Source organism: Rhodococcus sp. H29-C3 (assembly GCF_030063405.1).
Classification (GTDB): Bacteria; Actinomycetota; Actinomycetes; order Mycobacteriales; family Mycobacteriaceae; genus Rhodococcoides.
The window spans coordinates 1-57,671 of sequence record NZ_JASITC010000004.1 but is presented as its reverse complement, the minus strand read 5'-3'; the positions used below and the strand labels follow the sequence as shown (position 1 = coordinate 57,671).

Annotated in this window: 49 protein-coding genes, 2 tRNA genes and 1 pseudogene (1 of these 52 running past the window's edge); 24 read left to right on the top strand and 28 right to left on the bottom strand. The window is 62.9% G+C overall.

All coding sequences use genetic code 11. The features are described from left to right. From QMK32_RS10445 to QMK32_RS10435, 4 genes and pseudogenes are all read left to right on the top strand, one after another. On the top strand, positions 1 to 31 hold the 3' portion of the coding sequence (locus tag QMK32_RS10445; RefSeq protein WP_283474790.1) for an MBL fold metallo-hydrolase. It extends 1,382 nt beyond the left edge of the window; the window shows 31 of its 1,413 coding nt (coding positions 1,383-1,413); its start codon lies beyond the left edge, outside the window; its stop codon occupies positions 29 to 31. Between the two features lie 26 nt (positions 32 to 57). Continuing rightward, positions 58 to 222, top strand: coding sequence for a DUF8730 family Cys-rich protein (locus QMK32_RS25350; RefSeq protein WP_502943566.1), 165 nt, complete (start codon positions 58 to 60; stop codon positions 220 to 222). A 44-nt stretch (positions 223 to 266) separates the two neighbouring features. Next, a pseudogene (locus tag QMK32_RS10440) lies at positions 267 to 536 on the top strand (metal-sensitive transcriptional regulator). Positions 537 to 1,151: 615 nt separating this feature from the next. Then, complete coding sequence (locus tag QMK32_RS10435; RefSeq protein ID WP_283474788.1) at positions 1,152 to 1,493, top strand: hypothetical protein; 342 nt, start codon at positions 1,152 to 1,154, stop codon at positions 1,491 to 1,493. A 1,328-nt stretch (positions 1,494 to 2,821) separates the two neighbouring features. Here QMK32_RS10435 and QMK32_RS10430 read toward each other — a convergent pair. Next, positions 2,822 to 3,004, bottom strand: coding sequence for an antitoxin VbhA family protein (locus QMK32_RS10430; RefSeq protein WP_283474786.1), 183 nt, complete (start codon positions 3,002 to 3,004; stop codon positions 2,822 to 2,824). Positions 3,005 to 3,184: 180 nt separating this feature from the next. Here QMK32_RS10430 and QMK32_RS10425 point away from each other — a divergent pair, with 180 nt between their 5' ends. Further along, positions 3,185 to 3,691 (top strand): hypothetical protein, encoded by a 507-nt coding sequence (locus tag QMK32_RS10425; protein ID WP_283474784.1) that lies wholly within the window; start codon positions 3,185 to 3,187, stop codon positions 3,689 to 3,691. Beyond that, entirely contained in the window at positions 3,688 to 4,329 is a 642-nt protein-coding gene (locus tag QMK32_RS10420) for an RES family NAD+ phosphorylase (protein ID WP_283474783.1), read from the top strand. Before QMK32_RS10425 ends, QMK32_RS10420 begins: the two co-directional genes overlap by 4 nt. 352 nt (positions 4,330 to 4,681) lie before the next feature. Here QMK32_RS10420 and QMK32_RS10415 read toward each other — a convergent pair whose 3' ends face one another. Continuing rightward, positions 4,682 to 6,961, bottom strand: a complete 2,280-nt coding sequence (locus QMK32_RS10415) for a DUF6924 domain-containing protein (RefSeq protein WP_283474782.1) — start codon at positions 6,959 to 6,961, stop codon at positions 4,682 to 4,684. 371 nt (positions 6,962 to 7,332) lie between these two features. Between QMK32_RS10415 and QMK32_RS10410 the strand changes: the two genes are divergently transcribed. The 3 genes from QMK32_RS10410 to QMK32_RS10400 are packed head-to-tail and all read left to right on the top strand — an operon-like array spanning position 7,333 to position 10,230. Continuing rightward, entirely contained in the window at positions 7,333 to 8,436 is a 1,104-nt protein-coding gene (locus QMK32_RS10410; RefSeq protein WP_283474781.1) for a tyrosine-type recombinase/integrase, read from the top strand. After that, on the top strand, positions 8,433 to 8,771 hold the full coding sequence (locus QMK32_RS10405) for a helix-turn-helix domain-containing protein (protein ID WP_283474780.1): 339 nt from the start codon (positions 8,433 to 8,435) through the stop codon (positions 8,769 to 8,771). The genes QMK32_RS10410 and QMK32_RS10405 overlap by 4 nt, the downstream gene beginning before the upstream one ends. Further along, positions 8,761 to 10,230, top strand: a complete 1,470-nt coding sequence (locus QMK32_RS10400; protein ID WP_283474778.1) for a site-specific integrase — start codon at positions 8,761 to 8,763, stop codon at positions 10,228 to 10,230. Before QMK32_RS10405 ends, QMK32_RS10400 begins: the two co-directional genes overlap by 11 nt. Positions 10,231 to 10,492: 262 nt before the next feature. On the opposite strand, the gene QMK32_RS10395 is transcribed toward QMK32_RS10400, so the two are convergent. The 3 genes from QMK32_RS10395 to QMK32_RS10385 all read right to left on the bottom strand — a co-directional run bounded on the left by QMK32_RS10395 (position 10,493) and on the right by QMK32_RS10385 (position 12,231). Beyond that, positions 10,493 to 10,927: a hypothetical protein gene (locus QMK32_RS10395; RefSeq protein WP_283474776.1), complete on the bottom strand. Its 435-nt coding sequence runs from the start codon at positions 10,925 to 10,927 to the stop codon at positions 10,493 to 10,495. A 254-nt stretch (positions 10,928 to 11,181) separates the two neighbouring features. Further along, positions 11,182 to 11,637, bottom strand: coding sequence for an ABC transporter permease (locus tag QMK32_RS10390; RefSeq protein WP_283474774.1), 456 nt, complete (start codon positions 11,635 to 11,637; stop codon positions 11,182 to 11,184). A gap of 111 nt (positions 11,638 to 11,748) precedes the next feature. Further along, positions 11,749 to 12,231: a hypothetical protein gene (locus QMK32_RS10385; protein WP_283474772.1), complete on the bottom strand. Its 483-nt coding sequence runs from the start codon at positions 12,229 to 12,231 to the stop codon at positions 11,749 to 11,751. 216 nt (positions 12,232 to 12,447) lie between these two features. Between QMK32_RS10385 and QMK32_RS10380 the strand changes: the two genes are divergently transcribed. After that, positions 12,448 to 13,128 (top strand): DUF6461 domain-containing protein, encoded by a 681-nt coding sequence (locus QMK32_RS10380; protein WP_283474770.1) that lies wholly within the window; start codon positions 12,448 to 12,450, stop codon positions 13,126 to 13,128. 122 nt (positions 13,129 to 13,250) lie between these two features. Here QMK32_RS10380 and QMK32_RS10375 read toward each other — a convergent pair whose 3' ends face one another. The 4 genes from QMK32_RS10375 to QMK32_RS10360 form a co-directional block, all read right to left on the bottom strand. Beyond that, on the bottom strand, positions 13,251 to 14,012 hold the full coding sequence (locus tag QMK32_RS10375) for a hypothetical protein (RefSeq protein WP_283474769.1): 762 nt from the start codon (positions 14,010 to 14,012) through the stop codon (positions 13,251 to 13,253). Further along, positions 13,951 to 14,763 carry a hypothetical protein gene (locus QMK32_RS10370; RefSeq protein WP_283474767.1) on the bottom strand — a complete coding sequence of 271 codons (813 nt, stop codon included), beginning with the start codon at positions 14,761 to 14,763 and terminating at the stop codon, positions 13,951 to 13,953. Before QMK32_RS10370 ends, QMK32_RS10375 begins: the two co-directional genes overlap by 62 nt. A gap of 583 nt (positions 14,764 to 15,346) precedes the next feature. Beyond that, positions 15,347 to 15,420 (bottom strand) — tRNA-Lys (locus QMK32_RS10365). A 90-nt stretch (positions 15,421 to 15,510) separates the two neighbouring features. Next, the gene (locus QMK32_RS10360; protein WP_084345065.1) at positions 15,511 to 15,732 is read right to left on the bottom strand and encodes a DUF3618 domain-containing protein; all 222 of its coding nucleotides are present in this window, start codon (positions 15,730 to 15,732) and stop codon (positions 15,511 to 15,513) included. 80 nt (positions 15,733 to 15,812) lie between these two features. On the opposite strand from QMK32_RS10360, the gene bcp reads away from it, so the two are divergent. Then, a complete protein-coding gene (gene bcp, locus QMK32_RS10355) occupies positions 15,813 to 16,286 on the top strand; it encodes a thioredoxin-dependent thiol peroxidase (RefSeq protein ID WP_283474765.1) in 474 nt (157 codons plus the stop codon). Here the strand turns inward: bcp and QMK32_RS10350 are convergent. Continuing rightward, a complete protein-coding gene (locus QMK32_RS10350; RefSeq protein ID WP_283474764.1) occupies positions 16,275 to 17,621 on the bottom strand; it encodes a dipeptidase in 1,347 nt (448 codons plus the stop codon). The two genes, bcp and QMK32_RS10350, sit on opposite strands and share 12 nt — an antisense overlap. A 79-nt stretch (positions 17,622 to 17,700) precedes the next feature. Next, a complete protein-coding gene (locus QMK32_RS10345) occupies positions 17,701 to 19,059 on the bottom strand; it encodes a DUF7159 family protein (protein WP_283474763.1) in 1,359 nt (452 codons plus the stop codon). A gap of 269 nt (positions 19,060 to 19,328) precedes the next feature. On the opposite strand from QMK32_RS10345, the gene QMK32_RS10340 reads away from it, so the two are divergent. After that, entirely contained in the window at positions 19,329 to 20,033 is a 705-nt protein-coding gene (locus QMK32_RS10340) for a TetR/AcrR family transcriptional regulator (RefSeq protein ID WP_168708373.1), read from the top strand. Positions 20,034 to 20,122: 89 nt separating this feature from the next. Here the strand turns inward: QMK32_RS10340 and acpS are convergent, their stop codons facing one another. Both acpS and QMK32_RS10330 read right to left on the bottom strand, forming a co-directional pair. Next, positions 20,123 to 20,515 carry a holo-ACP synthase AcpS gene (acpS, locus tag QMK32_RS10335; RefSeq protein WP_269306838.1) on the bottom strand — a complete coding sequence of 131 codons (393 nt, stop codon included), beginning with the start codon at positions 20,513 to 20,515 and terminating at the stop codon, positions 20,123 to 20,125. Next, complete coding sequence (locus tag QMK32_RS10330) at positions 20,515 to 29,799, bottom strand: type I polyketide synthase (protein WP_283474762.1); 9,285 nt, start codon at positions 29,797 to 29,799, stop codon at positions 20,515 to 20,517. Before QMK32_RS10330 ends, acpS begins: the two co-directional genes overlap by 1 nt. Positions 29,800 to 30,236: 437 nt before the next feature. Between QMK32_RS10330 and QMK32_RS10325 the strand changes: the two genes are divergently transcribed. Continuing rightward, a complete protein-coding gene (locus QMK32_RS10325; RefSeq protein WP_283474761.1) occupies positions 30,237 to 30,935 on the top strand; it encodes a DUF8548 family protein in 699 nt (232 codons plus the stop codon). On the opposite strand, the gene QMK32_RS10320 is transcribed toward QMK32_RS10325, so the two are convergent. After that, positions 30,936 to 31,718, bottom strand: coding sequence for a TetR/AcrR family transcriptional regulator (locus QMK32_RS10320; RefSeq protein ID WP_283474760.1), 783 nt, complete (start codon positions 31,716 to 31,718; stop codon positions 30,936 to 30,938). Positions 31,719 to 31,802: 84 nt separating this feature from the next. Between QMK32_RS10320 and QMK32_RS10315 the strand changes: the two genes are divergently transcribed. The 3 genes from QMK32_RS10315 (at position 31,803) to QMK32_RS10305 (ending at position 32,706) form a co-directional block, all read left to right on the top strand. Continuing rightward, positions 31,803 to 31,887: transfer RNA gene (locus QMK32_RS10315), tRNA-Leu, on the top strand. A gap of 61 nt (positions 31,888 to 31,948) precedes the next feature. Then, positions 31,949 to 32,359, top strand: coding sequence for a transcriptional regulator (locus QMK32_RS10310; RefSeq protein ID WP_283474759.1), 411 nt, complete (start codon positions 31,949 to 31,951; stop codon positions 32,357 to 32,359). Continuing rightward, positions 32,356 to 32,706, top strand: a complete 351-nt coding sequence (locus QMK32_RS10305; RefSeq protein ID WP_283474758.1) for a DUF3817 domain-containing protein — start codon at positions 32,356 to 32,358, stop codon at positions 32,704 to 32,706. Before QMK32_RS10310 ends, QMK32_RS10305 begins: the two co-directional genes overlap by 4 nt. 6 nt (positions 32,707 to 32,712) lie before the next feature. Here QMK32_RS10305 and QMK32_RS10300 read toward each other — a convergent pair whose 3' ends face one another. The 8 genes from QMK32_RS10300 to clpS form a co-directional block, all read right to left on the bottom strand. Continuing rightward, the gene (locus tag QMK32_RS10300; RefSeq protein WP_283474757.1) at positions 32,713 to 33,501 is read right to left on the bottom strand and encodes an esterase/lipase family protein; all 789 of its coding nucleotides are present in this window, start codon (positions 33,499 to 33,501) and stop codon (positions 32,713 to 32,715) included. Positions 33,502 to 33,512: 11 nt separating this feature from the next. After that, entirely contained in the window at positions 33,513 to 34,124 is a 612-nt protein-coding gene (gene rdgB, locus QMK32_RS10295; RefSeq protein WP_283474756.1) for an RdgB/HAM1 family non-canonical purine NTP pyrophosphatase, read from the bottom strand. After that, positions 34,117 to 34,902, bottom strand: a complete 786-nt coding sequence (gene rph, locus QMK32_RS10290; protein WP_269306824.1) for a ribonuclease PH — start codon at positions 34,900 to 34,902, stop codon at positions 34,117 to 34,119. The genes rdgB and rph overlap by 8 nt, the downstream gene beginning before the upstream one ends. Positions 34,903 to 34,923: 21 nt before the next feature. Further along, on the bottom strand, positions 34,924 to 35,682 hold the full coding sequence (locus QMK32_RS10285) for a cyclic nucleotide-degrading phosphodiesterase (RefSeq protein ID WP_283474755.1): 759 nt from the start codon (positions 35,680 to 35,682) through the stop codon (positions 34,924 to 34,926). Between the two features lie 102 nt (positions 35,683 to 35,784). After that, positions 35,785 to 36,339, bottom strand: a complete 555-nt coding sequence (locus tag QMK32_RS10280) for a rhomboid family intramembrane serine protease (RefSeq protein WP_283475326.1) — start codon at positions 36,337 to 36,339, stop codon at positions 35,785 to 35,787. A gap of 139 nt (positions 36,340 to 36,478) precedes the next feature. Then, positions 36,479 to 37,543 (bottom strand): P1 family peptidase, encoded by a 1,065-nt coding sequence (locus tag QMK32_RS10275; protein WP_283475325.1) that lies wholly within the window; start codon positions 37,541 to 37,543, stop codon positions 36,479 to 36,481. A gap of 6 nt (positions 37,544 to 37,549) precedes the next feature. Continuing rightward, a complete protein-coding gene (gene aosR, locus QMK32_RS10270; RefSeq protein ID WP_283474754.1) occupies positions 37,550 to 38,110 on the bottom strand; it encodes an oxidative stress transcriptional regulator AosR in 561 nt (186 codons plus the stop codon). Between the two features lie 67 nt (positions 38,111 to 38,177). After that, the gene (clpS, locus tag QMK32_RS10265; protein ID WP_283474753.1) at positions 38,178 to 38,543 is read right to left on the bottom strand and encodes an ATP-dependent Clp protease adapter ClpS; all 366 of its coding nucleotides are present in this window, start codon (positions 38,541 to 38,543) and stop codon (positions 38,178 to 38,180) included. Between the two features lie 128 nt (positions 38,544 to 38,671). On the opposite strand from clpS, the gene QMK32_RS10260 reads away from it, so the two are divergent. Further along, complete coding sequence (locus QMK32_RS10260; protein WP_283475324.1) at positions 38,672 to 39,958, top strand: nicotinate phosphoribosyltransferase; 1,287 nt, start codon at positions 38,672 to 38,674, stop codon at positions 39,956 to 39,958. Positions 39,959 to 40,048: 90 nt separating this feature from the next. Then, the gene (locus tag QMK32_RS10255; RefSeq protein ID WP_283474752.1) at positions 40,049 to 42,097 is read left to right on the top strand and encodes an ATP-dependent DNA helicase; all 2,049 of its coding nucleotides are present in this window, start codon (positions 40,049 to 40,051) and stop codon (positions 42,095 to 42,097) included. A 24-nt stretch (positions 42,098 to 42,121) separates the two neighbouring features. Here the strand turns inward: QMK32_RS10255 and glgP are convergent, their stop codons facing one another. Next, on the bottom strand, positions 42,122 to 44,701 hold the full coding sequence (glgP, locus tag QMK32_RS10250) for an alpha-glucan family phosphorylase (protein WP_283474751.1): 2,580 nt from the start codon (positions 44,699 to 44,701) through the stop codon (positions 42,122 to 42,124). 221 nt (positions 44,702 to 44,922) lie between these two features. Here glgP and QMK32_RS10245 point away from each other — a divergent pair, with 221 nt between their 5' ends. From QMK32_RS10245 to QMK32_RS10235, 3 genes are read left to right on the top strand one after another with little or no spacing between them, the layout of a single operon-like run. Further along, positions 44,923 to 46,932: a maltotransferase domain-containing protein gene (locus QMK32_RS10245; protein WP_283474750.1), complete on the top strand. Its 2,010-nt coding sequence runs from the start codon at positions 44,923 to 44,925 to the stop codon at positions 46,930 to 46,932. An 11-nt stretch (positions 46,933 to 46,943) separates the two neighbouring features. Continuing rightward, positions 46,944 to 49,148 (top strand): 1,4-alpha-glucan branching protein GlgB, encoded by a 2,205-nt coding sequence (glgB, locus tag QMK32_RS10240; RefSeq protein WP_283474749.1) that lies wholly within the window; start codon positions 46,944 to 46,946, stop codon positions 49,146 to 49,148. Then, positions 49,149 to 50,603 (top strand): neutral zinc metallopeptidase, encoded by a 1,455-nt coding sequence (locus QMK32_RS10235; RefSeq protein WP_283474748.1) that lies wholly within the window; start codon positions 49,149 to 49,151, stop codon positions 50,601 to 50,603. It abuts the gene before it with no gap. 18 nt (positions 50,604 to 50,621) lie between these two features. Here QMK32_RS10235 and QMK32_RS10230 read toward each other — a convergent pair whose 3' ends face one another. The 3 genes from QMK32_RS10230 to QMK32_RS10220 form a co-directional block, all read right to left on the bottom strand. Continuing rightward, positions 50,622 to 51,515 carry a tetratricopeptide repeat protein gene (locus tag QMK32_RS10230; RefSeq protein WP_283475323.1) on the bottom strand — a complete coding sequence of 298 codons (894 nt, stop codon included), beginning with the start codon at positions 51,513 to 51,515 and terminating at the stop codon, positions 50,622 to 50,624. Between the two features lie 112 nt (positions 51,516 to 51,627). Next, positions 51,628 to 51,996: a DUF3817 domain-containing protein gene (locus QMK32_RS10225; RefSeq protein WP_283474747.1), complete on the bottom strand. Its 369-nt coding sequence runs from the start codon at positions 51,994 to 51,996 to the stop codon at positions 51,628 to 51,630. A 103-nt stretch (positions 51,997 to 52,099) separates the two neighbouring features. Further along, positions 52,100 to 53,290 carry an acetyl-CoA C-acetyltransferase gene (locus QMK32_RS10220; protein WP_283474746.1) on the bottom strand — a complete coding sequence of 397 codons (1,191 nt, stop codon included), beginning with the start codon at positions 53,288 to 53,290 and terminating at the stop codon, positions 52,100 to 52,102. Between the two features lie 95 nt (positions 53,291 to 53,385). Between QMK32_RS10220 and mce the strand changes: the two genes are divergently transcribed. Together mce and QMK32_RS10210 are read left to right on the top strand one after the other, a co-directional pair. Beyond that, complete coding sequence (mce, locus tag QMK32_RS10215) at positions 53,386 to 53,865, top strand: methylmalonyl-CoA epimerase (RefSeq protein WP_269306803.1); 480 nt, start codon at positions 53,386 to 53,388, stop codon at positions 53,863 to 53,865. Between the two features lie 45 nt (positions 53,866 to 53,910). Beyond that, positions 53,911 to 54,846 carry a coiled-coil domain-containing protein gene (locus QMK32_RS10210; protein ID WP_269306801.1) on the top strand — a complete coding sequence of 312 codons (936 nt, stop codon included), beginning with the start codon at positions 53,911 to 53,913 and terminating at the stop codon, positions 54,844 to 54,846. A 15-nt stretch (positions 54,847 to 54,861) separates the two neighbouring features. On the opposite strand, the gene QMK32_RS10205 is transcribed toward QMK32_RS10210, so the two are convergent. Continuing rightward, positions 54,862 to 55,179: an Rv1322 family protein gene (locus QMK32_RS10205; protein WP_084345097.1), complete on the bottom strand. Its 318-nt coding sequence runs from the start codon at positions 55,177 to 55,179 to the stop codon at positions 54,862 to 54,864. 47 nt (positions 55,180 to 55,226) lie between these two features. Continuing rightward, positions 55,227 to 55,898, bottom strand: coding sequence for an endonuclease NucS (nucS, locus tag QMK32_RS10200; RefSeq protein ID WP_283474745.1), 672 nt, complete (start codon positions 55,896 to 55,898; stop codon positions 55,227 to 55,229). Between the two features lie 42 nt (positions 55,899 to 55,940). On the opposite strand from nucS, the gene QMK32_RS10195 reads away from it, so the two are divergent. Beyond that, positions 55,941 to 57,518: an adenylate/guanylate cyclase domain-containing protein gene (locus QMK32_RS10195; protein WP_283474744.1), complete on the top strand. Its 1,578-nt coding sequence runs from the start codon at positions 55,941 to 55,943 to the stop codon at positions 57,516 to 57,518. The last annotated feature ends 153 nt before the right edge of the window (positions 57,519 to 57,671 follow it).

Sequence of the window (57,671 nt, the reverse complement as noted above, 5' to 3'; positions counted from 1 at the left end):
TTCGCAGCAACTTTCATCCGTCATCGAGTGACGCAGACCGGACAAGGAATCTCCATCATGTGCTACCCCGAGAAGTGTTCTTCCTGTTCCAAGACCACCTGGGCCGGATGCGGTCAACACTCCGACGACGTAATGAATAGCGTTCCCACAGCGCAGCGCTGCACCTGCGTTGCTGCCGATACAGCGGGGACCGGCTTCTTCCGCTCCCTGCTTCGGCGATGACCCGCCCAATACACAACACTGATTCATCTTCGAAGGGAACTCTCATGACCGGCGACGAGGACAGCATCGCGTTGGTACTCAACCGACTCCGGCGAGCACACGGTCAGCTCGCGGGAGTGATCTCGATGATCGAATAGGGTCGTGATTGCAAGGATGTCGTCATGCAACTCGCTGCCGTGTCCCGTGCACTCGACAAGGCCGGCTTCAAAATCGTTGCCACCAGCCTTCGCGAATGCATCACCGGGGAGACCGCCGGCACCACGGAACCGATGACCGAAGCCGAACTCGAAAAGATCTTCCTCACCCTCGCCTGAATGGTCCGTAGCAGTGGCACCAGGGCGGCGTCAAGCGAAACCGCACGCAACCAACCCTCGCGGAATGACCTGACAGAGGATCACAGTCGCGAACAGGGGAATTTTCCCCACTACGGTCGATGGTCGCTCATCGCTGGCGTCGAAGGGCAGTACCCGACTCACCGAGTCAAAAAATATGCCCTCGAACAGCATTTCTGCTGTTCGAGGGCATATATTGTGCGCCATCAGGGATTCGAACCCCGGACCCACTGTCAGAGTGAGACGATTCGCCTGGATACATCCGAGTCCACCACAAGCCGGTTGACCTGGCAGTTCAGGGAGTCGAGTGGCCACCGACGTCCGGCCGGAATCGCACGCGTTCAACCAAAAAGATGACCAAAAGATGGCACAGTCGAATCCGCCCAACACCAAGAACATTTCTGCACCGACCATCCTCGTTCACGTGGTCACTCGACTCCACCAACAACAAAGGAGTGACCCCCTGCCCCTCTCCAAGCATCCGACTGACGAGCCTTCAGGACTCCCCGTCGAAACTCAGATCGGCGTCCGTGTCGGAGCATTCACCTAGTCTTCTGCTCATCCAGCTCGTCCCTTGGCAGAAAGGACTCATCGACGATGCCAGCGCAGGCGTGGGTCACTCTGATCATCGGACTGGTCGCCACCATCGGTGTCATCATCACCTGGCAACAGAAGAACTCCGCAGACCGCCGCTCCGAGTGGTTTCGACGGACCACCTGGGCGTTCGATCGCACCTTCAGCACCTCCGACACCGAAGCCCAACTCGGATGGAAGGTGCTCGAAACTCTGGTCGCATCTAGACTGGCTACACGCAACGACTCCGACATCGTTCAAGTCATCGCCGAGAAAATATCGCTCGGAGACTCGGACACCGATTACGACGAGGAGGCAGGAAATGACCACAGCAACACCGAAGAATCCGGCCCCGGCCATTCGTAGCCTCGCCGTCCGCCGGGCAGCGGCACAGGCCGCAGTCGCAGCAAGCGCCAAAACCGGTCGGCCGGTCCCCGCCGCCGTACAAAAGCTCGCCAACTCACGCTAAAAGTTCGGGGCCGCTCGCCCCCATCCTTCGGCGCGATAGAGACGCGCACGAGAAACGCAGGCCGTCGCGCGACGTCGATGGTTGTGATCAGCCATCTTGGTGCGCAAAACGCAGTTTTCGCACCGTCAGGATATCCCGACAAAATGTAGGGGCGCCTCTCGAGAGGCTTTACCTGGCCTCAACATTGCCGCAGTTCGTTCCATATAGGAACAACGAAAGTCCGTTCAGCTGCTAAGACCGGTCTCGGCAGGTCGTTCGATCCAGCGACCTGTGGGCTGATCCACGGCAGAAACGACATGCCGGCCAAGAACCGCATTTCAACGCACCCGCGGCTCGACCCGACCGAAAATTGGACAACAAAAAATGTCCCTGTCAGTGTTTGCGTTTCCACTGGCAGGGACATCCGTTGTGCGCCATCAGGGATTCGAACCCCGGACCCGCTTTAAAAGAGGTAACAATTCCAGTGGACCCACCAGAGTCCACCACACGCCAGCTGACGAGGTTGTTCGGCGAATCGAGAGACCATCAGTGTGCGGGTGAATCCACCCGAGTTCGACTCAAAGTGATGAGTAAAAGATGACCACTTTCGACTGTCTCCGGGTCCATCAACGTCCCCCTCGCCCCCCATCGTCCAAACGGACCGGCATGGTCATTCGACTCCACCTCGTTTCAAAGTGATGACCTGAAACCTGGCTTGAGCGCTCACAATTGACGGTACAGGCAGACGCGCCCACCGCGTGCGTTCGTCGCCGCTTCGGTGGATCCGACGTCGGAATACAACAGCGCACCCCGGAAGCGCCAACCACGGGCCGATCATGCATGCCGAACTTGCCGAGCGAAACGAAAACTATACGAGTGACGGCCACTGCTGCAGACGACGCGACGACAGTAACGCGACACCAATGCCAATCACACGTTCACGACCTCCTGCGCAGCGATGAAATCGAAAGGCCGAACGGTGTTGCCAGGCATCATTAGCGACTCATCACCCTCTCCATCCCAGCCGACCGCAGCTCACCGGCCCACAAGTACACAATTAGGAACAGATACCGGGTGCAACGCCCTCACATGAGACAGATCGTTCTCGGCGGCGGCCGGGTTTCTCGATCGTAGCTCCCACGCACTTACGCAGCACGGACGATCCAGGAAAGAAGTACCCGACCCAGTCCAGGTCATCGCCTCTGGTGTCTCAGAGAAGTGCGTTGTCCACCGGAAGCAAACCAGATCAGGCGAGGTTGTACCGCCTACGCACCCGATGCCCCAGCTCGGCGATATCGATCTCGCCGCGGACGTACGCATCCTGGTCCGCACGCGTGGCATCGGTACTGCGGGCACCTTCGAGAGCACTATTGGTTCGAGCAGCGTCGATCGCCCGCGCACGACTACCTGATGGTCGTCGTACCGACATTCGACACCTCCTCAACGCCGCCCTATCGTAGGGCCCACCCGCTCGGGGAATCGTCTCGACAAGCGTATGGCTCCGCACCGCATCACGGGGAGGCCCGGTGCCGTAGAAGGTTTCAGATCCCGACCCCAAGCCGAGTTGACCTGATTGACTTGACCTGATTGACCCCGGTAGCGTGGCGGTATGAGCACCCCGCTGCAGGACCTCGTCGCCGCCGAACTCGCCGCCAGCGGACTCGGCCACACCGAGCTGAACCCCAGTGATGTCGCGTTCGTCGAGAACGGAATCCGCAACGTACTGTCCGGGCTGAAGGCGCGCCGCGCGTGGGAGAACCATATCGGCGCAATCCTCACCCACAAGCAGGTACTGGATGTGACCGGGTGGACGAAACAAGCACTGAGCCAAGCAGTCCGAGAACACCGCGTACTGCGACTGGTCGCCGCCGACAGCTCTGCGGGGTACTCCGTTGCCGGGTTCGACCACGGCACACCAGCGCGGCCGATTCTCGGAATCAAGGACGTCCTACGGGCATGGGCCAGCGCCGACGCCAGTGGGTGGATGGCCGCGTCGTGGCTGATGACCGAACAACCCGAACTCGGCGGCCGAACAGCCCGGCAGGCGTTGCTCGACGGAGACGGTCCATCGGTCGCTGATCTTGCTCGTGCGGCGACCGAGCAGCTCGCTGCGTGAGCGCCCCGCGCACCGCACTGCACCTACTCGCTCCTCCCCCACCGGATCACCTCCGTGATCGATTTCCGGTGTTCCGCACCCCGGCCGGCGCGGAGGTGTTTCGCTGCCACAGCGCTACTCGCGGGCCGTTGTGGTTTGCGAACGGCGGCCACGGACGTTTCGACCTCGCCAACATGCACGGCACCTGCTACACCGCCGAGTCCGAACAGATCACCTTGCTCGAGACCTGGGGTGGGATGCGGGTGGTCCCGAGCACCGAACTGAGCGCACGCGCTCTGACGCGTCTGCGGATCACCGAGCCGCGTGAGCTTGCTGATCTGACATCCAACACTGCTGCTCAATTCGGTGTCACCGCAGAAGTATTCACAACCGGCAACTATCAGCTGACGCAGCTGTGGGCGTCGGCGCTCCGTAGTGCAGGATTCACGGGGATCCGCTACTGGGCGCGGCACGATCTCGCGCACACTCACGCTTGCCTAGCCTTGTTCGACACCGCCGGCACCCATACATCCGCGAACAAGGACCCGCACAGCTACGCGATATCTACGACCGCCACATTGTCCGAACGACCGGACCTGATCGACGCACTTCAACACGACACCGGCATCACTGTCCTACCCATACCCCAGTCGCTCTGACGCTTTCGGCCACAGCGCAGTGAGATGCAGTCCGCAATCGCCGCTCCCGCTTCTGGGCTCTAATGATCGCTGCAGCCCGTTGTCGTGCCCGGACAGATAGCTCCGCTTCGAGCTGTGTCTCCGCGGTCGGAAGCCACGTCTGGCCCCGGTGCAGCGCCTCGTATTGTTGTCGCCATGGAGTCGACGTGGAGGGTGAGTAGTGCGCTGGCGGTTCTGAGTGTTGTAGCGACTTCGGTGGCTCGATCGAGGTCGGCGAACGGATAGATCTCGATGCGTTCGGCAAATACGACCACATGCTCAGGATCGACGGCGCGTACGGCGACAGAAGGCGACAAAACCTTGCACTGAGTGATCACGGTTCCCCGGGGCCGACGATGCGTATTCCTGTGGCCGGCACTTCCTTGACGATGAATTCGTCGTGGACGCCGGTGACGATGGCAACGTAGAACAACTGCTCACCATCGATTCGCAGGTGAGCACCGATGCTGAATCCGGGGAGACGCGGAATGCGCGGCATGATGGGTTCGCCGCCGGTGATGGCGGCGTCGCTGTGCAGGCGCGCGGCCTCGGTCAGAATGGCGTCCTTGACGATGCTCCGATCGACCAGGTCGTCGTCGTCCGTCAGTAGCGCCGCCGATACGGGCTCGGTGTTCACGAATGGGACCTCGAACCGGAGCGTTTGCGGCACACCGTCTTCGGCGGGCGGAGGAGTGTACGGCTGGTATCTGATGCGGTATGCCGCCAGAGGGCGGTGCGAACTGGGATCCAGAACGAACCACCAGTACGCATTGTGGGCGGGCACGCTACCGCGCAGCGCCGGGCCACCGGATGACGTCGCCTCCAGGAACTCGTCGTAACCGAGTATGTCTGCGGAACTGTTGTGAGCGTCGCGGGTCTGCGTGTGCACCTCGAGCATGTCGACCTCGAAGAGTTGCACCGGGTACTGATACTTCCGCCCGTCGAGGACGGCGTGCAACTCGCGCAGTGTGTCGGTATGGAGATCACCAGCGATCCACTGCGCGATCTCGCGCGTTGTCACCTCTTCGACGGGCCGCACCGGTTCGGGAAACCCACGGAACACGCCGTCTTCGTCGGCGCTGTCCGCGAAACTCTCGAAGTCCATGTTCGCGATCGACAGGTTGTTCTCCACACCCCACATTTCCGACGGGATGACGCGAAAAGTCCGACCGCGTGGGCGGTCCGATTCGTCAGGGCCGGTGTAGACGACGACGATGGGCATTTCGGGGTTCTGCATGGATTCGGCATCGACGAGAAACGCATAGTACGGGGGCTGGTCGCCGAGTGCATCGAGCAATCCCTCCACGGTCATACCGTCGTTCTCCCGGTTGTCGATACAGGTGAGGTAGGCGGCGAATTCGGTGCCGTCACCTTGCTCGATCGGTGCCATCGCGGCGACGGCGACAGCACACCAGGCGTCGTCGTCACTGAAATCGGTTCGGATGAGCAGCGACTCGTCCTTCAGGTGGTCGGCAAGGATTCTACCGGTGCCGAGGGTGGCGAGGACTTCCGCTTCACGACGGTCGTGCTCCTCTGCGGCGAGTTCGGAGGTAATCTCCGCTGCGTCGCGGTCGGGTGGGTCGACCGGGACGATCGACTCGACGATGCGTACGCACTCGCCCTCCTCGATGTCCTGATAACTACGTATCTCGTAGGTCCAGTCGCCGATGGACTGCCGGTGGCGTTCGGGTGTCGTATCGTTCGGCCATTCGAGCTTCGGCTCGCCGATGGTTGTCACCCAGCGGCGCAGTGTGAATTGAGGTGCGTGCCCGCTGATCGACAAGCTGAGTTCGCCGGTACGGGGATCGCCCGATTGAGACTGGACATGCGTGGTCAGCGGCAGCCACGTCGGTATCGCCTGAGGAATACCGGCCAAGGCGCGCTGGCGTTCCTCATGCTCACGTTGGTGCTTCGCCATGTCGTCCTCGGCCGAACGCGAAGCACCCGACCATTCGAACAGGGCCGGATCGAACAGCTCGTCCAGAGTAGGACTTTCGAGTTCGATCCACGCCTCGCCCTGCTGCCAACGGACCGCCACACCGAGTTCCGCGTCGAACACATACGTGACCGATTCGTTGGCGTGCTGATCGCGCGCGGTCACTTCCCACCCCGCGCGACCGCGAACCGAGATCTGCCGGGGCGCGCTGGGATCAACGAACCGCTGGTCGTTGAGTCCGTGGCTCGCATTGGGCGGAAAGGTGTCATAGGCCCGCAGCAACAGGGACGGCGAGCCAATTCCCATGGTCAAGTACATGGTGTTGGGCGACTTGACGGCGTGGACCATCGTCCCCTCCGCGTCGAGTGACCATCTGTCGGTGGGGTTTTCGATGAATGTTGGCTCACCGGAGACGTTCTCGTACCGCCACGTCGCGTCCGGAACGTGCATCACCAGCTGCGACGAACCGTCGGGGCGATGAACGGTCCCCCCTACGGGGCGTCCCATCGTGCCGTAGTTCGCGCCTCGAACTTGTTCCCACGTCGGAGCCATGATCAAGAAACTACCCGAGTGCAATGCCGGAAGCATGCACCTGTCGCCGGACTCCAACTGCTCGTGATCGAGGGAGAGCAAGACCGGTTTACAGTCCGGACCGGCCAGGGCAACAACGTTGGCCACTCGGGTTCAAGCGATTCACGTAGAGAACACAGTTTCCGCACCGTCATTAAGTCCTGGAGGCGAGTACCGCGCCACCGAGTAGAGGTGGACTGCCGATAAGACGGATAATGTCAGGTAAAGTGCTGCATGTTGCATCCAATGAATCAATCAACTCCCGCTCCCGCACCTGAGCGGTCTGCAATATCGCACGAAAACTGTTCGGAATGAGGATTTTGCGTGCTGTCTAGATGGCTGCACGCTCGGGCTTCCCGACAGAAGCGGTATGGGTCTCTATCTTTCGCTGTTCAACATCATTCTCTGGCAGTGCTATTGACAGAAATGATTCATCTGGTGAATCATTGATTCGTTGAACGAGACGGCGAAGGGGTGTCATGGGGGTCGACAAGAGCGGGCGCGTCGTATTGGTCGACTCGGTGACGCCACTGCATCCCGAGGAGCAAACCGTCGAGGACATGCTAACGGGATGGTGGAACCAGCAGCTTTGCCGAAACCTGCAGCTCGGGACCATCGAGCAGCGGCAGCAGGTGGTCGTGCGGTTTATCGACTACACCAACGAGTTCCCGTGGGCATGGACACCGGCCATGGTCGAGGAATACTTCGGAGACCTCCGCTCGATCCGGCGGATCGCGCACTCGACGATCCGCAGCTACCAGACCTCGCTGAAGCTGTTCTGCTCCTACATCAGCAACCCCGACTACGGATGGGATCGACTGTGTGAGAGCCGCTTCGGTACGCACCCCGCTCAGGTGTTCTTCGAGTGGAACACAGCAACACACGTCCAGGACAACGAGCAGACACCGGCGAAGCGGGCCTTCACCAAGACCGAGCTGCAACTGTTGTTCGACTACTCCGACGCTCAGGTCGAGACGATCGGAGCGACAGGCCGAAATGGGTGGCTGCCGGCGTACCGTGACGCGGTGATGCTCAAACTCGCCTACTCCTACGGGCTGCGGTTCAACGAAGTACGTCACCTGCAGAGCGTCGACTTCGCCCGCAATCCCCACGCACGCGAGTTCGGCCGCTTCGGAGTTCTCAACGTGCGTTACGGCAAAGCCAAGCGCGGGTCGCCCCCGAAACGGCGCAGTGTCCTGACGGTCTTCGATTGGACACCTGAGATCGTCGAGGATTGGCTCACCCACGGCCAGCCCTATCTCGATGCGGGTCTCGATCTGTTCCCGTCCGAACGTGGCGCGCTCGTTGCCGAATCGACCTTGATACGCCGGTTCCGCCGCTACTGCACCGAGCTGCAGCTCTCCCCCGGGCTGGACCTGCACTCACTGCGACGCTCGTACGCCACCCACCTGATCGAAGACGGCTGGGATTCGTTGTTCGTACAACAGCAGATGGGCCACGAACACGCCAGCACCACCTCCCTCTACACGTGCGTGTCGAGCGACTTCCGCACTCGCACAGTGCGTCGAGCGTTGGATGCGACCGTGAGCGACGCTCTCGGAATGGAAGGAGAAATCTCGTGAAACGCACCGTCGACTACACCTGGCGCCTACCCGAGCTGATGGCCGCACACGGCATGCACAACAGCACCGACCTCATCCCCCGCCTACTCGAACGCGGAATCTCCCTCTCCCGCCCTCAGGTCTACCGCCTCGTCACGCAACGACCCGCACGTGTCTCCCTGCAGATGATGGCGGCTCTCTGCGACATCTTCGGCTGCGGAATGCAGGACCTGGTCACCGTCACGGCAGCAGACGAACGCAAGAAGCGAACTGCGACATCATCGGCACCGAACGTCGTCGAGCTCAACAAGACAGTCCGACCGCGACGTGCACGGGTGATCCGCGATGACCATTGAGATCCGACCCCGCAACACCGTTCGAGGGCGACCGAGAACCGGTAGCGGATTCACCTGCGATCGCTGTGGCCGCGAGGCCGGTAAACCGCGCGTGCGCTGGCCCGACGGCAAGATCTGCGGAACGTGCTTTCATGCCGCAGTGCGCACCTATGGATACTGCGCAGCGTGTGGGTTCGAACGAATGCTCCCCGGACGAGTCGAGGACACAGCCGTCTGTGTCGACTGCGCCGGCATTGCGACCGACTTCCACTGCACCCGCTGCGGCACCGAAGCCGAGCACTACCGGCGCGGTATCTGTGCACGCTGCGCACTCCGCGACGACCTCACCTCCCTGCTACTCGACGATCCCGCCGCCATGCACACTTTGGTGGGTATCTTCTGTGCCGTGGATCGCCCCGAAAGCATCCACACCTGGAAACGATCCACCAAGGTCCACGAGCTGTTGCGTCAGCTGGCAACCGGCCAGATTCCGATGACCCACGAAGGACTCGACAGCGTTGGCGACGATCGCCGAACGATGCACCTACGGGGCATCCTCGAACATCATCAACTGATTGCGCCGCGTGACCGCTACCTCGCCCTCTTCGAGGACTGGATCGCCGCAAAGATGACCGCCATCGACCACCCCTCGGTTCGGCGCTACGCCGAACAGTTCGCGACCTGGCACCACCTCAAACGAGTCCGCGCAATCGCGGCCGCAGGCAAACCCACCCGCGGACCCGTCCACGCCTCGAAACAGGACATCACCGAAGCCATCAAGTTCCTGGCCTGGCTCCACGACACCCACGGCCGCACCGCCGCGACATGCCGCCAACTCGATGTCGATGATTGGCTCGCGACCGGACCCACCACCCGACAGGTCATTCGGACGTTCTTTGTCTGGGCCCAGACAGCCCGCATCAACCGGTCGGTGACGATCGGCCACCGCTCCCCCGCCCCGACAACAACCCTCACCCAAGACGAGCGACTACACTGGATCCGCGAACTCCTCACCGGCAGCAGTGAATCGCTCCCGTATCGAGTGGCCGGCATTCTTCTCCTGCTCTACGCCCAACCGATAGTGAAGATCGCCGCTCTACGCACCGATCAAGTCGGTACCGACGCCGAGGGGCTATGGATCACGCTGGGCGCCGAACCAGCCCCGGTGCCGGAACCCTTCGCAGAGCTTCTCCGCAGCCACATCAACTCGCGCACAACGCAACTCACCGGCACCGACACTGGCTGGCTGTTCCCCAGCATCCGCACCGGACGCCATCTGCACCCCAACACGATGATGGACCGCATCCGATCACTCGGAATCAACCTGCTCGGCGCGCGCACAGCATCCCTGCGCATACTCGTCACCCAGATACCACCGCCGCTCGCAGCAGAAATGCTCGGATACAGCTACTCAGTCGCCCACCGCCACGCCGAACTGGCCGCGCAACCGTGGGCGCAGTACACCGCACAGCGGAAGTAGCCTGCGGCCTGGGTGATCCCGATCAAACTTGCTTGCTTTGGGCATAGGTAGAAGTGCATCCCTGGTCGTCTCGCTTGGCGGCCACGAACGTGCCGATGCGGTGACGCTATAGCTGCTTCACCGCCTGGCAGCCACCGCCGGAGTGAACCGTCCTGGGACTGTTGGAGAATGTGACCTCACTAGGAGAATGCAGAATCAACAGCCCAGGCGCGCGTATGGAGTCTGCAGCGTGGGCACGCACCCCACCCACACCAACCAGAGTTCAGTTGCCTTGCTGGAACTCGGCCCAGTTGTCGGACAACACATTTAGCCGAGCAAAGTCGCCCGGGTCGACAGTGCATCGGGCGGTGTAAACCCATCCGCTGTCGTACACCACCGATACACGCCTGCTGTCGACGAAGAGCACGCAATCATCGACTATCGATACTGTCGAGAACCGCACACCGCCCATCACCGTCGGTCCAACACGCCGGTCGTCGTTCTGCAGCATCGAAAGCGCCAGGCTCTCCATCTCCCCGTGGGCACGCTCGAAGTCCCTGCTTCCCGGGGTAGGGACCACCACGAACACCACCGCCGCTACCGTCACGGACAGCGGCGCGATTACGACGGTCCAGGGTAGTCGGCGGTCGCGCATCCAGGAGCGGTACAACCGCACCAACCAGACAAGCCCGACACCGGCCAACCCCAGAATCGCCACCCACAAGAGAACAAACTCGATGAGGATATTCGCGGCGGGTGAGGGATAGTGCCAGTACTCAAACCGAATGGCTGCTAACAGCGCTAGGAACGGGACAACCGCCAGTGCGGTTCCGAGACCTAGCCACCGGCGCCTCGTCCCCACATCGCAACCTGTCAACACGCACCCCGTCCGAGCGATTGGTACCCGACAGCTTTCCACTCGCACCGTACCCGTCCAATGGCACTACAGATCCGATCGCGGCGTCACAGTCCTCAGGCCAATACGCCGGGACCACCTGCCGGCGTTGCCCTCCGCAGGACAGTGGGTTGAAGCATCGCGGTAATCGCTCCGAGCACGGCCATGGGAAGAGCAAAGATAAGCAATTTCGAGTATGAGTCAGTCGTGATGCGGAATACGCCGACGACGAACAGACCGAGGAGGACGACGACGGCGAGCCAGGACACCGACTTCCGCATGGCGATGGCCGCCACCGCGGGTGGCGTCGCCATTAAGAGTCCCACGCCGACCAGTGGCCAAACTCCCAGCACATCGATCGCTCGGTCACCGCATTGATAGGAACTGCTCTCGCCGACTTTCGAGCATGCCATGGACATATCGAGCATTGTCACAGACGTCGCGTCCCACAAGGTGAATGCCAACGCGGCCACGGCCAAAGCCCACCACACTGATCTCGCCACGGCCAAAGCCCACCACACTGATCTCGCCATGCCCGCAGCCTAACCTTCACGTGCGGCGAGACCCAGCCTCAGTTTCCTAGATCGCTTTCAGAACACTGAGCCCCGGCTTATGCAGTTCTCGGAAGCCGACCGTCGAACGAATTAGGTGGGTTTCTCCGGCGTCTCGGCGTCGAGATAGCCCCACCAGTAAATCCCGTTCTTGTCTTGCCGGAGGTTATGCGCGACGGTCCCCAACGGTTCGCCGATATCGAAATCGGCCACCTCTCGGCCAAAGCGCTCAGCGTCTGCCGTCTCCGCAGCAGGAGGCGGCCCCGATTGTGTCATCCGAATTTCCAAGATCTTCGCGACAGTCATGTACCGATATACGACGCAGAACGCATCCGGGCCGTCCGTCCACGCGTCGGCAACACCGACACCCCACGCTTCGGACAACGAACTCGTCGACAGGCGACGCAAGCATGCAGCCAAAGCGAATTCCGACCAGGTCGACGACAGCTCACTGTACTGTTCCAACAGTTCGCGGTGCCTGGAGGTAAATCGACGGGCCGATGGAGAATAGGCCTGGGCAGCAACTGTTCCGGCCGGAAAGTAGTCTTCGCGCAGTCCGTGCTGCTCTCGATCCATGATAAGCAGCATAAGACGGGCAGCGGCACCCTGGGGGAACCGTGACAGCGACTGCGCGCATGCCCCGCGTCGGGGCGTAGAGCAATACGGCCACTCTTGATATGCAGCGTTACCAGTAGACCCCTGCATATGCATCCGATGGATCAACACGCACCGCCTCGCCCCAGACCGCGCACACAGATGTCGGATCACGAAGTCTGTGATGAACTGCTACACATGGCCGATTTCAGCGACTACCAATTCCTCCGCGAACCGTTCGAGGGCTGGATCCTCAACGGCTACTGCGTGACCCTCGTGGCCGACACCTCCGCCGAGGAGTTCCTTCGACTGGTCGACGCCGAGATCTGGCCCGACCGTGTTCGTGGATACGAAGAGATGAACCTGGCCTGGCCGTCAACGTCGGACCATTACGTTGGAGTGGCGGACCTGCCGGGCCGCTGGACGCTCATTATCGAGACCGCTGCCGGCTACATGGGGATCTCGGAGTACGTACTAGGACCTGTTGCAGCAAAAAAGCACGACATCGTCTCCATCTACGGTGCCGAAGGTTCCGGTCGGATTGAGTGGTGGACAGACGGGATTCTTGTCGCCCATATGGACGTCAGCTATCTCGAGTACGACGGTGCCTGGAGCGGGGCGGACCCTCGCCGTTTCGAGGACGTATGGAACGCGGTCGTCCCCGACGACCTCGACGATCGTGTCGATAGTGGGTGGGTCTTTCCTCAAGCGCTTTTCGCAGCCGCTGAGAACATCACCGGTACACATCTGAGCCAGGAAGTTCTCGCGTCTTCGGAGTTCAAGTTGGCCACGGTTCGGGCGATCCTGCCGCCGGCCGCCGGGGAATACACAAGACGCCTGCGCGATGCAGGCTGGGATGCGCGGGCACTCCACCCCTGACGACACCAGTTACCGCACCGTCGAGACATAGTTGCGGGATCGAACGCGCCGACAGCGAGAGAAGTACGACTGCAGCGGGCCTTCCCGACATCAACCCGTGCCGGAGCAGAGGTCGCGTGTCATCACCAATTCGCTCCGCCGCAAGGGTGTTGGGGTGGAAACTCGCGCACCAGCTCCGGACGACGCCCGCGCAGGTACAGGCCGGTAAAGGTATGCGCTTCGTCGGCAAGCCAATGCCAGCTTTCCCGCGACCACGTTGCCGCCTCGGCGCGCGCGTCTGCCACGGTCACCACGCCGGTGTCAGAGCGCCGAAGGATCACCGAGTCGTCGTCCCAGTCGATCGAGGCAGCGCGTACATCGAGGGGTCCGTGGGCGGCGATGATGTCGAGGTCGGCGTCGATCGGAAATGACTCGTGCTGCACCCGCCGCTGAAACTCGTTATCCAGCATCTGGTCCTGAGTCAGCGACGCTACGAACCACGGCCTCACCGTGCCAGTTGTAGAAGCCCGGATCAGCAGCGCCGTCACCGCGCCCACCGACCCCGATCCTGAGTTCGTCACCGGCGCAACCACAATCGCCACGTTGCCATCGATCACCACCACCGGCGCTCCGCCCAGACCCACGGATCGATCGGATTCCGATGCCGTTCCGAACGTGTCGTCGTAATCACCCGAAAGCAACTGCTCCAGCAGTGGGCCCGTCGCGCGGCGCGCCACAGCCCACCGATCCCCACGCGCGATTGCCTCGACCAGAACGCTGACGTGAGCGACCAGTCCTCCACGGCCCGTACGCATAGCGAGCCGGTTCACCGTCACAGTGCTGTCACCGATCTTCGTGTCGCGGGCGCGCCTGCTCGTCGACCACGCGACGCGCGGGATCGTCACTGGTGTCGTGCGCCTCGCGGCAGGTGACGCCGACGCCTTCGGGCAAGTGTGCGTACCAGCCGCTGAGACCGAGCGTAGCCATCGGCGCGCGAACCCCCGACCAGCCGATAGAGCGTGCTTCGGCGAGGATGTCGCGTTCGACACCAGCACGTTCGGCCGGGAACAAGCGCCACCGAGCGAGAAGCTGCTGAACGAGTTCGAGCACGGTGACCTCGGGGCCGCTGCCCGGGTGTGCCCGCGGAGCGGCAGGAACATCGCTCCAGATGTGCGACCCGATCACAGGATGAACGAACCCATCTGCAATACGCGCGGACATCATCCTGCTGTGCGCTCTCGCCCCGGCAGCACGTGCGCCGTCCCCACCATCACCCCCGAGACGGGTGAACAATTCCTCCGCAAGTCGGTACTGTCCTTCGTTGATGCGCGACCCATCCGCAACGCGCTCATCTCCGGATTCGAACGGTGTGAAACGTGAGAGCACGTCCGCCACCACGTCGGCGGTGTCGGGAGGTATCAATGGCGGCACCAACGTGAGGTCACCGTGCACGGCCGAAACATAGCCCAAGCAAGCGATAGGAAATCTGCTCCAGTCGCTCTCCCCCACCGCTACGGCCGTGGCGGCAAACACGAAGTTGTCGAACAGATCTCGGTGCACCGGCGGTAAGCGACGCATCGCGTTCGCGTCGGCCAACGAGACACCGTCGTAGATGAATTGTTCGAGGACTCGACCCTCTACTTCTTGCAACCACATATGAAAACCCGCGAACTAGGAGGACCGCCAGACGAAGCCGACGGGCGCAGGATCACCGAACGCCAGTAAACACGCCCGGCCATTTCTCCACAAGCCACGGCCCGAGGCGTCGTGGTTAGCTCGCCCTCGACAGTTGCCGCACTGTTGCCTTCGTGTTGGCTGGCGCATCAAAGTCCGGGCGCGGGCGGGTTCACTCTGTCGCTGTCAGGCGTGACGGGATCGGTGGGAGTAGTCCGAATGGCGTGTAGGTCCACCTGGGTGAGTCGCCCCCTTACACGGTTCACTTGCGTTCGATTGCGAGTTTCAAAAAGATGAGTAAGTGATGACTCGAGCGTCCACAGACGTCCATCAGCTACCCGGCGGCGCGACTTCGGCACACAACTCGCAGGTCACCGGCATGGCTGCCGAAACTTGACTCCCGGTATTTGCGATTAAGAGTCAGGTCTCCGAAACGCCCTAAGCCACTTACGAATCCGCAGGTCACAGACTTGCTCATTTCTGCGACGCTTACGGATGCCCAGACATACCCAGACAACAAAAAGTGCCCCTGAACAGCAATTATGCTGTTCAGGGGCACTCGTTGTGCGCCATCAGGGATTCGAACCCCGGACCCGCTGATTAAGAGTCAGCTGCTCTAACCAACTGAGCTAATGGCGCCGATCAGCACCACCGTCGTTCTCTGTGGTGCCGGGGAAACTTTAACAGGATCGCTGACCGGATGTGAAATCGGCTGGTCAGAGGCGCTTTTTAGCTGAAGATCTTGCGGATGACGAGTACTGCGACTACTGCGCCGACTCCGATGAGGGTGTATTTCACCGGCGGTTCGTTGAGCTTGGCGATCACGGTTTGCTTTGTGCTTTCGACGATGCGCTTGGGGCTCGCGCGGACGCTCAGCTCGTCGAGCGTGCTTGCGAGCTGATTGCGAGCGGCCTCGATCTCGCGTTCGATCCGGTCGGTGTCCTTGGCCACGTGTCCTCCAACTTGTCGCAAATTCTTTCGTCTGTCGTTGTCGAGCGTAGAGCACTGTTGAATTTGGATACTGTTCTCCTGTGACCGATAACAAGAAGCTCGAGCCCGGCGACACTGCACCGGCCTTCACTTTGCCCGATGCCGACGGAAACGACGTCTCTCTGTCCGATTACGCGGGCAAGAAGGTAGTCGTCTACTTCTACCCCGCTGCCAGTACGCCTGGCTGCACCAAGCAGGCGTGCGATTTCCGCGACAGTTTGGCCGAACTCAACGGCGCAGGCCTCGAGGTCATCGGCATCTCCCCCGACAAGCCGGCGAAGCTCGCGAAGTTCCGCGAGGCGGAGGGCTTGAACTTCCCGTTGCTCTCCGACCCGGAGAAGTCGACGCTTCTGGCGTGGGGCGCTTTCGGCGAGAAGAAGATGTACGGCAAGACGGTGCAGGGTGTCATTCGTTCGACGTTCCTCGTCGACGAGGCAGGCAAGATCGAGGTAGCGCAGTACAACGTCCGCGCTACCGGACATGTTGCGAAGCTCCGCCGAGACCTATCGGTCTGACCGTCCCAGCTTCTGTAGAAACAGAGCTTCGGCGACGGCGATGTTCTCGATTTCCCGTGGGTCGACGCTTTCGTTGGGCGCATGGATGCGGCACAGCGGTTCTTCGACGCCCATGAGCACGATCTCGGCCTTCGGGAACGTCTGTGCGAGAACGTTGCACAGCGGGATCGAGCCGCCTTGCCCTGCCGAGGACACGTCCGTGCCGAATGCTTCCTTCATCGCGTCGCTGAGAGCTGCGTAGCCGGGGCCGTCGGTTCGCGCTTGGAACGGCGACCCGATGGCCTCGCGCTCGATACTCACGCGCGCGCTCCACGGCACGTGCGCCCGTAGATGGGCCTCGAGTGCATCCTGAGCGGTCTGTGGATCGATACCGGGCGGCACCCTCAGATTGAGGCGTGCGGACGCCGTCGGCGAAATTGCGGCCGCCGAACCGACGACGGGCGGGCAGTCGATTCCCAGGACCGTCAGAGCCGGGCGCGCCCACACGGCATCGGCAACCGAGGCCGAACCGGCAAGGTCCACCCCGTCCAGTACCCCTGCGTCAGCGCGGAACCGATCGGCGGGATAGTCGATGCCGTCCCACACCTGGCTCGTATCCAACCCGTCCACGACTGTATTTCCGTGCTCGTCTCGCAGTGTGGACAGCAACTGAATCAGTGCAGCGAGGGCGTCGGGGGCTGGGCCGCCATACATTCCGGAGTGGATTTCGCCGCTCAAGGTGTCCACTCGGACAACAATATTGGCAATTCCGCGCAATGTCGTCGTCACGGTCGGTCGACCCACGGCAGCATTGCCGGTGTCGGCGATGATGATGACGTCGGATGCGAACAGTTCGGGTCTCGCCTGCACGAGCGCCTCGAGTCCACCGGTGCCCATCTCTTCCGAACCTTCCGAAACCACGGTGACTCCGACGGCAAGGTCGTCACCGAGTGCGCGCAGCGCCAGCAGATGCATGACGACGTTGCCCTTGCAGTCCGCTGCGCCGCGGCCGAACCAGCGACCTCGAGACTCGGTGAGTTCGAACGGCTCGCTGTCCCACAATGATCGGTCCCCCGGCGGTTGGACGTCGTAGTGCGAATACAGCAGCACTGTCGGCGCACCTGCAGGCGCAGGCCGGTGCCCCACGACGGCCAGCGAATCGTCTTCGGTCTCGATCAGCTCCACCGAATCCATTCCGGCGTCCAGGAACGCGCTGCGAACCCAGTTCGCCGCGGCCACACACTCTTCACGCGGAAACTGACGTTCGTCGTGAACCGATCGGAACGCCACCAACTCTCGTAGTTCACGCTGAGCCCGCGGCATGTCTGCAGAAATCGCCGATCGAACATCCGACATCGTCACTCCTGACACTCTTACCGACCGTCTCTACCTTTGCCGATCATTGTGTCATCGTGCAGGGAGGTCGGGCAGGGAGTCAGTTTTCGTGAATCTCCTGCCCGACCCACTCGGCAGTGTGCTGCCAGTGCCGGTCCCAAGCCTCCTGCTCGAGCTGTTCCTGGGATTTCCCTGGCTCGGGAATGATGACCGGGACGGCGAACTCCGGAGGAGCCACCTCACTGCGCGGCACTACAGCGGCTGCCGGGGGGATCGACTGGGCCGGTATCGGGGTGAAGGTTTCCGGCGGCCTCGCGACACCGGTCGTTGGATCGACGGTCCAATTCTCGACTACGGGCGCAGGCAAGAACACCGGTTCCGGCGCCCACTGAGCGGGAGGTGCGGGCGGTGGTGGCGCTGGCTCCGGCGTCAGTGCTGGGGGCTGCGCCGAAATGCTTCCGCTTGTACCCGAGTCGGTATCGATTGCCGTCGACCTCGGTTTCGCCACCTCCGTGGGGGTTTGGCTCTTCGGTGAATCCGCGGGCAGGGTGGATGCCAGCGCGACCCCACCGGAAAGGATTCCCACCAGCAAAGCTCCGGCGAGCACGAGTTTCTTGCGTGGCATGGAACGGCGCACCCGCGGCTGGTGCACCTCCGCGGCCACGACGGGAGGCTGCGACGTCACCAACGCGGGAGCGGCAGGTGCTACCGCCGATACCATCTCGGATTCGTCTTCGGCGTCCGTTACCGGGTCGACAGCGTCATCGGGCGCACCGTCGTCATCGAGGACCGACGGCTCTTCGCGAACCACGTTGCGTTCCGCGAGCAGTCCCGCACCGCTGGCCGCGATCAGGTTGGCGTCGCCGACTCGAATCACCGGCACGCCGAGCCCGAGGGAAAGGATGTCGATCACGTCTCTGTTGCCCGAAAGGTCCCCGAACAGCGCCACGGAGTCGGCTTCGATACCGGCCTCGTCGAGAACTTCCCACGCCAGTGCCACCGTGCCGCCGATGCGCTCGGGGGTAGGCGACTCGAATGCCGCAGTCTTTGCGGGCGTCAGGGTTTCTTGTGCCGCGTCGGCAAGCGAGATCGATACCCCCGACGGGCCCATGTAGTAGAGAAGGACTCGCTCGGCGGAGGTGAACTCGGTCGATCTCGCCAGCCACCCCAGCAACGCAGACGATGCGGAGATCATCGACACCGAATCGACGTCCGCCTCCTCGATCGCCGACTCGAACAGCGCACGCTCTTCATCCGAGCGATACACCACTCCGATGCCGTCCACCGCTATTTCAGCGGCCGCAGCAAGCTCACGCATGCTCTCGATGGCAGCGGTCAGCGATTCTGCAACGCCGTCGTCCAGCGCGGTGACCTGGCTTGCCGCTACCGAATCTTCGACCCCATCGAAAAGGACGGAGTGCAGTGCACCCGACTCGATGGAAAGACCAATAGTGGCCACGTAAATACTCCTGTGCCTAAGGGTGAGGCTCCCGACATGAGCATCTCCGAGACGAAATCGGCGACGTCACCCTCCACGACGATGTAACTGATACTCGAACCATACCTAAAGATGGTTTTCTTGACCAAAAGCAACTCGAGATCTGCCGAATTGACTGTATCGAGCGGCACGGCGAGATGGAGTGAGGTTTCACTGGTCCCTAGCCGCCACTCGGTGTCTGTAACTCCGCGTAGTGGAGTAGATGGCGCTCGGGCCGCTAGCCTGAGTGCGTGGAGTCCTCTGCTAGCGCCCAGGCTGCGAGACGAATAGACGCAGCGCTCGAATCGACGGTAGAGACGCAGGAGCTGATGCCGCGGCGGCGTCCTACCCAAGAACGCAGCCAACGCAAGTTCGACGCATTGCTTGCCGCATCACGGGACGTCCTGAGCGACGCCGGATTCGAATCGTTCACCTGTGAGGAAGTTGCCGCTCGCGCCGAGCTGCCGATCGGCACCCTCTACCAGTTCTTCGCCAACAAGTACGTGATCGTGTGCGAGCTCAACCGGCAGGACGTCGTCGGCGTTCAACAAGAACTGGCCGACTTCAACGGTGAGGTGCCGTCGCTGGATTGGCTTCGATTCCTCAACAAATTCGTCGACCACATGGCCAATATGTGGATGTCCGATCCGTCGCGGCGGGAGGTGTGGCTCGCCATGCAGTCCACTCCGTCCACGCGCGCCACCGGCGTCATCCACGAACGCGAATTCGCAGACCAGGTCGCCCGCATGCTCGGCCCCCTCACTCCACGGACCCCGAGAGTGCGACGCAACCTGATGGCCCAGGTCCTCGTCCACATCGTCTACTCGATGCTGAACTTCTCCGTTCAGGACGGACAGAGCCATGAAGATGCGGTCGCCGAACTCAAACGCATCATGACCGCGTACCTTCTCGGCGCCGAGAGGGACAGCAGGCGTTCGGGCGCCTCCGCCGAGTAGACCTCGGCTCGGACCCTCCCGAGCGACCGCCGAAACCACGAACGCCGGCCCACTCGTAACGAGCGGACCGGCGTCGTGTTTCTACAGACCTATTCTTCCAAGATCGCCACGGCTGCAGCGATATCGCCGTCGTGGGTCAGAGACAGATGAATCTTGACTGTCGGCAGAAACTCCAGAGCCATGCCGTGCAGCTTGATCGACGGCCGGCCCCAGGCGTCGTTGACGACCTCGATGAGCGGGTACGGATTGTCACCGATCTGCGGCGGCCTGGCGAAACGTGACGTCGCCCAGGCCTTGAGAACCGCCTCCTTCGCGGCCCACCGTGCTGCGTAATGGCGAGCCGGGTCGGAACTCTTCGTTGCAGAGTGCCGACGCTCCCCCGTGGTGAAGCTGTCGCGGATCATCGTCGTGCCGGCCTTGTCCATCTGCTCGGCGAAGTCGGACACGGTCACCAGGTCGAAACCTACTCCGAGAATAGCCATTACTTGCACCCCGGCAGACCCGAGCGGTAGACATCGTCGTCGCCGAGGCGTGCTGCCTCGGTGAGCAACATGTCCACTTCGAGTTCGCGCGACGCCTTTGCCGGCGTCCCGTCATGTCCGAGCCTTCGGTCTTCTGGCCGCTCGTACAGTGCGTCACCTCCCACCATGGCGGAGATCAGCCTGCGCTGACCGGCGATGCGTCGCTCGTTGGCACGAGCGATGTAGTCGGCGCGACGCTCTGCAGGCACGGATTCGAGGAAGGCCTGCGGGTGAACCACGGCGATGAGACCGGACACGTGACCGAAGCCGAGACTGGTCAGCAGTCCTGCCTTCAGCGGTACCGAGTCGCCGAAACGCAGCGGCTCGCGTGCCCACACGAGGTGTTCGAATTCGGTCATCTTGTCGTCGACGCAATCGAGGCTGCGGTTCGGCGGGATGACTCCGTTGCTGAGCACCTGGCAGAGTCCGATCAGCTGGAATGCTGCGGCTCCACCCTTCGAGTGGCCGGTCAGGCTCTTCTGTGAGACGACGAACAGTGGTGCTCCGTCGGTGCGTCCGATCGCCTTGGCCAGGCGGGTGTGCAGTTCGGCCTCGTTCGGGTCGTTGGCGGCCGTCGAGGTGTCGTGCTTGGAGATCACGGCCACATCGTCGGCACTGACGCCGAGTGCGTTGAGGGACAACGCGAAGGACGAATCCTTGCCCCCACGACCGGCACTGAGCGCACCGAGTCCCGGAGCCGGGATGGAGGTGTGCACGCCGTCGCCGAACGACTGCGCGTACGCAACGACACCGAGGACCGGAAGTCCCATCTCCAGCGCCAGGTCGCCGCGAGCGAGCAGAACCGTTCCGCCGCCCTGCGACTCGACGAATCCGCCGCGCCTACGGTCGTTGGCCCGGGAGAATCGACGATCGCTGATTCCCTTGGCGGACATGGCAGCCGAATCGGCGGTGGCGGACATGTCGCCGAAGCCGATGATGCCTTCGGTGCTCAGGTCGTCGAAACCACCGGCGACGACGAGTTGTGCCTTGCCCAGCTTGATCTTGTCGACGCCTTCCTCGACGGAGACGGCGGCGGTTGCACACGCTGCGACGGGGTGAACCATCGCGCCGTAGCTGCCGATGTACGACTGAACCACGTGCGCTGCAACGACGTTCGGTAGTGCTTCCTGCAGGATGTCGTTCGCACGAGCATCGCCGAGCAAGGTGTCGATGTAGAGCGAGCGCATCGATTCCATACCGCCCATGCCGGTGCCCTGAGTGTTGGCGACCAGTGTGGGGTGTACCCAGCGCATCAGTTCCGACGGGTTGAAGCCCGAGGAGATGAACGCATCGACGGTGGTCACGATGTTCCACAGTGCGACGCGGTCGATGGAGCTCGCCATGTCCGGCGAGATGCCCCACTTGGTCGGATCGAAGCCGGTCGGAATCTGCCCACCGACGGTGCGGGTGAGCTTCATCTTGCGCGGCACGCGAATCTCGGTTCCGGCCTTGCGAGTGACCTGCCAGTCACCGGACTCCGGTACCGGTGCGATGACTGTGTGCTCGGGATCGGCCGCAGCGAACGAACGTGCGTCGACCTCGGTGCCGACCACGAAGGTCAGGTCGTTGTCGAGGAAGATCGAGGTCATCAGCGGCGCTGTGTTGCCGACCATGGCGCCGTCGTCGACGTAGGTGCGGATACCGCACTTCTCGACGACGATGTCGTGGTACTTGTCGGCGATCTCGGCCTCGGGCACGAGGTCACCGGATTCGATGTCGTACCAGCCCGGCTTGGGATCGTTCTCCCACGTGATCAGGCCGGTGTTCCATGCGAGTTCGAGAACGCCTGCGGCGGAGAGCTCCTCGTCGACCTCCATCTCGAAGCGCGTACGCGCACTTCCGTAAGGTCCGAGCTCGCCGGCGCCGACGATGACGATCAGGTCCTTCGGATCGACATCGAGCGCAGGCCACGCCGGAGCAGTGGTCGAGGTGGACAAGCGCGGCGGTGCAGGTAGAGCCGCGATCACCGAGCGGTCGAGTACTTCTTCGACCTTCTCGCCGGCCGCGTCGGCTGCGGCACGGGAAAGCTCGACGAGATCGAGCTTCGTGTTCGCCAGTCCACCGGTCAGGTCGGCAAGTAGAGGCGCCTGCGTGGCCTGGCGGCGAGCAGCAGGCTCGCACAGCTTCAGCAGTTCGGTTGCCATCTCACTCGTCGACCACGTCCGCACGCCTTCGGCCTCGACGGCCTCGACGATCGGATCGTTGCCGCCCATGAGTCCAGTTCCGCGAACCCACCCGATGTGCGCGTGGGCAATGGAAACACGCTCGGCCCAGTTCTTCTCCGAGCCCCACTTGGTGGCGATGGCGTCGAGAGCTGCCTTCGATTCACCGTAGGCACCGTCGCCGCCGAACATGCCGCGGTTCGGTGAACCTGGCAGTACGACGTGCAGGTGGGTATCGATGTCGTTGTCGTAGCCGATCTTCGACAGTCCACCGATGAGACGCTCGACCGACCAGAGCAGAACCCGCATCTCCATCTCGGCGCGGGCGCCGGCGTCGGACAGTTCACCGACGACGCGAGGAGCAGCAAACGGGAACAGCATGGTGGGTGTGACGCCTGCCTTGACGAGAGTCTTTGCCCCGCCCGCATTGTCGACCTGATCGGAGCCGATCCACTCGATGAGCGCATCGACGTCGGTGTAGGAGGCGATGTTGGCCGGAACGACCCACAGTGCTGCACCGGCGCGAGCGTTCGCCCGGTAGAGCTCGCGGTAGAACTTCAGTCGCTCGTCGTTGAGCTTGGAGGTGGTGATGAAGACGGTGGCACCGCCCCCGAGCAGCTTGGCGGCGATCGCCGCGGCGATCGACCCCTTGCTACCACCGGTGACGACGGCAACCTCGTCGGACCATTCACCCTTGTCTTCGGAAGACATTGCGATGTCCACGATACGGCCGTAGAACTCGGCCAGCGTGGTCTTGCGTTCGGCCTGCGCCTTCGACTTCCACCACTGAGCCTGAGCTGCAACAGCATTGCCCGATCCGGCGAAGCTTTCGACGGCGATGTCGCCTGCGGTACCGAGCCACAACCTGGCCAGGTCCTCACGTGCCGTCGCCCAACGATCGTCGACCAGAACGGCCTTCCGCTCGTCGAATGCCGGAGCGACCAGTCGTGGCCAATCCGAACCCAGTTCTGCGGCAACCAGATCCACCAACGCGGCATCCGGATTGTCGACAGCCAAGGCGTTCGGAGCATCGGCGAAGCCGAGCTGCTCGAGAACGAGACGCGCAGCCGAAGCCAGAACCCCGTCGCGTCCGGTGATGTGCTCGGTGAACTCACCGAGAGCAGCCGCATCGACGGTTCCTCCGCTTCCGCCACCGGTCTGCGGGAGCGAGACCGAAACACCGCGGCGAGCGGCGACAGCGGCTACGGCCGAGTCGATGACGTTGTCGACGGCAGTGCCGTCAGCGAGTGCACCGTCGGCCAGACCGCCGAGTGCACCGCCGCGGACCGAGGAGCCGTCGCGGGTTCCGAGAGCGACCTCGGCGGTGACGTGATGCGCCCAGCCGTCACCCAGTTCCCATACTTTCTTGACGCGATCGGCGATGGAAGCCGGACGACGCCCCGAGGGCCCGAAGACCTTGCGGAGGTGGTCGTTGATCGAATCGCTCAGTACCGGGCCGAAGGGCTTGTAGGTACGGGCGAGCTTGTTGACCGTGCCGGAGAGCGCGCCCATGTCGGCATCGGCTGCGCCGTCGATCGCACCGAGTGAAAGCTCGGAACCGAGGTCGACGAGCAACTGGTTACGACGCGAGGAGACGCCGTCGCACAGTGCCTCGATGGTGTCGGCAGGTCCGATCTGATCGAGCTGCAGTTTGGTCCACAGTCCGATGAGGATCTTGGTTGCGTCCGAAGCACTGAAGGAGATGTCCTCGGGGCGGGGGCCACCGGATGGAGCCGAGGGTGCGGCTGCGGGAGCCGGGGCGGCGGAAGCGGCAGGTGCAGCGGCGGTCTCGGCCGGAGCGGACTCCTCTTCCTCCGCCGGCGCTGGATCGGTGTCCGTGCCGTAGACGATCGCGGCCTCACGTTCGAGGTTGAGCACCTCGACCGGGAATCCGAAGCGGCCCGGCAATTTCAATGTCTGCGAAGCCAGGTTGGCGACCGTCGGCGTTGCGCCGAGACCGATTTCGACGAAACGCTCCACACCGAGTCCACCGTCTGACTCTTCAGCGAACAGTAGGTCCTGGGTCTCGATCCAACGGACCGGGCTGGCGAACTGCCATGCCAGCAATTCGGTCAGCACGACGCGGCACAGATCATGCGGGCGTGCGGCCCAGGAATCGAAGTCGGCGAGGACGTTGTTCAGGGGTTCGGAAGGAACGAGGTCCGCGATTTCCTGAATGAACGAACGCTCGAGCGAGAATGGCCTGGGCACCAGGTTCGGCACGTAGCGTCCGAGCAGGATCTCCGGGTCGAGATCAGCAGGCAGCAACGTTTCGAGCCGGGTGCGGAAGTCGTCGACTCCCCCACGCAGCACAGTCGAGTGGAACGGGACATCGATACCGGGTACCACGATGAAGGCGCGCTTGCCACCGAATTCGGCGACCCGGACGTCGATCTCCTTCTCCAGTGCGGCCAAGCCTGCAACCGTGCCGGCAATGGCGTACTGCGATCCACGCAAGTTCAGGTTCACGATCTCGAGGAACTCACCGGAAGCCTCGGCGACACCGGCAACGAAAGCATGCACATCAGTGTCGGCGACACCCATCTGCGACGGCCGGATGGCCGCCATGCGGTAGTCGCTTCGACCGGATGCGTCACGCGGAACGAGCGCATGCATGGCCGATCCACGCTGGAAGACGACCTCGAGGACTGCTTCGAGTGGGAGCACACCTGCGACGGCAGCGAGAGCGTTGTACTCACCGACCGAGTGGCCCGCGAGAATCGAGTTCTCGACGAAGACACCGGATTCACGCATTTCGGCGACCTGCGCGACACCGAGAACAGCCATCGCGACCTGGGTGAACTGGGTCAGGTGGATGACGCCGTCGGGATGGCGGTGAACGGTGCCACGCGCTTTGAGCGTGGTCGGGTTGTCGCGGACGACCGCGAGGATCGAGAATCCGAGAGCCTTACGAGTGTGCTTGTCGGCACGCTCCCAGACCTCACGGGCGGCCTTCGAGCGCGACCGTGCGTCCAGACCCATCCCCTGACGCTGAATGCCCTGTCCGGGGAACGCGTAGACGGTCTTCGGCGGCGCAGTGCGAGCCGAGGCGACCATGACGAGTTCGCCTGCGACACGGCAGGACACCTCGATGAGTTCGGCACCCTGATCGAATCCGGTGCGGTCGACGCGAATGTCGATTTCGGCTCCGGGGCGGACCATCCCGAGGAAGCGGGCGGTCCACGCGGTCAGGCGACGTGGCGGAGTCTTGGTGTCCGCGTAGTCGATTGCGGTGACGGCCTGCTGCGCTGCGGCGGAGAGCCACATGCCGTGCACGATCGGAGAACCGAGACCGGCGAGGAGCGCAGCCGCATCGGAGGTGTGGATCGGGTTGTGATCGCCCGAAACCTGAGCGAAGGCTGCCATGTTGCGTGGCGCGAGGATGGTGGCCTGACGACGACGACGACGTGGTGTGTCCTTGGCGTCGGCACTGACCGAGCCTCCAGCGGGGGCCGGATCGGACAGTTCACCCTTGCCGGTGCGTCCGCGGATGGCGAAGCGTTCGACGAGAGTTGCCACAGCGGGCGCGTCGAGACCTTCCCCGAGCATCGCACCGATGGTGGTGGTGACCTCGACTACGCGACCGAGATCGGTGTCGAGCACCTCCCCTGCCTCAGCTTTGACAACGAGAATCGATGCATCAGTGGGCAGTTCACCTACCAGGTTGACGCTGTGGTCGAGGTGGACCAGATCCAACATGCCCTCGATGACGTCGATTCCCGCAGCTGTGCGGGTGGCGCCGAGGACAGCGAAGACGGCGGGCCAGCACGCTCCGACGAGCACATCGGGAACAGCCTTGCCGCTCACGGTCAGCGAGTCGGGAAGACCCGATCCGGTGACGCCACCGTGGTCTGCCACGAGATCAGGGATCCACGCCAGATTGATGCGTGCAACACCGTTCTTCACCGTGGGAAGGTCTTGTCCCGCAGCGATTCCGAGTAGCGAGGACATCGAAGCCTGCGCATCCTCGGCAGTAACGACGGGGGCGCCGCCGTCGATCGTGGACACGGGGACGGTCAAGCGGATGCGCACCTCCTTGCCGGGGGCGAGCGGAACGGTCAGTTCGACGTGAGTCGAGTCCTGCACGGTGAGAGAGGACCCGGTCTGTGGGTGTGATGCGACGGTGTCGGATTCGACGATCCAGTCCGCGGTGTCACCGAGACGTGCAACCGGGTTCTGCGTCATCCGTGATGCCCAGTCGACGTCAGGGGCAGCAAGAACGATGCCGAGCAGACCGGGCGCGATGCCTGCGTAACGACGGCTCACTGCGGGGGCCGGTGCATTGCCCTCAGCTACCAACTCGTCGGCGGTGGCCTTCTCGAAGCGATCGAGCAGGTCCCCGACCGGCTCGTCGACGCGGGTGATTCCGGCGACGGCAACGGTGCCGGGAATGACACAGACCTGATCGGCGGAGTACCGCGAATCGTGCGCCTGCCACAGCGAGTCACTGCGCCACCAGCGCCGAACGTCACCGTCGACGACGGGAACGAAGTTGATCGGCTTGCCCGGAAGCTTGCAGAGCGAGGTGAAGAAGGTGATGTCCGCCGGGTGCAGAACGACGTCGCCTGCATCGGGGAACTGAGCGAGCAACGAGCGAAGTGCAGCACGCGGACGTTCGAGAGTGTCGACGTCGGCGAAGAGCGTCGGGATCGGGCCGCGGTCGACGGGGTGCAGACGGGCTTCGGTGCGCTGAAGCATCTCGAGGAAACGGGTGCGCCAGGTGACGTCGAGCCATACCGAATCGTTGGCCTCGGTGACCGCGTCGGTGAACTCCCCGCCGCAATCGAAATCCTTGCGCTTGTCCGTGCCGATGGCCAGGTCGAGATAGCGAATGAGCCACTGCTGGTACGTCATCGACTCCACGTCGCCGAAGTACGGCTTGGCAGTTCCGTCGAGTGCAGCGATGATCTCCTCGCGACGCTCGGCCACCGCATCGGCGTTACCGGCGACCTCGTCGAGCAGGCCCCCGCAGCGTGAGGCCGCATTGTCGATCTCGTGGATGTCCGCGCCGAGCTGGCTACGGCCGGAGGCCATTCCGCCGGATGCGGTGCCTGCGCCGACCCAGTCCGGAGTACCCGGGGTGTCGACGAGGAGCTGCTTGACCTCGGGCGAGGTCGTGGCTTCGAGCGTTGCCATGGCGGCGGTACCGACGAGGATTCCATCGAGCGGCATCTTCGGGTAGCCTGCGCCGAGGGACCAACGGCCCGTGAGGTATTCGGCTGCACGCTCGGGTGTGCCGATTCCACCACCGACGCAGATCACCAGGTTGGGACGTGCGCGCAGCTCTGCGTAGGTCGCGAGCAGCAGATCGTCGAGGTCTTCCCACGAGTGGTGCCCACCTGCGCGGCCGCCCTCGATGTGCACGATGACGGGGTAGGAAGGCACCTCGTTCGCGATCCTGATGACGGCGCGGATCTGCGCGACGGTGCCGGGCTTGAAGCACACGTGCGAAATGCCCGCATCGGAAAGCTCCTCGATGAGCGCGACGGCTTCTTCGAGTTCAGGGATACCTGCGGTGACGACGACGCCGTCGATGGCGGCGCCTGCCGCTCGGGCGCGCTGCACGAGGCGACGACCGCCGAGCTGTAGTTTCCACAGGTAGGGGTCGAGGAAGAGCGAGTTGAACTGAATCGCGCGACCGGGCTCGAGGAGCTGCGACAGTTCGGCGACGCGGTCGGTGAAGATGTCCTCGGTGACCTGGCCGCCACCGGCGAGCTCGGCCCAGTGGCCTGCGTTGGCCGCTGCGGCAACAATTTTCGCGTCGACCGTAGTCGGGGTCATGCCGGCGAGCAGGATAGGCGAACGGCCGGTGAGCTTGGTGAAGGTGGTCTCGACGACGACGCGACCGTTGGGCAAGGTGATCGGCTTCGGTGCGAACTCCGACCACGCCGGCGCAACCTCGGGGGCAGCGCCCGGCGTCAGCAGGTTGCGGTGTCCACCGCGCGTGGAGGCAGCGACGATGCCCACTCCTTGTCCGCGCAGTGCCGGAGTCGTCATGCGAGTCAGAAGGTCACCTGGACCGAGGTCGAGGATCCAGTCGGCGCCTGCATCGACGACGCCGTCGATGGCGTCGACCCAGTCCACGGGCGCGACGAGGATGCTGTGGGCAAGAGTGCGCGCAATGTCCACGTCGAGGCCACAGCGCTGCGCCCATGCAGAGACGAGTTCCACCGCATCGCCCAGTGCGGGGTGGTGGAACCCGACCTCGACGGGGAGCTGCTCGAAGACCGGCGCGAATACCGAACCGCCACGCTTCTTGGAATCGCGCTCACGCTCTTCCTCGGCAGCGATCTGCTCGCTGCGCTCCTGCACGCGAGCGAGCTGAGCAGGCGGGCCTGCGAGCACGACGCGACGGCGTCCGTTGCGGATTGCGAGGACCGCGGAACGTTCCGGTGCACCCGGGATTGCGAGTTCTTCGATGATCGACGCGAGCCGTTCCGGTTCCACGTTCGAGACCGAAACCATGGGCGCCCGATTGGCAGCTCCGATGATTCCCCTACGACGTGCGACCAGTCCTGCGGCAGCACCGATCAGCTGTGCAACGGCAAGGAGACGTGCGTCCTGGGCACCATCACTCTTGACCGACTCGGCGGCGATGAGGCCCTGTGAATGCCCGATGACAGCGACCGGTGGTGTCTGCGCGGGGTCGAGTCCTTGCAGCTTCAGCGCACGCAGTGCCGCGACCTGGGTCAGGAATACGCCGGGAAGCGATACGGCCGCGGACGTAAGTGCGGCTTCGGAAGGACCGTCGGTGGAGGCTGCGTCGTCCTCGTCTGCCAGGTCTTGTTCGAGCATCCAGCCGATGGGATCGAATCCGACCGAGCGCACGACGAGGAGTTCGTCTGCAACGGGTGCGAGGATGGCAACGGACTCGTTGACCAGGTCCGTGAGTTCGGGCTCGAGTGCCGAGTCGCGGGCGAGCTCTTCGAGCGAACTGAGCCATGGGGCACCCTGTCCACCGAAAGCCAGCGCGTAGGGCTCACCGGCCGCGAACCGATCTGCGAGCGTACGAGAACCACCACCGCTCTTTGGCGACCTGCTCGCGCCTTGTCCCTGTGATGGTGTGCTCTCGTTGATCGTCAAGTTGCAAGATTCCTCTCGTGAGTACCTCGGATATCGAGGTATTCGTGGATGGCCCTTCGCTGGCGCGGTTCAGCGCTCCGTGGAGGAGGACCGTCGGGGACCGAGTCACTCTGTCCGCGCATCACCAGGCTAAAACACAATCATGAGGAAAGCCTCACGTTTGACTGGACGTCCAACTGCTACCAGCGAGTACGGCCGCTGAAGACCCTTTACCTACCGTTGAGGCAACTCGCCGGTAACAAACATCAGTGCTGGCACAGCCCGAATGGAAGCGCGCCGAACGTGAGGGAACCCTCAGATTTATTGTTACCTTTCCGTTATATGAGCCTCGTCACACAGAGGCCGGATGAGCGCAGGCGCGAAGCTGTCGGTGACCCTGGGTAGCTTCTCGAAGTACATCGACCCATTCTCGAAGTACATAGACCCGGGGGGGATTCATGTATTCATCGGTTACACATATATTTTCGCGGCGCGACCGCGAGGCGCTCACCGCGCATATCGAAACATGTGCAGCACCATCGAAGTCGCCCTACTGGAATCCGGGATGGCCACAGGAAGTCGAAGCGGCCCTCCTCGACGCAGTGTTCTCAGCGCGGGCAACCTACGGCGGACCCGACACCGGCGTGAGGCGCGTCGTCTCCCGTTGGCGTAAGTATCGGCAGTGCGAGTCTCTGGACGATCCGGCCGCGCTCGCCGCGCTCGTGGACAAGCCCGAGGAACTCGCCGAGATTCTCGGGAACAGGCAGCGGGTGGCCGGCAACTCCACCACCAAGGCCGAGTGCGCCGCACGCATCGCGACGGCACTGACCGGACTCCGCGTGGCACGAGCTGAAGATCTCATCGCTTCGGATGAACTTCGCGCAGCATTCACCGCCATCCCCGGGGCCGGAACGAAAACGTGGGAGTGCGCCCTGTTCCTCGTGGGCGAGCGCACACCGGACTCGCTGCTGCATGTGATCGCGTTCACCTCGGACGCGGTCGGCAGAACGCTCGACGGCGAGAGTGCCGAGATGCTTCTCGCCGTGACCGCAGAGAGCATGAACGTCGAACGTGCAGCGCTCGAACATGCGGTGTGGCGTTACCAACGCCGTTTTCCTCTCCCGGGGCAAGGGGCGGAATTGAAGACTGCCGGCTAACTATCGGTGCGGACGTGGCCGCGCCCCCCTCTCGATCAGCGCGGCCACGCCGTCGAGGATGCAATCGACTCCGAACACGTACTCGTGCACCGGATCAGTCACTGCGCCATACGAAGTCGAGGCAGCGGTTCCCACGCGCGCCGACACCGGGTAGTCAGCGTGGTTCATGACGCGCTCCAGGACGGGCGCCGTTGCGGCCCACCACTGTGCATCCGTCATTCCAGATTCCTGGCGAACCTTGTCGAATCGAGCGAGCGCGCGTGCGGTGCCCGCGACATGCGTCAGGACAAGGGTGAGGACCGAATCCATTTCGATGTCAGTGAGCCCGACGCCTTCGATGACCCTCAACTCTGCCTCGTACTTGTCGTTGGTGTGCGGACCCAACACAGCACGCACACCCTGGACATCGAGAATCCACGGGTGACGTTGGTAGAGAAGCCAATTCCGCTCCGCGACGAATCGAAGTCCGTCACGCCAATTTTCGGTCGCCGAGGTGGGTTCGGCGACACTCGAATACAACGACGCAACAGCAGAATCGATCATCAGATCGGCAAGCTCCTCGCGCCCCGGAACGTGCGTATAGAGAGACATCGCACCGACGCCGAGCCGATCGGCGACACCTCGCATCGACACTGCATCGATCCCGTCGGCGTCCGCGATCTCGATTGCGGCGTCGACGATCGCATCGATACTCAAACCGCTGCGACTCGGCTTCTCGTCCACTCGCCACAACAGGGCGAGGGTGCGCGCTGGATCGAAAACGGTCGCTTTCTTGCTTGCCACACCCCGCACAGTACGCTGTACGGCGAGCCGGGGATGTACCTGCGTTTGCGTCGGGATTCGGCGTTGTAGACTTGCACAGCACTCGCGCGAGTGGCGGAATTGGCAGACGCGCTGGATTTAGGTTCCAGTGTCTCAGGACGTGGGGGTTCAAGTCCCCCCTCGCGCACCACTATCAGTGACGACCCCCACCGAACTACCTGAGGTAGTAGATACTCGGGTACCGTCGGGGGGTGTCGAAAACCCACACTCAACGCCGCCCGGCGCTCATCGCTCTGGTGATCGTCTCGGCGCTCGGTTGCCTGGCCCTGGGCTGGTGGCAGTGGGAGCGTTTCGAAGCCGTCGGCGGCGACGGCCAAAACCTGGGTTACGCGTTCCAGTGGCCTCTGTTTGCTGCATTCGTTGTCTACGCGTACCGCAAATTCGTACAGCTCGAAGACGAGGCCGACGCTCCGGAGGACGCGGAGAACGACGGCGTTGCCGAACAGGTCGTGCGTGAAGTTCCCGCGGATCTGCTCCCCCAGCGACCGGTGGCTCCGGTGGAGGATGACCTCGAAGATCCCGAGGCCCGCCAACTTCTCGAGTACAACAGCTATCTTGCGGAGCTCGATCGCTCCCGCGAGTCCGACAGGAGCACCAAGTGAGCACGGCACCACAGCAATCTGCATCAACCGAAAAGACGAAGAAGATTGCTTCCGCACTCCTGCGCTACCGGGTGCTCGCCTATGCGACCGGCATCTGGCTACTCGTTCTCACAGTCGAGGTCGTCGCCAAGTACATCTTCGGTGTCGAGAATCTGCCGACATGGATTGCCGTGGTGCATGGCTGGGTTTATCTCGTCTACCTCATCCTGACGGTAGATCTCGCTATCAAGGTTCGCTGGCCTGCGTTGCGCACCATCGGGACCTTGCTCGCCGGCACGGTTCCGTTCCTGTCGTTTTTCGTGGAGCATTGGCGAACGACGCAGGTCAAGCGCGATTTCGGGGTCTGAAACCGTTCAGCACCCGACAGCGGTGAGATCGGAACCGCCCAGCGCGTTCGATACCACCTGCTGTGCAAGAGGGTCATAGGAGATTCCAGTGTGCTCGGTGACGTTGCCTGGGCACAGGTCTTGAAGCACGACGTTCGTGTTTCCCTCCCCCGTCAGCAATGACGCCTCATAGGGCACAACCTGGTCGTAGCGAGTCACGATCGTCGTGTGCTCGACTCCGGGATAGGTGTCACTACCCTCGTTGAGACGCTGAAGAGCCTCGTCGGGAGGTGGGCCCGGAGTCGGATAGTTCGGCGGCGACAGCGCGACGATCCGAGCTACGTACTCCACTCCCCCGAGAAACCGGACGTAGTAGCGCGGTACGGTCCCACCTTTCGAATGCCCGACGATGGCGACCTTGTGCGCGCCCGTCGAGGTCCGGACGGTGTCGACGAACCGCCCCAGTTCGGCTGCGCTGTCCTCGAGCGAACCCAGACCGCCGAACGGAATGCCTTCGGGCGCTCCGTAATCGAGCGCAAAGACGCAGTAACCTTCGGCTTTCAGCATCGGCGCCATCGATGCCCAGTTGTCGTAGGAGTTCTCGAGGAACCCGTGAACGAGCACGACCGGTTCCGGGTGTTCGGCACTCGGGACGCACGCGTAATCGTTGGCACCCGAAGGGCTCGATCCCGGGTGTGCGATGGAGTACAGCGTCGCCTCGGCGAACGAGTTCTGCACCGGGGACGCTCCCGCCGGGACCGGTGCAGCAAGCATTCCAGCAGCCACCAGGACCGCGGCCACGACAGTTCGTTTCACGAGACCAGTCTCTACCCGGTAAGCGTCTCGAGTGCAGGAATCAGCAATGTCAATGCACGCCCTCGATGCGAGGAGGCATCTTTCTCTTGCGGACTCAGTTCTGCCGCCGATCTACTTTCCCCTTCGGGAACGAACACCGGATCGTAGCCAAAACCATTCTCGCCCAACGGCTCTCGTTCAATCATGCCACGCCATTCACCTCGAACGACGGCCTCGACGCCGCCGGGAACGACCAGCGCGCAGGCAGAGACGAAACCTGCACCCCTACGCTCGTCGGGTACGTCGCCCAGCTGCGCCAGAAGCAACGAGGTGTTGGCGCCGTCGTCTCCGTGTACTCCGGACCATCTTGCCGACAGCACACCCGGCATACCGTTCAATGCGTCGACTTCGAGACCGGAATCATCTGCAACACAAGCGAGCCCGGTCGCAGCCGCGCCGTCGCGGGCCTTGGCGAGCGCATTTTCCTCGAACGTCGAACCGGTCTCGGGTGCCTCTGGGAACTCGGGCACCTCGTCCAATCCGACCAGTTCGATTCCGAGGACTCCCGCGCCATCGAGCACTCGACGCAACTCCTGTAGCTTCTTGGCGTTGCGGCTCGCGACGAGAAGCTTGGTGTCAGCCACCGAACTTCTTCTTCGGTGCGTCGACGGCAGGTTCGGGAAGCACGCCGGGGTACGGCTCGGCAAGTGCAGCCTGCTGCACCTCGAAAATCTTCTCGATGCCTGCGAGAGCTGAATCGAGCAGCTTGTCGAGAGTGGTCCTTGGGAACGTAGCGCCCTCTCCGGTGCCCTGGATCTCGACGAGAGTGCCGGTGTCGGTAGCTACGACGTTCATGTCGACCTCGGCTCGCGAATCTTCCTCGTAGGGCAGATCCAGCCGAACACGGCCGTCGACGACGCCGACGCTCACCGCTGCGATGGCACAGGAAATCGGCTGCGGGTCCGCGAGTCGACCGGCCGCACGCAGGTAGGTGACGGCGTCGGACAGTGCAACGAATGCGCCGGTGATGGCCGCGGTACGGGTTCCGCCGTCTGCCTGCAGTACGTCGCAGTCGATCGCGATGGTGTTCTCACCGATAGCGGCAAGGTCGATGCATGCGCGCAGCGACCGGCCGACGAGGCGGGATATCTCCTGGGTCCGCCCACCGACCTTGCCCTTGACGGACTCACGTCCGCTGCGGGTATGGGTTGCGGCGGGGAGCATCGCGTATTCGGCGGTGAGCCAACCGAGGCCCGAGCCTTTACGCCAGCGAGGAACACCCTCCTCGACGCTCGCGGTGCACATGACCCGCGTGTTTCCGAACTCCACCAGCACCGATCCTGCCGGGTTGTCGGTGAATCCGCGGGTGATCTTGATGTTGCGGAGCTCGTCGTCCGCTCGGCCGTCTTCTCGTCTGGACACGGAAGCAAGCTTAACCCTGACCTAGACGGTGAAGACATCGCCCGGCTGGACGGCGTGCACCGGACCACTGAACTCGGCCTTCGCTTCCGCGATGACATCTTCCCTGGAAGTCCACGGCGGGATGTGAGTCAGCAACAGCTCACCCACGCCGGACTCACGTGCCAGCTGCCCAGCCTCGGTCCCGGACAGATGGATACCTTGCGGGCGGTCGGAACGGTGCGTCCACGATGCTTCCGACAACAGCACGTCGGCACCGTGAGCGAGATCGCGGACTGCCTGGCACATTCCCGTGTCCCCCGTGTACGCGAACAGCTTCCCCGCCCCTGTCGTGATCCGCATGCCGTAGGACTCCGGCGGGTGATAGACCTGGCGGGTGTGCACGGTGAGCTGTCCGTGTTCGATGGTTCGGCCGTCCTGCCAGCGACGCAGATCGATCGTGTCGGACATGTCGTCGATCTGGCCACCGCATTCGGCAGAGGCGACGCCGAGCCGGAAAGCGGTGTCTTTCGGCCCGTATACGAGTGCGCGCCCCGCAGGCGGATTCGGGTGGTATCTACGCCAGACCAGGAGCCCCGGCACATCGAGACAGTGATCTGCATGTAGATGGGACAAGAACACACTGACGTCACCGGGATCTGCGTATTTCTGCAGCGCACCGAGCACGCCAGGACCGAAGTCGAGCACGACAGGCGATGTTCCCGGTTCGTCGAGCAGGTAACCCGACGCGGGGGAATCAGGCCCTGACACACTCCCCGAACATCCCAGGACGGTAATTCGCATGTACGTCATGCTGCCACGTCGACGCCCGGCACCGAAACGTTCGACACGTTTTTACGAAGTTAACCACCACTCTGCGCGTTGTGGCGATGTCGGCGGAGAGACTCAGCCGAGAGATTTCTGCTTACGCGCCTCGCGGGCATCGGAGGACAAGACCCACGCCGCAAGGACTCCTCCGACTGCGCCGAAGAGGTGGCCTTGCCACGACACCCCAGGTGTACTCGGCAATACGCCCCACAGCGCGCCGCCGTAGATGACGAACACCACGACGCCGACGGCAAGTTGGCCCAAGTTTCTGGTGAAAATTCCCCGCGTCAGCAGATACGCGATCCAACCGAAGATGAGAACCGATGCGCCGATGTGGTTCGAGTTGCTACCGCCGATCAACCACGTACCGACACCGCCGACGACCCAGATGATGCCCGTGGCTGTCAGACCACGCGCCAGCCCGGAAAGCAGAACGAGGAATCCGAGAATCAGAACCGGAAGAGTATTCGCGATCAGGTGGGCCCAGTCGTCGTGCAGCACCGGCGCGAACAGAATTCCCCACAAACCGTCCACACTGCGCGGGTTGATCCCCGCCTGCTCGACGCGACTACCCGAAGCGACGTCGATGATCTCGATGACCCACAGCAGCACGACGAACGAGCCCATCAACATCGCGGCCTGCCGCCACAGTGGGCGTTTGGGTGCGGCAACGGGAAGGTAAGGGTTCGTCGTCACAGAACTAGGCCTTTCTTCCAGCCCCGATATACACGCACCGGGGAGGTGGTCTGCCCTTCGAAGTCTACCGCTGTGGTCAGGGCGCAAAGGCCGACGGAAAAATCTGACGGTACGTCGCAATACCGGCGATCGAGGTCGCGTCGAGCAATGCATGCACAATGGCCCGCTCGACGACATCGGCCGCAACCGCGCACACTGCGTCGAGAACCGGCAGGTCGGAGGAAAATGCCTTGGGCATGGCAGTTTCGGTGACGACCTTCCTCGTGCCGGTCGAGAGCGCGAAAATCGTGTCGCCGTCGAGTGGCGAGTGGGCAGGTCTGATCGCCCGTGCCAGGCCGTCGTGAGAGGCGACGGCCACGCGCTTGCACGACGCCGCGCTCAGATCCACATCGGTGCCTACGACACCGATCGTCGTATTGAGGGCGGTGCCCTTGGGTGCAAGTGCATTGGCTTTCCACACCTCGTGCACGTCGGGTTTGCGCATCCGGTACGCATCGGGCCCTTCCGACCCGACTCCCCACGGAAGTCCGGTTCGGGGATCGAACACCGAACCGACCGGATTGGTGACGATCAGTGCACTGACGGTGATGCCGTCGGCAGGTCCTCCCTCGATGACGGTGCTCGCCGTGCCGACGCCTCCTTTGAGCACCCCCGCGCGAGCACCGACGCCTGCGCCTACCGAACCGGTCGCGAAATCGGCTCGAGCGGCCGCTGCTGCGCGATATCCGAAGTCGGCGGTAGGCCGGATGGACCAATCCCCTACCGGCAGATCGAAGATGACCGCCGCAGGAACGATCGGTACCACCTGGTCCGGGCTACCCATGGCAATTCCGTGTCCGTGCTCTTCGAGCCATCGCATGACACCGTCGGCGGCAGCGAGTCCGTATGCGCTTCCACCGGTGAGGAGAACGGCGTTGACCTGCTGCACCGAATGGCTCGGATCGAGCAGATCGGTCTCACGGGTGCCGGGACCACCTCCCCGAACGTCGACTGCGGCGACGGCGCCGCCGAGAGCGCGGATCACCGTGCAGCCGGTAGCCGCGCCGGACCCGAGTTCGGCAGCCGGATCGATCTCGTGGTGATGCCCCACCAGTAAGCCTGACACATCGGTCAGTGCATCCTTCGGACCCGTCCCCAACAGGTACTCCTACGGAATGAGGACCTGAACGAGGGAATCCTGCATCCAGGTCAGCCAGTGGTACACATCGAGATGGGGAGCCCGTGGATCCCCCTCGTCGAGAACCTCAGGAGTGTCGGCGTCGATACCCAAGGTGGTTCCGAGCGCCAACCTTACGTCGTTGAGGCCCATCAGCCAGGACTCCGCCTGTGCGGGGGTCAGGACGACTTTTCCGCCGTTCGACGGAATCGTGTCGAGGATGACTCGGCTTGCAGCGAGCTTGGCGTCGATGATCTCCGGCTCGTGCAATCCGCGAAGCGCGCCATTGAGGTTGGCCGTATCGGAACCGGAATCCGGGCGATGAAATTCCGGCAATAGCCGCGCGAGCGCTGCATCTTCGGGTGGACTGCTGTGGCCGGTTCGTAGACCCGTCATGGCCGCCAGCTCGTCCGTCGGGGCATCGGCTTCTCGATCGCGGAGAAGACCGACTACCGATTCCACGAGCGATCTGAGCACAGTCGCTTCTCTGGCGTCCATATCCGAGCGGATCTTGACCCCGCTCAGTGAGTTCTTTCTGCTCCACATGCGCACTGCGCTCTTCTGCCCCGTCCTTGGATGCCTGGCCTGCTGTCTCGAGGCCCGTACGTGTCTGGTTGCCCTATTTGTCCTGTTGCATCGTGGCCCACAAACCGGCCGCATGCAGTTTGCGCACGTCGTTCTCCATCGCATCGCGCTCACCGCTCGAGACGACTGCCTTACCTTCCGAATGAACCTGCATCATCAGGTCGGTGGCTTTCGCTTTGCTGTATCCGAACAACTTCTGAAAAATGAAGGTGACGTAGTGCATGAGGTTGACCGGGTCGTCCCAGACGATGGTCACCCAGGGCACATCGTGTGCCTCGTCCCTTGCCACCACTTCGGTTTCCGCTGGTACCGCCTGGGGGGATGCCGCCGACGGTGAAATCGACGATTTCGGTACCGCGACCGCTCTGCCCACGCTCGGTCGTGCCGTCGATGAAGCCATACCTCTCAGGGTACGACGCGGGAGCTGTAGTACACACCTTCACCCCTAGGCCTCGTACTGTTGTCTCCGTGACCGACGCCTCGATCTCCAAGCCGGACTTTTGCGACCATGAACGCAGTACCGCGCTGATGACGGACCAATACGAATTCACCATGCTCTCGGCCGCGCTTGCCGACGGTTCTGCGCACATACCGTGCAGTTTCGAGGTCTTCGCGCGGCGGCTGCCGAACGGTCGGCGATACGGCGTCGTCGCCGGTACTGCCAGGTTCCTCGAGGCACTGACACGATTCCGCTTCGGGCCGGCCGAGATCGAGCCGCTCGCGGCCTTCCTTCCGACCAAGACCCTCGAGTGGCTCGAGAACTATTCTTTCGGTGGCGACGTGGACGGCTATCGAGAAGGCGAACTGTACTTCCCCGGTTCACCGGTGCTGTCGGTACACGGAACCTTCGCCGAATGCGTCGTGCTGGAAACTCTCGCCCTGTCGATTCTCAACCACGACAGCGCAATAGCGTCGGCGGCCGCACGTATGGCGAACTCCGCGGGTACTCGCCCGCTCATCGAGATGGGTTCGCGTCGCACTCATGAAGAAGGCGCCGTCGCGGCCTCACGCGCCGCCTACATCGCCGGCTTCACCGCGACGTCGAATCTCGAAGCAGTACGACGCCACGGCGTCCCCGGGGCCGGAACTTCGGCGCACGCCTTCACCCTCCTTTACACCGACGCCGATGGTCCGAACGAGAAGGCCGCCTTCGCCGCGCAGGTTCGTAATCTGGGGGTCGGCACGACGCTGCTGGTCGACACCTACGACATCACTGCCGGTGTCGCCAATGCCGTCGAGGTCGCCGGTACCGGTCTGGGCGGAGTTCGCATCGATTCCGGAGACCTCGGAGTGCTCGCCCGGCAGGTCCGCCGTCAACTCGACGACCTCGGTGCGACGGAAACGAAGATTGTCGTATCGGGTGATCTCGACGAGTATGCGATCGCCGCACTGCGCGCCGAACCGGTGGACAGCTACGGCGTCGGTACCTCTCTGGTGACCGGATCGGGGGCGCCCACCGCGGGCATGGTCTACAAGCTGGTGACGGTCGACGGGCGTCCCGTCGCCAAACGCAGCAGCCACAAGGAGTCCCGCGGGGGCGCCAAGGCCGCGATCCGAACCACACGCGCCACGGGAACTGCGGTCGAAGAAATCGTGTATCCAGTGGGCAGCACGCCGGTGATCGACGACGGACTCGACGCCATCGACCTGTGTCGGCCCCTGGTGCGCGGCGGTGTGCAAGAACCGTCGCTACCGGGACTGGACGCTGCACGAGAACTGCTCGCAGTGCGGCTCGTCAGTCTTCCGTGGGAAGGACTCAAACTTTCGCAGGGCGAACCTGCACTGTCGACGCGGTTCATCGCACCCCCCGCGTGAACCGTCGCCCGCGGCAGCGGCAGTGGCAGTGGCAGTGGCCGGACGGTGTCGATGGCGCATCCGGTCGGTGAGTGGCAGTAGTCTTCTGCGGTGCCGTCGAAGACCGAGCTCCCCACAGTTCCCGCCCTACTGAAGGCCGCGGTGCACTCGCTGGGAGGCAAGGAACGCAGCAATCAGCTCACGATGGCATCGGCCGTCGCGCACTCGATCGACACCGGGGAGCACCTGGCCGTGCAGGCTGGGACCGGAACCGGTAAATCGCTGGCGTACCTCGTGCCGAGCATCAGACATGCTGTCGAGTCCGGGCGCACCGTCGTCGTCTCGACAGCAACCATCGCGTTGCAACGTCAGCTCGTGGACCGTGACCTCCCACGACTGGCGGATGCACTGAAGGATGCCATCGGTAGGCGGCCGAAGTTCGCAATACTCAAGGGCCGCAACAACTATCTGTGCATGAACAAGATCCACACCGGAGCATCCGAGGAGAAGCCCGACGCAGAACTCTTCGACGCGTTCGCCATCTCCCGCCTCGGCCGCGAGGTCGTGCGGCTCACGCAGTGGTCTTCCGACACCGACACCGGCGACCGTGACGACGTCGTCCCTGGGGTCAGCGATCAGGCATGGCGGCAGGTCAGCGTCACCGCACGTGAATGCCTCGGCAAGTCTCGATGCCCCGTCGGCGAGGACTGCTTCGCCGAGCGCGCACGCACCGAAGCGTCACAGGTGGACGTCGTGGTCACCAACCACGCACTGCTGGCCATCGATGCCATCACCGGAATCCAGCATCTTCCCGAACACGACGTGGTGGTCATCGACGAAGCGCACGAACTCGTCGATCGAGTCACCGGCGTTGCCACTTCGGAACTGTCTGCCGCCACGGTCACCGCTGCTGCTCGACGGTGCTCCAAGCTGATCGAGGAGGAGATCGTCGACGCACTCGACGGCGCGGCGGACAACTGGGCTGAGATTCTCGACAGCCTCCCGTCCGGCCGATGGTCGGCTCTCCCGGACGGGGTGGGGCCCGCCCTGGCCTCTGTTCGAGACTCCGCCTGGGCCGTTCGTACCGCGATCGGTCCGCAGAAGCAGAGCATGGCGGCCTCGGACCCGGAAGCCGCCGCCGCGCGCAATGCGGCCCTCGTGGCCATCGACGAAGTCCACGACAGCGCGGTAAGAGTACTCACCGCCTTCGACGAACCGGACCCTGCCAAACGTAAGGACGTCGTCTGGCATGCAGTCGACGACTTCCGTGGGAACGTCAAACGCACCGTCCGAATAGCGCCTCTGTCGGTCGGGGGTCTACTGCGCAGCCGACTCTTCGCCGAGTCGACCGTGGTGTTGACTTCGGCGACGCTGACGGTCGGCGGCTCGTTCGACGGACTCGCCATCAATTGGGGTCTTCCGGCCCAGAATTCCGCACGCAGCGACACTGCTATGGCGTCGGGCGCTCAGGCACCGTCCGACACCGCGTCGATTCATTGGAATTCGCTCGACGTCGGGTCCCCGTTCGACCATGCGAAGGCCGGCATTCTGTATGTGGCCAAACATCTTTCGCCTCCCGGCCGTGACGGCTTGTCCGCCGAGTACTTGGACGAAATAGAGGCACTGGTCAGTGCTGCTGGTGGCCGGACACTGGGCTTGTTCTCCTCGATGCGCGCGGCGAAGACTGCCGCCGAAGAGATGCGCGAGCGACTGGACACACCGATCCTGTGCCAGGGCGACGACTCCACGGGCGCGTTGGTCACCAAGTTCGCCGAGGACGAATCAACCTCGCTCTTCGGCACCCTGTCGCTATGGCAAGGAGTGGACGTTCCCGGTCCATCGCTCAGCCTGGTGATCCTGGATCGGATCCCGTTCCCCAGACCGGACGACCCGCTACTGGTGGCCCGGCAACAGGCAGTGGAGTCCCGTGGCGGCAACGGCTTTCTCTCGGTCGCCGCCAATCATGCCGCGCTCCTGCTCGCACAGGGCGTCGGCCGGTTACTGCGCAGCGTCGACGACAGAGGCGTCGTCGCTATGCTCGACCCACGACTTGCGACGGCTCGCTACGGCGGCTACCTCAGGGCCTCGCTTCCCCCGTTCTGGGAGACGTCCGACCCTGAGGTAGTGCGCAAAGCTCTCACCCGGCTTTCCGGAAGGTAGCCACCTTCGCAGAACCGAGGCGGGTTACGGATTCGGCGATTTCACCAGACCCAGTTCGGCATCACCGGCCAACAGTGGATGGTGCGGCAGCACTCGCACGGTGTAACCGACTGCCCCGCTGACCGGCAGAGCTGTGTCGGTCTCGAAGACCTCGCCGAGCGAATCCGTTCCTGAATGCGTCATAGCCACCGTTCGGGTATCGGTCAGATCCTCGTCGTCGGTAACCCGGCCGAGCACCGCCTGAACGACGACGTCCAACGGCGAAAGACCGCCGAGCCGGACGTACGCCCGCAAGGTGAGCTTCGCGCCGATGACAGGGGTGTCGGGCAGGCCTTCACTGTCGACCTGTACGACCTCGACGGAATGCCAGGCATCCTCGACCCGTCGGCGATACGCTGCGATATCCTTCGCGCCTGCGTACTCGTCGCGGTCGACTGTGCGCGCCGCGGTCGCGGCCGGTGCGTAGTAACCGAGCGTGTAGTCACGAACCATCCTCGACGCCAGCACCTTCGGCCCCAGATGCTCGAGGGTGTGGCGAACCATCTCGATCCAGCGAGTCGGCACACCGTCGGTGCGGTCGTAGAATTTGGGCAACACGGACTGCTCCAGCAACTCGTAGAGCGCTGAGGCTTCGAGGTCGTCGCGGCGACTCTCGTCAGTCACCCCGTCGGCGGTCGGTATGGCCCAACCGTTCTCGCCGTCGTACATCTCGTCCCACCATCCGTCGCGGATGGACAGGTTGAGACCGCCGTTCAATGCGGACTTCATGCCCGAGGTTCCGCAGGCTTCGAGTGGGCGAAGTGGGTTGTTGAGCCAGACGTCGCAGCCCCAGTAGAGGTATCGAGCCATTGACATGTCGTAGTCCGGTAGGAACACGATGCGATGGCGAATATCTGCGGCATCGGCGAACCGAACTATCTGCTGGATGAGGGCCTTGCCACCGTCGTCCGCGGGATGGGACTTTCCGGCAACGACCAATTGCACTGGACGGTCCGGATCGAGCAGCAGCCTCTTCAGCCGTTCCGGTTCGCGCAGCATCAATGTCAGACGCTTGTAGGTCGGCACTCGCCTCGCGAACCCGACCGTCAACACGTTCGGATCGAAAACCCCTGACGTCCAACCAAGTTCAGCCTCGGTCGAGCCTCGCTCCACACACGATCGATGTACCCGACGGCGCACTTCGTCGACGAGTTGACCCCGAAGATCGTTTCGCGTCGACCACAGTTTTTCGGACGGGACGTTCTGCAACTGTTCCCAGCCGCGTGCTTCCTCCAGCGCATCGGCACCGACGGTGTCGTTCGCCAGCTCCATCCACTCGCGCGCGGCCCAGGTGGGTGCGTGAACACCATTGGTGACCGAGCCGATCGGTACCTCCGATACATCGAATCCACGCCACAGATCGTTGAACATGCCCCGGCTGACGATCCCGTGCAGCTTCGAGACACCGTTGGCGCGTTGGCCCAGGCGAAGGCCCATGTGCGCCATGTTGAACACCGACCGATCGGGCTCACCGCCCAGCGCCAGAATGCGGTCCATCGGCAGACCTGGCAGCAAGGCCGAGTCGGCGGAGGCGTCGCTGCCGAAGTAGTGCCGGACCAGATCGGCCGGAAACCGGTCGATGCCGGCAGGCACCGGCGTGTGGGTGGTGAACACGGTTCCTGCTCGCACCGATGCGAGGGCGGAGTCGAAGTCCAGTCCTTCGCCGGTGACGAGTTCGCGGATGCGTTCGGCGCCGAGGAACCCTGCGTGCCCCTCGTTCATGTGGAACACCTCGGGGTCCGGCAGGCCGTGCGCGTGCGTATACGCTCGAATGGCACGTACCCCGCCGATTCCGGCCAGAATCTCCTGCTTGATGCGGTGGTCCTGGTCTCCGCCGTACAGGCGATCGGTCACGCCTCGAAGTTCCGGATCGTTGTCCGCGATATCGGAGTCCAGCAACAGCAATGGGACGCGTCCGACCTGCGCGATCCATACCCGAGCTCGCAGGACTCGCTCTCCCGGCATCGACACGTGAATGAGGACCGGGGCATCGGACGAGTCGGTGAGCAGACGCAGGGGCAGGCCCTGCGGATCGAGCGATGGGTAGCGCTCGGACTGCCATCCGTCGGCGGTCAGTGACTGCCGGAAGTATCCGGATCTGTAGAGAAGGCCGACTCCGATCAACGGCAGACCCAAGTCGGACGCAGCTTTGAGATGGTCGCCCGCAAGGATGCCGAGTCCGCCCGAGTAGTTGGGCAGGACCTCGCTGACACCGAACTCCATCGAGAAGTAACCGATGCCGGTGGGCAGCGAAGAATCGGTGCGCTGCTTCTTCTGGAACCAGAGTGGACGAGTCAGGTAGTCCGACAGATCGCCGGACACTACCGCAAGGCGGTCGACGAAAGTCGGATCGTCTGCAAGTTCTTCCAGGCGCTTCGGCGCGACCGCTCCGAGCAGAGCGATGGGATCGCGGTCGAGTTCGGCCCAGAGCGCAGGGTCGATCTCCTCGAAGAGTTGTCGAGTAGGTGGGTGCCACGACCAGCGGAGGTTTGTCGAAAGCTCCGCTAGGGTATTCAGACGTTCGGGCAGGTGGGCTCGGACAGTGAACCGACGCAAGGCTTTCACGAATCGAACCCTACCCACCTCGTCCGTCACATGGACGGACCCGCCGGTGCCACTGGCGGGGAACGCCCGACGGACGACCGAAAATCGCTGACGGAGGCCGCTGACACAGGCACAGCGTCGCCGTCTGCACTACGGTTGTTCACGAGAGCACGCCGACCATCAGTTAGTCGGCCGTCGCACCCGATGCGAACGGCCGAACGGAGCGAAGAACGGAGTGTGAAGTGACAGGTCGACTCGGTATCGACAATGTCCTTCCAGACACGAGCACCGGAAAATACCCCGCGAAAGCGGTGGTAGGCGAAGCATTTCCGGTTTCGGCGGATGTGTGGCGAGAAGGTCACGACGCGGTGGCCGCAACACTCGCCGTTCGTGGCCCCGGAGTCCGGACCCCACTACGCATCACCATGACCCCGGGCAGCGAACCCGACACGTTCGACGCACTCTTCACTCCGAGCGCCCCCGGTTACTGGATCTGCCGAATCGAGGCGTGGAGCGATCCCGTCGAGACATGGAAGCATGCACTCGAAGCCAAACTCGGTGTGGGTCAGAGCGCCACCGAGTTGGCCAACGACTTGGAAATCGGTGCACGGGTTTTCGAGCGCGCTGCCAAAGGTGTGCCCAGCGAGGAACGAGCGCTTCTTGCCGACGTCGTCACTGCGCTGCGCGACACCGACCGTCAGCTCCCGGCTCGCGTCGCTTCGGCATTCACACCGGCAGTGGCCGATCTTCTGCACCAGTACCCGCTGCGCGAACTGGTGACGCGCTCCCCCGCCATCAACGTCTGGGTGGACCGCAATCGCGCGCTCAACGGCGCCTGGTACGAGTTCTTTCCCCGGTCGACAGGTGGATGGAACGAAGATGGCACACCGCGTCACGGCACGTTCGCCACATCTATCGAGCAACTCCCCCGCATTGCCGGCATGGGATTCGATGTCGTCTACCTTCCGCCGATCCATCCGATCGGGGAGATCAATCGGAAAGGCCCGAACAACACGCTGACCCCGGCGCCGCACGACGTCGGTTCACCGTGGGCCATCGGATCCAAAGACGGCGGGCACGACGCGATCCATCCCGAGCTCGGTACGGAAGACGACTTTCGGGCGTTCGTGGAGGCAGCCGAGGCACTCGACCTCGAGGTCGCTATCGATTTGGCGCTTCAGGCAGCCCCGGACCACCCGTGGGCGGCGACCCATCCGGAGTGGTTCACAGTCCTCCCCGACGGCACGATCGCCTACGCGGAGAATCCCCCCAAGAAGTACCAGGACATCTATCCGGTCAACTTCGACAACGATCGCCGCGGCATCTACAACGAGGTTCTGCGCGTCACTCGACATTGGATTGCCTTGGGAGTCAAAATCTTCCGAGTGGACAATCCACATACCAAGCCGCCGGATTTCTGGGAATGGCTCATCGCCGAGATCAAGAAGTCTCATCCGGAGGTGCTGTTCCTCGCCGAGGCTTTCACCAGGCCTGCGCGGATGTACGGGTTGGCCAAGCGTGGCTTCACGCAGTCCTACACGTACTTCACGTGGCGGGTTGCCAAGTGGGAGCTCACCGAGTTCGCCGAGGAGCATGCCCGACGCGCAGACGATGCGCGGCCGAATCTGTTCGTCAACACCCCGGACATCCTTCACGAAAGCCTTCAGACCGGCGGGCCCGGAATGTTCGCGCTTCGTGCTGCGCTGGCGGCCACCCTGTCGCCCACGTGGGGTGTGTACTCGGGTTACGAATTGTTCGAGCACCAAGCCGTGCGTCCAGGCAGCGAGGAGTATCTCGATTCGGAAAAGTACCAACTCCGTCCCCGAGACTTCGATGGCGCACTGGCACGAGGAGAATCACTGGAGCCGTGGTTGGCGACACTGAATTCGATCAGACGGGCGCATCCGGCCCTACAACAGTTGCGCAACATCCATTTTCATCATGTCGACAACGACGCGCTGATCGCCTACTCGAAGTTCGATCCGGTCACCGGCGACTCGGTACTCGTGGTGATCAACCTCGATCCGTTCGGACCGGAAGAAGGCACCATCTGGTTGGACATGCCTGCGCTCGGACACGACTGGCATGACAGCCTCACCGTCACCGACGAAGTCAGTGGCCAGCAATTCAATTGGGGACAGACCAACTTCGTCAGATTGGAACCGTGGAAGTCAGTGGCGCACATATTGGCGCTACCGCCGATTCCGTATCCGGCACGGCTCGAACTGGCATACCGCGGCAACCGGAAGTGAGTGGGAAAATCGTGACCGATAAGCCGACGACAACCGACATTGCCTCACCGAGCAGCAATGATCTCGAACTGCTCGCCCAAGGCAGACACTACGATCCGCACTCGGTGCTCGGCGCGCACCCAGTGCCCGGCGGAACGGCCATCCGTGCGCTCGAGCCGAACGCAGAGTCGGTTATCGCGCGCATCGGCGGCGTCGACCATCCGTTGACCCATGTTGCGCATGGCGTGTTCAGCGTCGTCGTACCGTTCACCGATTTGATGGACTACCGACTCGTCGTCACCTGGCCCGGCGGAGCCACCGTCGAGTCCGCCGACGGTTACCGATTCCTCCCCACGCTGGGAGAACTGGACCTGCACCTGTTCGGCGAGGGCAGGCACGAGCGACTGTGGGACATCCTCGGTGCCCACGAGCAGAATTACACCACCCCGGACGGCGACGTCAGCGGCACCTCGTTCGCAGTATGGGCGCCGGCCGCCGCGGGCGTGACCGTAGTCGGAAGCTTCGACGGGTGGTCGGGCCAGAGTTGGCCCATGCGTGCGCTCGGATCGACCGGTGTCTGGGAGCTGTTCGTTCCTGATGTCGGACCTGGAACCATCTACAAGTATCGCGTCCACGGTTCCGACGGTGTCGTGCGTGACAAGGCCGACCCGATGGCTTTCGCCACCGAGATTCCACCTGCCACCGGATCGGTCGTCGCCGGCTCCACGTTCGAATGGTCCGACGACGACTGGCTCGCAGCACGCGCGGAGATCGAGCCGACTCGGGCACCGATGAGCGTCTACGAAGTCCACTTGGCATCTTGGCGTCCCGGCTTGGACTATCGCCAATTGGCCGTGCAACTGGCCGAGTACATGCTCGAAACCGGATTCACCCACGTCGAGTTGTTGCCGGTCGCCGAGCACCCGTTCGGTGGATCGTGGGGCTACCAGGTGACGTCCTACTACGCCCCGACCTCACGGTTCGGCAGCCCCGACGATTTTCGCTTCTTCGTCGATCACCTGCACGAGGCAGGCATCGGCGTCCTCGTCGACTGGGTGCCCGCTCACTTCCCAAAAGACGAGTGGGCACTGGCCAATTTCGACGGCGGTCCGCTCTACGAGCACGGGGATCCTCAACGCGGGGAGCAACTCGACTGGGGCACGTTGGTCTTCGACTTCGGTCGTCGCGAGGTGCGAAACTTTCTGGTCGCCAACGCGCTGTACTGGCTCGACGAGTTTCACATCGACGGACTGCGCGTCGACGCTGTCGCTTCCATGATCTACCTCGACTACTCCCGTCCCGAGGGTGGCTGGACGCCGAACATCTACGGTGGCCGCGAGAACCTCGAAGCCGTGTCGTTTCTGCAGGAAATGAACGCGACAGTGCACAAGAAGCACCGAGGCGTCGTCACTGTCGCCGAAGAGTCCACCGCGTGGCCCGGCGTCACCCGACCGACCAGTGTCGGTGGCCTCGGCTTCAACATGAAGTGGAACATGGGCTGGATGCACGACACGCTCGACTTCCTCGGGCGCGATCCGATTCATCGCAGCTTTCACCATCACGAGATCACGTTCTCGTTGGTGTACGCGTGGAGTGAGAATTACCTCTTGCCGATCAGTCACGACGAAGTCGTCCACGGCAAAGGCACGTTGTGGTCACGCATGCCTGGGGACAACTTCACGAAGGCTGCTGGGATGCGCGGTCTGCTCGCGTACATGTGGGCGCACCCCGGCAAGCAGTTGCTCTTCATGGGTCAGGAATTCGGTCAGACCCGTGAGTGGTCCGAGGAGCGCGGGCTCGACTGGTACCAGCTCGACGACAACAACGACGACGGTCTGCACCGCGGGGTACTGAACTTGGTCAGCGATCTGAACTCCGTCTACCGGGCGAACTCTGCTCTCTGGACTCTGGACACGTCCCCCAGCGGGTATTCGTGGATCGATGCCAACGACACCGAGAACAACGTGCTCAGCTTCTTGCGCTATGGCGCGGACGGATCTGTAGTCGCGTGTATCTTCAACTTCTCCGGAGTCGTACACGGCGACTATCGTGTCGGACTACCGGAGCCTGGTCGCTGGATCGAGATCCTCAATACGGACGCAGAGTCCTACGGGGGTTCGGGGATCGGCAATCTCGGAGAAGTAACCGCAACATCGCACTCGTGGCATGGTCGACCGTCGTCTGCAGAGGTGGCACTTCCCGCCCATGGCGCGATTTGGATAAAACTGGAGCGTTGAATGAGTGGCGGTCGTACCCGACACACACTGTGGATGACCGCCGTGATCACGATGTTGGTAGTGAGTGGATGTGGCTCCTCGGTCGACGGCCGGGCAGTGTCGATATACGACAACCCATTCACCGTGGCTGGTCTGCCGGTCACGGATGGGCCGAGCGGGCCACGTCCGGGAGCTCCGAATTCGACGCTCGAGGTGCTCAATGCCGAGGGCACGGATTCGGACATTCTCGCCACTGACGCCATAGACGACATCCAGCGGTACTGGTCGCAGATCTATCCGGAACTGTTCAAAGGCACCTTCACCCCTGTGTCGGCACTCATTTCCTGGGACGCAGGCGAGGACGAGGACGAGGGCATCAGGTTCTGCGGGGACCGGACAGGCGGGATTCCCAACGCTGCGTACTGCTCTCGCGACGACACCATCGGGTGGGATCGAACGATTTTGTTGCCCGCATTGATCGACGCTTTCGGTCCGATGTCGGTCGTCATGGTCATCGCACACGAATACGGTCATGCCGTGCAGTATCAGTCGGGTCTGATCGGCGAGGACACCCCGACGATCGTCGCCGAGCAGCAGGCAGATTGCTTCGCTGGTGCCTTCATTCGGCATGTCGCCGAAGGGGATTCGGCACATTTCACCATCAACACCTCCGACGGGCTCAACGGTGTACTCGCTGCGACCGTCGCTGTCCGCGACGTGGATCCCAACGATCCAGATTCGGTCCACGGCACCGCCTTCGAACGTGTCACCGCAGTTCAGATCGGATTCACCGACGGGGCGGCGGCCTGTACCGAGATCGACGAAGCCGAAATCGAATCGCGCCGAGCGGATCTCCCCCAGCAGTTCAGCAACACCGCCGACGACGGCGAGCTTCCGGTTACCGTGGAGACGCTGGAGGCATTCGTCAGGTCGTTCGAAAGCCTGCTGACACTGCAGAACCCACCCACTGTCACCTACGACGGGTCGGACACCGATTGCCCGGACGGCACTTCGACCGAGCCGGTGTCGTACTGCGCCTCGACCAACACCATCGGCGTGGACGTCGACGCCCTCGCCGAGTTCGGCACCGCCGAGCGTCCACGGCGCGGAGACGTCATTCCCCTCAACGTATCCGGCGACTACAGCGCATATGTGCTGTTCGCTTCGCGATACACACTTGCCGTCCAGAACGAGGCAGGCCAACCGCTCGACAACCCGCAGACTGCGTTGCGATCGGCCTGCTTGGCCGGCGTCATCACCGCAGGACTGAGCGCCGAGAACAGAACCAGCACTTCGGAGTTGGAAGTGTGGCTCTCCCCTGGCGACCTCGACGAGGCCGTCTCCGGCCTGCTGAGCGACGGATTGACCGCCAGCGACATCGATGGAGTGACGCTTCCCAGCGGCTTCTCTCGCGTCGACGCATTCCGGTCGGGAGTGCTGGGCGGACGCGAGCAGTGCAACACCCGCTACCGCTGACCAGCACGGTGCCCTACATCAGTACAGGGCAGAAGCCAGCTTTCGACGTGCAGCCACCACGATCGGATCCGCAGCATCGAACAGCTCGAAAAGTTCGAGTAGGCGCGTCCTGAGTTGCGTGCGCTCGTCACCTGCCGTCTTCTTGATGCCGGCAATGAGTCGGGCGAACGCAGCTTCTGGTTTCTGCTGAGACAGCTCGACGTCAGCAGCTTCGATCTGAGCCGTCACATCGGACGGCGTAGCGTCTGCGCGTTCCACGGCGTCGACATCGACGTGTTGGACTCGTGCGAGAAAGCGCACCTGGCGAAGCGCAGCAAGCGCCTCCGTGTTCGACGGCTCGGCGTCGATGATCGCCTGATACGCAGCTTCAGCAGCAACGAAGTCACCCTCGTCGATTGCCTCCTCGGCCGCGACGAAACGAGGATCCTCCGGCTCGGGTTCATCCTCACCGGCGTCGTCGCCCGCGTTGAGCGGGCCGGTGAGCTTGCCCGCCGTCGCCTGCTCGACAGCCTCGAGCCATTTCCGCAGCTGCTCATCGGGCTGCGAGCCTTCGAAATCAGCGAGCGGCTGTCCAGCTGCTACCGCGATGACCGTAGGAATGGCCTTGACGCCGAAGGCTTGCGCGATCTGAGGGTTGCTGTCGACATCCACCCGCGCATGCACCCAGGCCCCGCCCGCCTCGAGCGCCAGCTGGCCCAGTTGCCGAGTCAGCGCAGCAGACTGCGGAGATCGAGCCGACCCGAGATCTACGATCACCGGGACCTGCGAGGACCGCTGCAGGACCTCCGCCTCGAAGTTGGCAGTCGTCACATCGACGATAGGAGCCAGTCCTGCTGAAGAGTCGTCGCTTCCAGCAGCAGGCGGCGGCGCCGGACGATCCTTCAGAGCAGAGAGGTCGACGGCACCTGCGATGGATGCCGGGACGGCAGTTGGCGGACGGGCTGAAGAGCGAGAACCGGGACGAGTCACGCCCTACAGTTTGTCACTAACGGTGAAGACTCACTACTGCTGGTACTCGCGGGAACTACGAGGGCGTGCCGGCGCCCTTTGCCAGGGCAGGTTCGGACGTGCTCAGCTCGGCGAGACGGCCTGTTCGCGTGGCCCAAATCTCGAACACGACGGTCCCGAACGGCGGAATGCTGGCAAGAAGCGCGAGCACGCTGGTCTTGATATCCCAGCGAAGTTTGAGTGCTGTCAGGATCGAGATCAGGACGTAGATCACGAACACCGCGCCGTGGATCGGACCGAAGATTTTGACACCGATCTCATTGCCGTCCGCGGGCAGCCACTTGAAGGCCATTCCAACCAACAGACCCAGCCACGTAAACGCCTCGAGGACTGCGAAAAAACGGAATCTCCTGGCCGTGGTGCTCAGATCGAAGAAGGTCAGCATGCGCCCCATTGTGCCCGATCGACTACGACAGAGCGTAGTGGGTCTGGTCTCACTTCGACGCCCCAGCAGAAGCGTCGAACGCGAAGTGAGACCAGACCGAACGTCAGGACTTCGGTACCCGAACGATCAGCGCATCGCCCTGTCCGCCGCCACCGCACAATGCTGCCGCGCCGATTCCTCCGCCGCGGCGTCCGAGCTCGAGTGCGAGATGCAGCGCAATACGTGCACCGGACATTCCCAGGGGGTGCCCGATAGCAATTGCTCCACCATTGACGTTGACCTTGGCATCGTCGATGCCGAGTTCACGGGTGGAGGCGATACCGACCGCAGCGAAAGCCTCGTTGATCTCGATCAGATCGAGATCCTTCGGGTCGATCCCCTCTTTGGCGCACGCCTTGGCGATCGCCCGAGCGGGCTGGCTCTGCAGCGAAGAATCCGGACCTGCGACGACGCCGTGCGCGCCGATCTCGGCAATCCACCTCAGCCCAAGACTCTCTGCCTTGTCACGGCTCATGACGATCACGGCCGCGGCACCGTCGTTGATGGTCGAGGCATTGCCCGCGGTGATCGTGCCGGTCTTACTGAACGCCGGGCGAAGCTTGGCGAGAGTATCGGTAGTCGTATCGGCGCGGATGCCTTCGTCCTGGGACACCACGATCGGGTCACCTTTGCGCTGCGGGATGCTGACCGGAACGACCTCGTCGTCGAAGATCCCGTTCTTCCAAGCCGCTGCCGCGCGTTGATGAGATGCGGCCGCGAACGCGTCCTGTTCCTCACGCGTGCTGGCAGTGGGGCCTTCGTTGCGTGATTCGGTAAGTCCACCCATCGCCTGATCGGTGAAGATGTCGTACAGGCCGTCGTAGGCCAGATGATCACGCATGGTCACGTCGCCGTACTTGTAGCCCGCGCGAGACTTTTCGAGCATATGCGGCGCCTGGGTCATCGACTCCTGACCGCCGGCAACGACGACCTCGAACTCGCCCGCCCGGATCAGCTGATCAGCGAGGGCGATCGCGTCGACCCCGGAAAGGCACACCTTGTTGATGGTCAGCGCGGGAACATCCATCGGAATACCGGCGGCAGCAGCGGCCTGACGAGCTGGGATCTGACCTGCACCTGCGGTGAGAACCTGGCCCATGATGACGTACTCGACGAGGTCCGGGGCGACACCGGCCTTCTCGAGCGCACCCTTTATCGCGATACCGCCGAGGTCCGAACCGGACAGATCCCTCAACGCCCCGGACAGCTTGCCTACCGGTGTGCGAGCCCCGGCGATGATGACAGAAGTAGTCACAATGTTCCTCCAACCAATTGCACGAAAAGTGAGTCGTCGATCTCTACAACAGCCCCAGTGAGCGATTCGATCCAGCTGACGCTAACGTCGACTGCATGACCTCCACCACGCAGTCTCCCACGAGTACCCCACTCCGATCCGACCTGGTGACGGCTATCGACCACGTCGGCATCGCTGTGCCGGACCTCGATGTCGCCATCGCCTGGTACACCGAACATCTCGGAATGGTGGCAACACACGAAGAAGTCAACGAGGAGCAGGGCGTCCGCGAGGCCATGCTGTCCTTTCCCGGAGCCACTTCGGCGTCGGCCGCACTTCAGTTGCTCGCACCGCTGAACGAAGAGTCAACCATCGCCAAGTTCATCGGCCGTAGCGGACCCGGCTTGCAACAACTGGCCTACCGGGTCAGCAGCATCGAGGAAATCTCCGACGAACTACGCAGTCGTGGGGTTCGACTGCTCTACGACGCACCTCGTCGCGGCACCGCAGATTCGCGTATCAATTTCATTCACCCGAAAGATGCAGGTGGCGTACTCATCGAATTGGTGGAACCATCCGAGATATCAGTTCATTGACCCACCGTATGGCCCTGAAAACCTGGCAAAGGTAAGTTGACCGCCATGGCAAACGAGCAAGATCGCACCGGGGTGCAACTTCCTTTCTCTCTCGTCCGAAAAGGATTCGATCGCGACGAAGTCACCAACTACTTCGAACGGTTCGACGCTGAGCTTCGGCTGACTACCGCCGATCGCGATGCCGCTGCAGCCCAAGCCCGCGACCTGGCCAAACAACTGGACGACGCTCGGGACGAGATCGACGAACTTCGCAAGGACATCGACCGACTGTCGGTGCCTCCTACTACGGCAGAGGGGATGAGTGACCGGATCTCGCGGATGCTCAGACTCGCATCCGACGAGGCCTCCGAAGTTCGGGCCAAAGCGCACGCCGAGTCCGAGGAGATGGTCTCGGTCGCCGAGCAAGAGAGCGCGCGTCTACGCGGTCGTCACGAAACACTCGTCGCCGAGTTGGAGGAGCGTCGTTCCGCGCTCGAGACCGAGCACGAGCAGACGATGGCTCAGGCACGCACCGAGGCGGCTCGCGTGGTGGAGGCAGCGCAGTCCGAGCGCGATCAGCTCGCCGCCGAGTCCGAGGCCAAGCGCGCCAAGGTTCAAGAGGACTTCGAGATCACCATGGCCGATCGCCGCACCAAGATCCTCGCGGCTCTCGAAGACCTCGAAGCATCGAGCAAAGCCGACGCTGCACACCGCATCGAAGAGGCCACGAAGGAATCGACTCGCCGACTTCAGGCCGCGACCGAACAGGCCGAACGACGGATCGCACACTCGAAGGAACTGGCCGAGGAACTCCGAGTGCTGCGCAGCCGAGTGCTCGCCCAGCTACTCGGTATTCGTGGCCAACTCGACTCCGTGCCCGCAATGCTCGCGTCGGTCAACCGGGAGAGCGAATTGCTCGACGCAGCCGAGCCCGCCGCTTCCCCGAAGGCCAAGGACGATGTGGTCGATCTCGGCAAGGAAAAGGCTTCCACGTCATCTTGATTCACCGGGCGCTGGCTACGACCAGCGCCTGGTCAGGCCTCTCGTTCCCCGGCCAGACCAACACCCCGTGTGCCAATGCCGTCGGTCCTCCGGGCCGCCCAGATCGTCCGACGGCCACGCCACCACGTGCGCGACTCCCGGCCGCACCTCGTGATCGCAGCCTGGACAACGATACGTCTTCGTAGCTCGGTTCCCGGGCACAGTCCGAAAAGTGAATTCCTCATCGGACCATCCGGCCGGCCCGCCCTCTACCCGGGCGCCGCCGAGAAGCGAATCCGGAGATCCTGCTGCTTTCTTGCGGACCGCTTTGCGGTCGTGGTTCCGTCGAGGCACAGTATGAGTGTAAGAGAAGCGCTCGCGCAACTGCGACGGCATACGAATCAGAACAGACGGAACTCGGTGCTTTCGGTACCGCGCAGCACGTCGTAGTCGAGCGTCACGCATCGGATTCCACGGTCGACTGCCAGCGTTTTGGCTTGCGGCTTGATCACCTGCGCCGCGAACACTCCACTCACCGGTGACAGCACCGGATCCCGATTCAACAGTTCCAGATAGCGTGTCAACTGCTCGACCCCATCGATCTCACCACGACGCTTGATCTCCACAGCTACGGTTCCACCGTCAGCATTCCGGCAAAGAAGATCAACTGGACCGATAGCCGTCATGTATTCGCGGCGCACAAGCGTGTAGCCGGTACCGAGTGTCTCGACATGCTCGGCGAGCAACTCCTGAAGGTGAGACTCGACCCCGTCTTTCACCAAGCCCGGATCGATACCCAGTTCATGACTCGAGTCGAGCTCGACCCCGTCGATCGTGATTCGAAGTTCCTCGCCGGCCTTGTTCGTCACGACCCACTTGATCGTCTCGCCCTCGGTCGTCTCGGTCATCCAACACGGCGGGCTCATCCAGTTCAACGGTTTGTACGCGCGATCGTCCGCATGCACACTCACCGAGCCGTCGGACTTCACCAGAAGGAGACGACGAGCAGGGGGAAGATGGGCAGTGAGGCGGCCGACATAGTCCACTTGGCAACGAGCAATTACGAGACGCACTCGCCCACCCTAAGCCAGAGCGCCCGCTACTCTATGACCACCATGCCGCAACCGAGACGATCCGTCGCGCCTCTCGGATCCCGCCTACTCGGCGACATATCCGAATCACCCTGTCGGCGTCGTATACGCATTCAACTGCTCCTCACTACGTTCCTGCTCGGAGCCAATCTGATCGGCGCCGTCATCGTCGTCACTTTGGTCACTGTCGTCGTTCCCGGGCCGGATGTTCTCGTCGTCGAGAAATATTGGTGGGTCAACTTCATAGTTGTTCCGGTCTACGTCTTCTTGGCATTCTTCGTCGGGGTGCTCTGGGGCACGACCAGAGCACTTCGAGACCTCCGTTGGTCCGTCGAGGGCCGTCCGCCGACACGCCGAGAACAGGTCAACACGTTGTCGATGCCGTGGCAGTTGACCGGACTGCAGATCCTCCTGTGGACCGTCGGACTGATTCCGATCACCACTATCAACGGCATCATCGATCCTCAAACGATTCCCAAAGTGGCATTCACTATTGGCGCAGGTGGAACCGTGGTCTGCGCTTTCAGCTACCTGTTGAGCGAATTCGCGTTGCGCCCCGCCGCCGCCCGCGCACTCGAAGCAGGCGATCCACGTCGGATCCGGATCGCCGGAGTGATGGGCCGATCGATCCTGTCCTGGATCCTCGGAACCGGTGTGCCGGTAGCAGGGCTGATGATCATCGCGATCTTCAGTTTCATCCGCCCGTACTACACCGAATCGGGTCAATTGGCCGTCGCGATCCTGGCGCTGGGTGGAATCACCCTGATCTTCGGGTTCTTCCTGACGCTTCTCGGAGGATTTGCGACGACCGCACCCATCAGCAACGTCAGATCCGGGATGGCAGAAGTCGAACGCGGCAACCTCGACGTCCATCTGGCTGTATACGACGGCACCGAGTTAGGCGAGTTACAAAGCGGATTCAACAGAATGGCAGACGGAATCCGCGAGCGTGAGAAGATTCGCGACCTCTTCGGACGCCACGTCGGACAGGAAGTCGCCGAAGCTGCTCTCAGCAAAACCTCGGAGCTCGGCGGTGAAGAGCGCGACATCGCGGTGTTCTTCATAGACCTGGTCGGCTCGACGGAGCTTGCCGCATCCAGTCCCCCGAAAGAGGTCGTCGACCTTCTCAACCGCTTCTTCGCAGTCGTCGTCGACGAGGTCGACGACCACGGTGGCTTCATCAACAAGTTCGAGGGCGACGCCGCCCTCGCTATCTTCGGTGCACCCGGCGAACTCCCCGACCATTGCGGTTCTGCACTAGCGGCGGCCCGAAAAATCAGCACTCGATTACTCGACGAAGTCACCGAATGCACTGCAGCAGTGGGCGTTGCATCCGGCCGTGCCGTAGCCGGCAACGTCGGAGCGAAATCGCGCTTCGAATACACAGTGATCGGTGACCCCGTCAACGAAGCTGCCAGATTGTCCGAACTCGCCAAGAACGCTCCCGGTGCGATCCTTGCATCGCAGGCAACAGTCGACAACGCCACGGAGGTAGAAGCGTCGCTCTGGGAACTCGGCGACAGCGTGACACTGCGTGGCCGTTCCGTTCACACCGTCCTCGCCAGCCCGAAGCAAGCGGCCGAGTCGGGTCAAGGCTCGTAAGCCGCTGTGAGTGTGAGTGTTGCTCCGGCCGCTCCACTTATCGCTTGAATGGTCCATTCATACGATCAGATAGCGTGGACGCGCCATCGAAGCGACAGTGGCGACTATGCCATCGAAGCGATGATCAAGCACACCTGTGGATGCACCGGCGCT

Bases quoted from the DNA above. Each gene is read 5' to 3' on its own strand.
- QMK32_RS25350 (WP_502943566.1), top strand. From the start codon at position 58: ATGTGCTACCCCGAGAAGTGTTCTTCCTGTTCCAAGACCACCTGGGCC.
- QMK32_RS10435 (WP_283474788.1), top strand. From the start codon at position 1,152: ATGCCAGCGCAGGCGTGGGTCACTCTGATCATCGGACTGGTCGCCACC.
- QMK32_RS10430 (WP_283474786.1), bottom strand. From the start codon at position 3,004: ATGTCGGTACGACGACCATCAGGTAGTCGTGCGCGGGCGATCGACGCT.
- QMK32_RS10425 (WP_283474784.1), top strand. From the start codon at position 3,185: ATGAGCACCCCGCTGCAGGACCTCGTCGCCGCCGAACTCGCCGCCAGC.
- QMK32_RS10410 (WP_283474781.1), top strand. From the start codon at position 7,333: ATGGGGGTCGACAAGAGCGGGCGCGTCGTATTGGTCGACTCGGTGACG.
- QMK32_RS10400 (WP_283474778.1), top strand. From the start codon at position 8,761: ATGACCATTGAGATCCGACCCCGCAACACCGTTCGAGGGCGACCGAGA.
- QMK32_RS10390 (WP_283474774.1), bottom strand. From the start codon at position 11,637: ATGGCGAGATCAGTGTGGTGGGCTTTGGCCGTGGCGAGATCAGTGTGG.
- QMK32_RS10385 (WP_283474772.1), bottom strand. From the start codon at position 12,231: ATGGATCGAGAGCAGCACGGACTGCGCGAAGACTACTTTCCGGCCGGA.
- QMK32_RS10380 (WP_283474770.1), top strand. From the start codon at position 12,448: ATGGCCGATTTCAGCGACTACCAATTCCTCCGCGAACCGTTCGAGGGC.
- QMK32_RS10370 (WP_283474767.1), bottom strand. From the start codon at position 14,763: ATGTGGTTGCAAGAAGTAGAGGGTCGAGTCCTCGAACAATTCATCTAC.
- QMK32_RS10350 (WP_283474764.1), bottom strand. From the start codon at position 17,621: ATGTCGGATGTTCGATCGGCGATTTCTGCAGACATGCCGCGGGCTCAG.
- acpS (WP_269306838.1), bottom strand. From the start codon at position 20,515: ATGGCTATTCTCGGAGTAGGTTTCGACCTGGTGACCGTGTCCGACTTC.
- QMK32_RS10325 (WP_283474761.1), top strand. From the start codon at position 30,237: ATGTATTCATCGGTTACACATATATTTTCGCGGCGCGACCGCGAGGCG.
- QMK32_RS10285 (WP_283474755.1), bottom strand. From the start codon at position 35,682: ATGCGAATTACCGTCCTGGGATGTTCGGGGAGTGTGTCAGGGCCTGAT.
- QMK32_RS10280 (WP_283475326.1), bottom strand. From the start codon at position 36,339: ATGTTGATGGGCTCGTTCGTCGTGCTGCTGTGGGTCATCGAGATCATC.
- clpS (WP_283474753.1), bottom strand. From the start codon at position 38,543: ATGGCTTCATCGACGGCACGACCGAGCGTGGGCAGAGCGGTCGCGGTA.
- QMK32_RS10260 (WP_283475324.1), top strand. From the start codon at position 38,672: ATGACGGACCAATACGAATTCACCATGCTCTCGGCCGCGCTTGCCGAC.
- QMK32_RS10235 (WP_283474748.1), top strand. From the start codon at position 49,149: ATGAGTGGCGGTCGTACCCGACACACACTGTGGATGACCGCCGTGATC.
- QMK32_RS10225 (WP_283474747.1), bottom strand. From the start codon at position 51,996: ATGCTGACCTTCTTCGATCTGAGCACCACGGCCAGGAGATTCCGTTTT.
- mce (WP_269306803.1), top strand. From the start codon at position 53,386: ATGACCTCCACCACGCAGTCTCCCACGAGTACCCCACTCCGATCCGAC.
- QMK32_RS10210 (WP_269306801.1), top strand. From the start codon at position 53,911: ATGGCAAACGAGCAAGATCGCACCGGGGTGCAACTTCCTTTCTCTCTC.
- QMK32_RS10195 (WP_283474744.1), top strand. From the start codon at position 55,941: ATGCCGCAACCGAGACGATCCGTCGCGCCTCTCGGATCCCGCCTACTC.